The sequence below is a fragment of the Shewanella gelidimarina genome, from assembly GCF_023283945.1.
Classification (GTDB): Bacteria; Pseudomonadota; Gammaproteobacteria; order Enterobacterales; family Shewanellaceae; genus Shewanella; species Shewanella gelidimarina.
Genome location: NZ_JAKIKW010000024.1, coordinates 1 through 57,671 on the forward strand (window position 1 = coordinate 1; position 57,671 = coordinate 57,671).

Sequence of the window (57,671 nt, forward strand, 5' to 3'; positions counted from 1 at the left end):
TTACAACCAAGTCAGGCCACATCAGTACAACGGTGGTTTGACGCCTGCAGAGTCTGAACGATTATTTCAGAATGACTCTAAGTCCTTGGCCAAAATTAGTTGACCACTTCAACCACTATCGAAGACGTAAAATGTCACTCGCCTTCATTGCAAGACTCACTTTCATTCAAAGGTGCCTAGACCCAGAAAAAAAGATCATATTGTTCAGACAACAGTTTGATGCTCATGGCTATCGACATCGTCACCACTAATGGCTTAATGATTTTAGTGCCTTTAGTCAGCACCAAACGCGAGCCGAGTGTCGCGCCGATTGCCTGCCCTACCAGCATGACTCCCCCAAGCATCCAAAAAACTTTGCCGCCGATGGCAAAAAAGATCAACGAGGCAATGTTAGTAGAGAAGTTGAGAATTTTAGCGTGTGCTGTCGCTTTCGCAAGGCCGTAGCCCGCCAAGGAGACAAATGCTAATGCAAAGAAACTGCCGGTACCTGGACCAAAAAACCCATCATAAAAACCCACACCTAATGCGGCCGTAAAGGCAAATACTGCCGGTGTCAGTACTTGGTGTTTTTCCTCTTCAGTAATTTTTTTCGAAAACAGAAAATAACCGCCAATACTTAGAATCAGAAACGGCAACATAACCTCAAGAAAAGCGGTGTCTATCATCTGCACGGCAATGGTCCCTATTGCTGCACCAATAAAGGCACAGAGGATACTTAGCTTCATATCTGCCAAATTAATAAGACCTTTACGGACAAAGTACATACTGGCAAAGAAACTGCCACCACAGGCTTGTAATTTATTAGTGGCTAATGCGACTGTTGGTGGTAAACCTGCCCACATAAGCGCAGGAATGGTTAACAAACCGCCGCCACCTGCTATTGCATCGATAAAGCCGGCAACGACTGCCACAAAAAATAGCAGAGCAATAAGCTCTATGGTGAGTTCAATTGTCATTTGGGCTCAGGTTAAGTTAATAAGTAAAGTGCCGCTATTAAACGAGGTTTGCAGTCAAAACACAAAGGAGTTATCGTATTGTTAGCGTGAGTTAAACTCACACGAGAACCAATGTAAGAACTCATACAAAGTAAAACAAGGCATAACGAATGTACTCTCATCTTCCGCCTCTTAACTCTCTACGCGCCTTTGAAGCTGCTGCTCGACTACTTAGCTTTACAATTGCTAGTAAAGAACTATTTGTGACTCATGGTGCTATCAGCAAGCAAGTTAGAATATTAGAGGAGTATGTGGGTACCCCATTGTTTATTCGGCAGCACCGTAGCCTAAAGCTCACCGATGAGGGCGAGAGGTACTTTATTAATGTTCAATCAGCATTGCAGACGATTAATAATGCCACTGCCGACCTAATTGATCATCCGTTACGCACTCAAACCTTGGCCATTAACGTGCTCCCTAGCTTAACCATTAGTTGGCTTATCCCACGCATGGAGGATTTTAAATCTCGATTTCCGCACCTTTATGTTGATCTCTCAATTGGTGACTTTGATGTTGATTTCAGTAGCGCTAAATATGACATCGCAGTACGGAGCGCCACCTCAATCCCGAAAGGGGTCAATGTGATGAAGTTAATGGATGAAGATCTTTGCCTTGTGTGTTCACCCGAATTAAGCCAGCAGTTAACATCTCTGGAATCAATCAACCAGATGACACTGCTAAAACATACGACGCGGCCTGATCTTTGGCAGCTTTGGGCTGAAGATGTGGGGATTAAGCTAACAACAAAAAACAAGTTTGGTGTAGAACACTTTTACATGCTGAGCCAAGCGGCGGTAAGTGGTATGGGTGTGGCACTTATTCCACGCTTTTTTATTGAAGATGAGCTTAAAAGTGGCAAGCTGGTGATCCCTTTTGTAGCGAAATTCACTAGCCCATACAGCTACTACCTCTTAACGCCGAAATCGAGCAACCTATCATTAAAAGTACAAGCGTTTATTGATTGGTTACTCGAACTATTTAGCCCCTATAGAGAGACGTAACAAATTGGCTATTTACCAATGTGTTATCACTGTAACTCTGCGATGTCGAACAGTTCTAAGTAACTGATACCCGGTTGGACAACGATTTCAAAGCGCAACACTTTATGACAAGCATCAAAAAGAGCCTCTCCAAACCATTGCCTATCGAAGGATTCTAGCGCTTGGAGGATCCCTGCTTGCCCTAAATCACCTTTGACATTTTCGGGAGCCAACGCATCAATAAAACTGGCCACTAGTCCATAAAGATCTTTTTCAGCTTGCCCTTCAACATCCCACAGCGTGGGATCCGCATACTGGCTTGCATAATGGCTTGCGGCGATATCGAGGCCAATACCAAAGTTCACCAGAATCGCTTTATTGGGATTACAGATGATATTTTTAGGACAAATAGCCCCATGGTAGATATCCATTTGATGCATATACTGCAAGCCTGTAAGCAGCTGGGTAAACCATTTAATAGGCTGACCCAACTCAATGACCGTTAACTCATCTATGGAGACGCCATACTCCCACGCTCGAGCAATAAACAGCTCTTCACTTTGCGGCAGTTGGCCAAAGGCGAGGACTTTTTCTATATGGGGGTGAAAAAGTTTGGCTAAACTCCGATAAGTGTTGCTGAGCATAGACCAATTAGCTTCGACGCTGCTATAAATTGATATACCGCACTGGTATTGTCCTTGCAGGTGTTTTGCCCGCCAAAATTGGCTTGTCTTAGTGGCTGCAATAAATTGCTCTAATTCAAAATGATGATCAATAACGGCGCCTTTGGTGATCTCAATGTGTTCAGGCACCGTATCGCAAACACCTTGGTCGATCAATGCAGAGAGATCGCAGCGCAGTGCATCTAAGTCATTGGTTTCACCCGCAACAGCGGCGCGATACCATTGATATACTCGAGGTTGCTTAGTCTGCTCAGCGATCGCTAAGAACCCTTGTGCATAGGCTTTGATATCGTTGTTAACACTCAGTGTGTCTTTGATATCAATGAATTCGACATCACCCATGTCTGATACAAAAATACAGTTGCTCGTCCAGCCACTGACGGTAAAGCCGCGACGATGGATCTGTTGTAAGCCCGACACACTGCGGCGCAGTATTTCAAGCAACTGATAAGTGGTCATCTGCTCCGACTCAAGCACGTTAAGCGGCACACCACGCGGCATACGAATAGGCAAAACGAGTTGCTCGCCGTCTTGTATTAATGGCGCACAATAAGGCACACCACTGCAGCCAGACAACGCTTGTAGGCGTTGAAATTCAGTTCTAAGCTGGGCTTCATGGGTCTCAGATTGGCTGCTATCGTCAAACTGAGTCGGGATTAATACTTTTAACAGCCATGGAGCGGTCCATTCACCCGGATTATATTCAGCCTGCCAGACTTCTAATCCACTTTGAATAAATAGGCATTTTAGTTTAGTGAAATCTTGGATTTTATTATTACGTTGCTCAACGATGGCGACTTGGCCAATGGTTTCAAGCACCAGCTCTTTTTGGGTATTTGTCACTTGATGCTTTCTAGGTGCAGTCAGCCCCCACTCTGTGGTTAGCGCTGCAACAATCTGTTTTGGAGTATAAATACTCAAAGAGCCTTGATGTTTTTCAAGCTCAATCTCTTCCCCTTTACGGCCTGTAATAAACACCATGCCTTGACACCAAGGAGCATAAACACCGACAGGGATCTTATGCTTGACGTTGCCCGCCAAGACACGAGCAACGTAGTTAGCCTTAGCTAAGCTATTGTCGACTTCACGTCCATCAAGTGACCAAGCATGCAAACCTGCATCTAATCGGCCGATATAGCCTTTAACGTCAACAACGTAAACGCCCCACTCGCCAATAACGAGTGCGTCGACTTCCATTGCCAGACCAGATTTAGTGGGAATTTCTACATTGGTGAGTAAGATATAATCTTCTGGGAGTTCATCTGCTAGCAATGAAAATGCCCAACGCTCAGCATCGTTTACCGGCGTGCCAAAACTTATCATTCTTGCCATTCTTTTCTCCCTCTGTGGCAATTATTTTGTTTTAACATTCTCAACGTCTGGACACAAAAAAGCCACTAATAAAGTGGCTTATTTTAAAACTCATTTTCAGAGCTGATGTTTAACACTCATTAGTGTTTACAATCATCACTACATTCATGGTCGTCATCAGCAAAGTCGTCGTCACCTTCTTGGTTCTGCATTACGCCCCAACCGTCAGTCACGCCGCCAAACTCTTGAGCAAACTCATGCAAGCTAAGCTCTTGCTCTACAATGGTGTTGTAGTCAGGAACCATATTGAGGCATACGATAAGTTCCCACTTACCTGACTCGTCATTTAAGAGAAGCTCAATTTCGCCTTCTAGATCTGACTTGCCTAGCTCTTCAGTTGCTGTCTCTGCATCGCGTTGGTCTTCAAAAACCAAAAAGAAGTCGACATCAAGTGCAAGCGATAGATCGATACCTGCATCGGCCATTGCTTGTAGCATTTTGCCGTTATCATCATCTGGAAACTGCATATTAATCCTCTACTCGCTTTCTTCGGACGCTGCAATAATCTGAACTGATTCGTCATTAAAGCTGACAACTTCACCCGCAATGACTTTTTTACGTTTACGGGTCTCTACTTCACCGTTAACCGTCACTTTGCCTTCCGAAATAATATGCTTAGCTTCTCCGCCACCGCTTATCATTCCTTGGACTTTTAATACTTTGTATAACTCGATATATTCTTCGCCTGACTTTAATGTCAGCGTTGGAGTATCTGAACTCACTTTAATTCGCCTTAAATTTACTAAACTGTTGGCATTATAACACTCAAATCATCAAGCGAGCGCACGCTTTATAGCGTGGCTAAACTCTTTCTGCCACAAGGAGGCCATAAAATCGTTCATCTAGCCATTCATCGCCCACTTTCCAGTTATGGCGTAACAAACCTTCTTGCAGAAAATGGCACTTTTCGAGTACTTTTGTTGACGCTATATTAAGGTCAGCACAATGTGCGATAAATTTATGTGGCATAAGCGCAATACATGCCCAATCTATCAACCCTTGCAAAGCTTCAGTGGCATAACCTTTTCCTTGCGCGTTGTCATGCAGCATATAGCCGACTTCTAACTGCCCAAGTGTTTGGCTTACATTATGCAAGCTCAAAAAACCGATAAAACTCTTACTGTGCACCGCTTCAATAACCAAAGATAACTGTTGGTCTTCTTTAAGGTTATTGGGGGTGAGCACACGCTCGAACTTTTGGCGTATGACCGATTCAGACTGAGGAATACGAACGTACTGATTCAATATTTCACATGAATTAGTGTATAAAAAATCATCCCAATCGCTGGCGATAACGGTTCTTAACCTAAGTCTGTCGGTATACAGCTCGAGCATGCCTTATCCTTTATAGACAACTAAACAGCAGGCGGATTAGCCTCTGCTCGTCACCTCTAACAAGTGGTAACCGAACTGTGTTTTAACTGGACCTTGAACTTCGTTCAAAGGCGCGTTAAATACCACTTCATCAAACTCTTTAACCATCATACCGGGTCCAAATGAACCTAAATCACCACCTTGAGCAGAAGATGGGCAAGACGAGTTTGCTTTAGCGACATCACCAAAATCAGCACCACCAAGGATCTGTTGTTTTAGCTCTTCACACTGCTGCTCTGTATCTACTAGTAGATGTCTTGCTGTTGCTTGTACCATGGATTAACTCCTATAAATTAAAAATAATTGCCTGTTTGGCAAAATTAAACCCCGCTAGTATATCCCAAATATTAGCGGACATTCCAGCGGGGTTTACCAGTTATGTATTCTATTGTTGTGACGCTATCCAGTCATTAATTTTCAGTTCCATCACTTCCATAGGCAGTGAGCCCGACGTCAATATTTGATCATGGAAAGCGCGTAAGTCAAACTTATCGCCTAGCGCTTTTTCAGCTTGTGCACGCAATGACAATATTTTTAACTGACCAATTTTATAAGATAGGGCTTGTCCTGGTATCGCCATATAGCGTTCGACTTCCGCAATAATGTCAGACTCAGCCATGGGCGAGTTATCTTTCATATATTGTATTGCTTGCTCACGAGTCCAGCCTTTTGCGTGTAACCCTGTATCCACCACCAAACGCATAGCACGTAACATTTCGTCTGATAACTTTCCAAAGTACTGATACGGATCTGTAAATAGCCCCATCTCAATACCTAAATATTCAGAGTATAAAGCCCAACCTTCTTCGAATGCCGTGTAGTTACCAAAGCGTTGAAACTCAGGTACGCCCGTCAACTCTTGTTTAATCGCAATCTGGAAGTGATGACCGGGGGCCGCTTCATGCAGTGATAAAGTGGTCATGCCCCACTTTGGCTGAGCCTTAAGGTTATAGGTATTGACGTAAAACACCCCAGGGCGTGAACCGTCAACCGCTGGAGATTCATACGACGCACCCGCTGCCGATTGCTCTCTAAAACTTTCTACTGGCTTAACGATATAATCAGCCTTTGGCATGATATTAAAGTACTTAGGCAGCTCAGCATTAATCTTATCTTTAAGCTGCATATAGCCATCGATAAGCCCCTGACGGTCTTCAAAGAAATACTGCGGCTCAGAAGATAGTGAAGCAAAGAAAGCGGTTAAATCACCTTTAAAGCCGACTTGTTGGCGCACTTTGTCCATCTCTGACAATATACGGGCAACTTCGTCTAAACCAATTTTATGGATCTCATCTACCGGCATCGTCGTTGTAGTATGAGTATTAGCAAGATGTTGGTACCACATTTTGCCATTGGGTAAGCCCCACCAACCGTCAGTTGCACGAGCAGATTTTAGATACGTGTTTTGGAAATAATCACGTAGTGCTGTTAATTCAGGTAAAAGATCGTCAGTAATGAGTTGCTTATATTCAATGGTGAGCGCTGTTTTGTCTGCAACAGAGAACGACTCTGGCATTAAGCTTATAGGGGTGTAAAACAGACTATCTTCTGGGGTTGAAACTAATTGAGCCGTCAGTTGAGGAATGATGCGATCGACTAACACTCTTGGTAACACCACCTTACTCTCAATCCCTTCATCCATACGCACTTGCGCCATTTTCATCCACTCGATGAATCCTTGTAAACGTTTCTCCCAATTACGGTAGTCTTCTACGGTTTGAAAAGGTTGAGCACTTTCGCCACTGCCAAGCTGCACCATGCTAATGACGGTGCTGTAAAACTGATTCATTGGCATAAAATGGTTAGGAAAAGTCTCATCCGCCATGGCGACATTGCGGTCGTAGGTGAACATGTCATAACTTAGCTTTAAGTCATTAGACAGTTTGCTACGGTCGATTTTTTTAACGTCACTCAGATAACGCTTATTCAAATTATGACGCTGTGTCAGGTATTCGTCAGACAATCCATCACCAAATTTATCGTTGTAATCATTAACCCCAACGAACGTAGCGTAAATAGGTTCAAGCGCTAAATACTCTTTAAAATAATTATCGACCAATAACAAATAAGTTTGTTCTACTGTTTGTTGTTGGCTTAACTGCGTACTCGTACCTACATCTGATTCATTTAATTGAGTATTCGCTTTATCACCGCAACCCGTCATACCGAGTACCATGCTAATAGATAGTGCGACTATCGCCTTTTTCATTCTAATCTTCCTTTTATTCAATGTAAGTGAGCGATCTTTTCTATACTTAACCACAAGTCTCATTAGGAGTGGCTCATGATTTACTCTTTTAGTAATTCTGGTTTTAGAGATCCTGAAACAGGTGTGTATAACCAAACCTATTTTATGGAAGTATTCAATCGAGAATGGCATCGCCATATACGTGATCACCAAAGTCTGGCCTTATTGTATCTATGCCCGCACATTCATGAAACTATTTCCCAGCCTCAATTGTTAGAATTATTCATGAAGCAAGTCCAAGATGCACTTATGCGTACCAGTGATCTGCTAGCAAGACTTGATAATCAGTCCTTTGCATTGGGTATTTTTGAAACTGACGAGACGGGTACAAAAATTGTAATCGATAGATTAGAACATAAAATTGCCGATTTCAATCAAGCATTTCAAGCTAATAGCCACTCTGAAATATCGTATGAACTAACGGGTTGTATCTGTTATCCGAGCGCGAACGTTTACCTTGAAACCCTATTTGAGACTGTCGAACAACAAACAATGAAAATGCGCAGTAACAGCGCCTTTAACGAAACACTGATTCACCTAAGAAGCTAATTTAAAACCATCACTATGCTTGTTTAGCGCCCATAAAAAAAGCCTCTTAAAAAGAGGCTTTTTTCGATATCAAAAAGTTAAAGTGTTACGTTATGAACGCGCGCTTTTTCTTTGATATAAGACAGGTAACTCTTAGCCGCTCTTGCTGTTTTCTTATCCTTAGCTGCAAGATTCGCATACTTATATGCGCTCTTATACTGCTTCAGGTTGAGATAAGATAATGCAAGCTCAAACTGAGCTTCTCCTGGGTTCTTTACGCCAGCATCAAGTGCTTTTTTAAGGGCTGCGATTGCAGGCTTGCTTTTACCATCCAAAGACAAGACACGTCCTTGACGAAGGTAAAGCTTACCGTCATTGTTTATCGCGGCCGCTTTGCCGTAAGTCGCAGCAGCTTCTTTAAACTCTTTCGAGTTATGATAGAAACCTGCCAAGATAGCGAGGGTTTTTTGATCTTCCTTCACTAAACCAGACTTCAAATGCTTAGCATAGATTTGAGCAGCACGGTATGGCGAACCATTTTGTGCTAACAACTGCGTTAAACGCTGAATGTTACCCGGAGTCTCCAAGAATCCATTCATATACGCTAAGTCATAAGTGGCCAAGGATTTTGTAAACTCCTCTGTCATCAAATAGAACTGAGCGAGCTGAACCCATAGACGTTTATCGTCTTGGAACAAAGGCACCATTGTCTCGAGGACTTTTACGGCTTCTTTGTATTTCTTTTGGTTAAAGTAAGCCGTCAGCTTCATTTGATACAAACCTTTATCAGGCTTGTCAACAATTCCTAGACCTTTATCTGCAACTTCAAGAACTTTGTCCCACTGCTTTTGTTCAGAATACGCAATACCTATACGACGGTATACGCCTGCATCTTCTTTACAAGTAAACTCCATCCAACTGTAATAAGCTGGAATAGACTCTTTAAAGTTTTTCTCTTGAATTAAGAGATCCGCATAAAGTCTTAGAGTTTGAGCATGATCAACGCCACCAAGAATATTTGACTCAACGGCTGCTTTTAAATACTTAACCGCCGTTTTCATTTGCCCTTTTTCGGCGTAGAAGTTACCTAGCATCCGAGCAACATAAGCTTTATCGAAACTATTTTTAGCATTTACTTCCAACAATATCGCTATAGCTTCGTCTATGTTGCCTTCAGTATATGCTTTAAATGATTTCTGTACTTTTTTAGCCGCACTTTGGCCTACAGCCTTAGATTTACGTTGCTCAATCGGGCATTTTTCTGCTGCAGAAACAGCAGGCACAATAACAAGACTTCCCCCAAGACAAAGCATTAAGGCAGCAGCGATAGAAGTTACTTTACTCATACCTACTTTCCTCCTTTATCAAAAGTGAAATCCAATTGAACCGTTTGGCCTGGAACACGTTGCGCTTTACCATCGATAATTCTAGGCTTGTATTTCCACTTTTTCAGGGCTCTACGAGCGGCTTTATCGAAGATACGCTTAGGGTTAGCCTTGATGACTTTAACGTCTTCAACACCACCTAATGTGTTAATGGTAAAGCTAAGCTGAACCCAACCCTCTTTGCCATCACGTGCCGCTGCTATTGGATACTGAGGTTCGATTCGTACGATTGGCGTAGCATCACCATCGCGCGTCATCATATTACCTAGTTTAAATCCAGTATTAGCACCACCGGCATCAACTCCACCCATGTTAAATGACATGTTAGTATCGATGTCAGATGAGTTATCGGGCGGTGTTACGTCCGGCTTTGGCGGCTGCTCTGGGGGCGTAGGCGGTTTAGGCTTAACCCTTGGCTTTTTCTGCGCTGATGCATCGTCTTTGTTCATGGTTATTTCAATGACAGGTGATTCTGTCGAGGCATCGTGGCGGGTTGGACCGCCACCTACCAAAAAGGCCATGAAGACAAACAAAGCAAAAGTCACAGCACCACCAATAATGAATGATACTATTCCTCTCAGCATACTAGTCTTTCCCCGCCGACACAGATATCTTATCGATACCCGCAGCTTTAACGTTATCCAGAACCTTAACCACTAAACCATGTTTAGCGTCTTGGTCTGCTTGAATTAATACCGCTGCCTCTGGTGCTTCTGCAAGCATACGCTCAACGTTTGCAGTTACACGTTCGATATCAACTTGACGGTTTTCCATCATGATGACACCAGTCTTGCTCACACCAATAAAGATGTTAGCAGAAGGCTTCTTAGTCGCTTGTGACGCTTCAGGCTTGTTATAGTCAAGACCTGATGGCTTTACAAACGAGGTTGTTACAATAAAGAAGATCAGCATGATAAACACGATGTCGAGCATCGGTGTCATATCAATCTCTGCTTCTTCGTCTACGCTTGAATGCTTTCTACGTGCCATGTTCAATCTCTCTCTAGTGGTGCGGCATGCTGTCTTTTAGCTTCGCTAAACTGATTTTCATTTTTGCGTCAAGGCGAGTACTAAAAAATACTCCCGATAACGCTGCAACCATTCCTGCCATTGTCGGCATGGTTGCCATTGAAATACCAGCTGCCATCATACGAGCATTACTCGTTCCATGAACTGCCATCACATCGAATACTGATATCATACCGGTTACGGTACCTAGCAGACCTATCATAGGACAGATTGCAACTAAGGTTTTGATAAGCAGCATACGTGCCGTTAAATCTTGCTTCGCTTGGGATACCCAAGCTTCACGGATGCGGTGTGCATACCAAGAGGTTGAATCCTCTCGTGCTTCCCATGCGCTAATGATTGCTGAGTGCTCTTTTGGTGATATCCAATTGAGATACCAGTAGCGCTCAAGCATCAATACCCACATGACAAACAATACACCTGCCACTAACCAGAGGATGTCTCCTCCGGCGGCCATGAAGCCCCTGACGGAATCCCAGATATCCATCAGGAATAACATTAGGCTTTCCTCTTCTCTGCGTGTGAAGCAACAATACCCGCACTTTGCTCTTCTAGAACTTGTACGATTGACTTACTACGTGCAATAACAATCGCATGCATAAGCATCAGCGGTAGCGCCGCAACTAGACCTTGTACCGTTGTCATCAATGCCATAGAGATACCACCGGCCATTAACTTAGGATCGCCCGTACCAAACAATTGAATGCTTTGGAAGGTTGCAATCATACCGGTTACTGTACCTAGTAGACCCATCATAGGCGCGATAGCCGCTAGTACCTTGATGATAGAGATACGTGTTTCAAGCGCTGGCGTTTCTTTTAGAATTGCTTCATCAAGTTTCAGCTCTAGCGTTTCAACATCAACATCTTTGTTGTCCTGGTATGCTTTAAGTACACGACCTAATGCGTTATTACCTGGGTTATCTATATTCTTACGTTGAGCTTTAACTTTAGCGCCAACAATACCTAGCGTAATAAGACGCTCGATAGAGATCATGCCACCAAGTATAAGTAGCGCGATAATGATGTAACCAATGGTTCCACCCGCTTCAATACGCTCTTCGATAGTTGCTTTTTGAGTAAAGATGTTTAATAGAACACCGCGAACAGGGTCAACATAAAGGTTAGCAGTACCAGAAGTCGCTTCTTGGAAGGCTGCTGCTGATTTAACTTGGTAACCACCAGGCTGCTGTGACAGTTCCTGAATGAGACTTAAATCAGCGTTAAATACAACGTATTTGCCATCTGCTAGAAGGTTATATGCACCAATACGAGTAACCGTTGTATTGTGAACGCTACCATCAATTGCAGTAACAGAACCTTCAAAATTAACAACTTTTCCAGATTCAGCCATTTCAAACAGCTGCTCTTCCCAGAAACGTTCTAGCTCGTCAATTTTTGGAAGTTGCTTACGTGCACCAAGATCAGCGATGAATACTTCGCGACCAGGATACTGTGCAGAAATGTTAGAGCCAGCTAGCTTACCAGCGAAATCACCAGCATCACCTTTAACAACACCAAACATTTCACCCAAGTCACCTTGAGCTGTTTTTAAGTCTTCTTCTAACTGACCGATTTTACGCTCGTTATCCAAAAACGCTTGATTCAAATCTTTACCGCGTTGACGCTCCGTTGCTAGTGCGTTTTTTTCACGCTTTAGCAATGCAGCTTTATCGCCACGCTCATTCTTAAACTCTTGCTCACGCTTCGCGTTTGTCTTAGATGCATTAGCACGATCAACCTTTACTTGATTAAGCAGTTGGTCAATTGTTTTAGGTGCATCTGCAGCACTTGCGAAACCAGCGGTGAATAATAGGCTTGCAGCAACGATTGCTGTAGTAATTAACTTCTTCATTATTGTGCAGCCTCCGCAGCAGGAATTGGTAACGAGAATAGATCTGGTGCGCCCTGTTTACGAGCAATACGGATACCTTTGGTGAGTTCGCGAAGATTACTATCTTCTAACTGGTCCCAACCTTTAGTTTCTCCGTTAAACATCCACGCAGACTTCTGATCCAAGCTCATTGCGTATAGTGATACACGACCGAAGTTGAAAAAGTCTACTAGTACCTCTTTACCGTCTAGCTTAAGTTGCCCTGTTTTAACCGCAAGAGTAGTACCGTACTCACGTTCAATTGAGTATGCGTCAAGAATGAGGCGATACTTTTCAGCCAATGTGACTTCAGCGCTATTAAGTAGCGTCTTAAGATTGTTCACTCGTGCTTCACGTGTTTCCAGATTAAACGGTAGATCGAGAGCAACAAATTGCTCTAGTGCATCAACCATTTTGAACATCAATGGCACTACGCCCTGACGTAATGAATCAACGCCGTTGATGTCACCTTGAATAGATTTCATGGTAGATTCTTGGTCCGCAACCAAGCCAGCTACATAATCGTTATAAGATTTTAGTGATTCACGTTCATCAGCAACTGAACCATACTCGAACAACATGTCCTGAGCTTGGTCAAAATACTTATCAACTTTTTTCTGAGACGTTGCAGCTTCAGTGTGAATTTTACTGTCTGCTTTCTGAGCGTCAGAAAGAGGATCTGCAATCACTAAGTTGCTGCCTGCTAAGGCTAATGCGCCAATGAGCGCTGTAGCGATTTTTGTTTTATTGCTTACCTTGGACATAGTTCCCAACCAATTTGAAGTGATTAAAAAAGCTTTAACTTATCGACAACAGGGTGCGTCTGCTTATTTTACTTTAGTTCCCAGTGCCTAAGCTCGTCTTTCTATTGTGATTGTTAATTATTATCTTCCCTTTACTACACCTTCGAGGGTGTAGACCCGCTAGCATCATTCCACAAAATGTTGACCTGTGTCAACATTTGAAATGTCCTAAAACTGCTACAAACCGAGCTTTGAGGATAGAAAACAAGCAGAAGGCATATTTTTCCATCCAATTTGAATTTATCAACGATTTATAGAAGATAGAAAAACCACAAAATACACACCTAAACATCTGATAACAATCTACTTTGTTAAATTTAAAAACGAACCCAATCATTTAACAAATATTTAACCTAATCAGTCGAGAAAGCAAATTACTATAATTTGTCATCAAACAGCTTCTCTAGTCATATCTTTTGCGCTTGCATGATTTTCGTACACTTACTTATAAAATCAACACTCCTTGGAAGGTTAAATTAGATGTATTGACCAGCTAAAAACTTCACGCTTAGCAAAAAAAAAGCTAATTAAACCTACATCAACGACCCATTTAACCTATGAGATCTTCAAACATAAAAAAACCGCCAATGCTTAGATTGGCGGTTTTACGTTTAAAGCTTAATTAATTTTATATATTAGATTTAGAACTTTTGGCTAATACGAACAAAGTAACTACGTCCGAATAAACGATAAGTACTTTCATCGGTGCTACCATTATTTGCAGTCTCGATGAAAGGAGGTTGTTCATCACTGATGTTAGTAACACCCACGCTGAACTTAGTTCCGAAATCAAAGTTATAAGCAACTGTTACGTCATGATATACAAATGAATCAACTGTGTACTGGTGATTACCTTTACTTGGGTCAGCAGGATCATTTGGAGTAGTACCCCAATATGTTAGATCATCATACTCAAGTCCAGAGAGGTAGTTCATGTTGTAGTTGATAGACAAATCTTCCCACGTATAACCCGCTGTGAAGTTAAGTTTATCAGTTGCATAACTTGTATCATTCTCAAAGCGACCGTTTAGGTCTTCCATTTCGAACAAGTTAGTATCTGAGTTATAAACCTGATTTTTACGTTCTAGGAAATGCGTCCAAGAAAGGTTAAATGCAAAGTCACCAGCCAACGCTTCTAACGCGTAGTTAGCTTCAACATCCATACCTTTGGCAGTCATACGACTTAGGTTAACAAGCTTCTCGTTGATATATGAGATTTCGCCATTAGAACGCTCAACGTTGTTACATAACGTTGCAACACCACCTAAATAACAACCATTCAAAGAGTCAGCTGCACCAATTGAATCAATTACATCTTCAAGCTCAATTGCCCAATAATCTACAGTAACACCAAGACCATCGATAAAGTTTGGAGAGTAAGCGATACCAACCGTAAATGTATCACCTTCTTCTGGTTGAAGAAGTGGGTTACCACCAGCTTGCGCTAACTGTTGTTGATCATTGTTGTTACTACCACCTGATGGTACACCATCAGCCATACAGTTACCCTGTTGAGTACCGTCTAGCTTACCCCAGTTACCTGAACCACATGGGTCAATAGCTGTTGAGAATGTATCACTTTCTGGTGAATATAAAGAGTCAATTCCAGGAGCACGGAATACTGTACCGTATGTACTACGGAATAGTAGCCCATCCATAATGCCCCACTCTAAGCCTAACTGATAAGTAGTCGCTGCATCAAATGCATCGAAATCATCCCAACGAACGCCAGCTTTCAAATCTAAACGTTCAATACCAGGCAAATCAGAAAGTACTGGAAGAACGAACTCACCAAATAAGCTGTTAACTTCCAACGAACCTGAAGTACCTTTACTCTTGTTACCAGTTACTTCACCCATGAACTTACCAGAGTCTCTGACTGCGTTAAGTTCTTCTTTACGGTATTCGTAACCAACACCACCAGAAATGCTACCAGCTGGTGCTTCAAACAAATCACCACCAATAAATGCAGTAACTGTTTGTAGAGTGTAAGTATCAGTATCAGCCAATGGAGCAGAAGTATAATCAAGCATCTCTTGAGTTACTGAACCTGGTCCGCCAAATACATTCATTGATACACAATCTGCTATAGGCGCATCAACAGTACCACAAACGATATTGCCGTCAGCATCTTCAAACGAAGGACCCATTGCTTTTGATAGGTTTGGACCATATAGCTGACCGAAATCGGTAGAAGCTATAGAGCTGTGGCCATAGTTATAGTTTACGTCGTAATAATAGTTTTCACCGATATCACCTTCAAAACCGATAACTTGCTGGAATCGTGTTACATCTTGCTCAAAACTACGTCCGCCTTCTAACATACGACGACGTGAACGAAGTACATCTTCACCAAATGGATTGTAGTAGTTATCTTTTGATACACCGTTAAACTCAGTTCCGTCTGGAGTAGTACCCTTGTAAGCAGGGTCATAATTGGTATCGTACGGAACAGCTGCTAGCTCTTGACGAGATTTGCGGTGGTTAATACGTGTTTCTGAATAAACTGAAACATTATCGTTAAAATCAAAATGACCTTCAGCGAAAAAGTTCAACTTCTCGTAAGGAGTTTGTAAGTAGTTTACAGGGTTGTAATTGTAAGTGTCAGCATCAGTAAACTCACGCATATCACCTAGTTGAGCAATACCACCGTCACACTTACCGTTGGTCTGGTTTGGACCTGAAGCAAGGTAATACTGGCCACAAGGAGTAGAACCACTACCTAAGAAATAAGAGTTAGCATCAGGACCTTCGCCAATAAGACCGTTCTTGTAGAACGATGCTTCTGCAGCTTCACCATAAACAACCCAAGGGTTATTTAAGAAATCGACATCTGTATCGCCCTGGTAAACTTCATCTTGCTTAACGTAATCAACACCAACGGTAAAATGACCATCATCAAATGCTTTACCAGCCACTAAGCTGAAGCTGTTTTGATTGTTTGCATCAACATCAAAAGAGTTGCTGTTTTGAAGCGTAATTTCAATACCTTCAAAATCACGACGAGTAATAATGTTCACTACGCCTGCTACTGCATCAGCACCGTATGTAGCTGAAGCACCATCTTTCAATACTTCAATACGTTCAATCATCGAACTCGGAATTGACTGGAAGTCAGAAGATACTGGACGACGACCGTTGACCAATACCAAGGTACGAGAAGAACCTAGACCACGAAGCTCTACGAACGTTCCACCATTACCGCCATTGTTAGTTGTTGTCATAGCAGGTGAACCTGACATAACAGCACTGTTTTGAAGGAATTGACCAACATCCTGAATACCTTGAACAGCCATCTGTTCAGCGGTAATCGTTGTCATTGGTGAAGATGTTTCTAAATCAGTACGCTTAATGCGTGAACCTGTAACTTCAATTCTTTCTACTTTTTCTTCGTCTGCTGCGAATGCTGCTGGTGCAGTAAAAGCGGCTGCCATAGCACCACTAACAAGTGCTAAACGCACTGAGTTAGCAAGTAAGTTATTCTTATACATTGTCGATCTCCCTGAACTTTCTTTTATTGTTTTATTGTTTTATTTTTTACGCGAACTAACAACAATGACACGCAAAATTTACATTTGGTTTCATTTGCACACGAATAAAAACACATTGGAAACATTTTTACAACAATTGTGACATCGATTGGCTACAACTTAGCCATCAAGGCTTAGAGCAAGGAGTTGTGGATCATTAGAGATTAAAAAAATTAAGTTCCCTAAAAATAATTTTTACAAATGTGTAAGGGGGAAGTGCTAGCAAAAAAATCACAATCAAATATCAACAAGTAAAAAAACAACACAAAAATCACCGCAAGCCACTGTTAATAAGCGCTATTTTATTCATACAGCATTTCATAGACGTATTATTATTTAACGTTTAAACTGAATTTCACTCATCAGAATAGCTACTCGCCATGGCAATTTAGCCGATAGAATGTCTGATATTTATTGATGATATGTTCTTAAAACCATAAGTTAGTCTAAAGAAAATTGATCATGAAGACCTATGTTGTAAGTTTATTTTTACAACTACATTGTAAGAGATATGACGCACACAAAAATAATAAGCAGTTGTATTAACTGATAAAAGTTAAAAAAACCTATCTGAGTTGAATAAATATTCAAATAATTAACAAAAAATGGCTCTTGATTGATTTTCAAACAATACACTTATGCCTTTACAGTGAAAAACTCTCTATTGAGTCACTGCTGTATCAAAATAGCTATTTGTGACTTTCTTAGAATAATTATTTTTCCCAGACCATTGGCCTAGTTAAGAACTTTAGTTTTGAGGTGATAAGGGAGAGGGATTGCATCAAACATCTTTGTCGATAACGATTTGATTTCACAGTATGGGTAAAAGCCTCAGCTCTACCTTTTTATGTTAGATAAAAGCCGAATCATGCATTTTAGGAGATTTGGTCATCGATAGAGACTAAAAACAGACAAGAGATAAAATACAGTGATAGTGCTAATTATGAGGGTTGCACTCGTTACTTATAGCGCCTAAATAGTAATAAGCAGCCATCGTAGTCAATTGAAACTCTTATCAGCACTATTTGTTAACAAGTCGATTTGAAACAAAAAAAGCCAGCAGCGTTAAGCTACTGGCTTTTTTAATCATCATTACCTTAGGTAATCCAGGGTAATGACCGATTAGCTATTACATGTAATATCTAATACCGATTGAGATCCCGTCGTCTTCCGAGAATTCCATCGCTGCTTGTTGTGCTTTGTCTGAACTGGTGAAATCACTGAAGTCTTTACGACCTTCAAGATACAACATAGTGTTGTCATCCCAAACGTAATGTAAACCAACAAGCAAGAACTGACGTTTGAACACATCGCCATTGTAAGCATCGCCGTATTCATCACCGGCTTCTAAGATGTTGTAGCCAACAAGAGGACGAAGACCATTATCAAACTTATAAGAGAACAGAGATTCCATACCCCATGCTTCAGGGATATAACGGTTCAAGTTATCAGTATCGTGGAACTCTTGCTTGTTTACGTTGACTGCGCCGTAAAAGCCTTTGCCATTGAACTCACCCCAAGTCGCACCCGCGCCAAAGATCAAATCAGTTTCACTGACAGACTTTCCTGACTGGTAGTCAGCATCAAACTGACCTACGTTAGCACCCGCGGTGATGACTAGATCATCTGACACATTATAAGTTGCAGAAGCACCGTAAGTGTTGTCGTACTGAACCGTCGCTATCGGGTTATTATTGGCAACCGCAGCAGCGTCAATGAATCCTGGGAAGTTATCGCTTTCATACAAATCGAAGCTGTCTTGCTTTAGCTGTGCTTGAACTGCGAAGCTAAAATCACCAAATGCATTACGGTACTGAACCGTTTTGTCACCACGACCGGTACCATTAATAGCGCCGTCCGCTTTATTGAGTGTGTAAGTACCAGAGGCATTACCATCCCAAGTGTTAACGAGGTTGGTATTGTAAACAACGTCATACCAAGCGCCCCATTGCTTACCAATGGTTAATGAACCATAAGTATCATGAGCAAGTCCAACGTAACCTAAACGAGTGCTTAGGAAGTCGTTACTCTCTGATGTGAATTCATTAGAATAAGTACCGCTAGAGTTTGTAATTGAACTATTACCAACTAGGTTAACGCCCCACTCTATCTTTGCAAATGTTTTCCAGCCATCGCCCATATTACGGGTAAAACCAAAATTAATACGCGACGAACCATTCTCGACTTCTGTAGCACCCTGTGTATTGATCACTCGAGCATCAATCCAACCACCAATTTCTACTGCGTTTTTATCATCTTTATAAACTTCGATTGCTGATACTGAGGGTACAAAAATTACTGCGGCTAATGCCGATGCTACTAAAGTCTTTTTCATCTTCTGCCTAACCTTTAATTATGTTCAGTCTGCTTCATTCAATATATTTCCATTCCGTTGTTTTCTTTCTATCCTATTTGCAGACGAGGTTAGCAAAATATTAGCAATCACTCAAAGACGAACATCACATAAATAGCCATATTTTGCACCAAATTAACTGACAAGCCTATAACAGCCGAGGGATCGAACCAATTGTTAACATAAAGATAGCAAGGCGTTAATATGGCATTGCTTAAATTAACGTCATTTGATTTGATGTAACTTTACTGAAACTTTTATTCATTATTGAAAGTATGGGCTCAGCAATAGGCCCTAATTGGCGGTCAATGTAGTAATCAATGTCAATGGGGGATTTTTGATGAGATAGTGGTTCGGCGCCTGACGTTGTCATTACGTACTCAATTCTTGCCCCTTTCTTGGTGACACTTTGATCACCGGTTGCTTCAAAGAGTATTCTTGCCGCTTTTAAATGCGGAGATGACTTTGCAGTATAATCTTCAAGGTTTCGGCGTAAGTTTTTAACAAAAACAAGTTCTTCAGCCAAGGCACCACTGTTTAACTGAATGATAGTCAGCTTTAAATACTCTTCGATATCTTGCTGGTTAAATAACCGTTCATAGAGTTCATACTGTACTCTTCTCGCCAGCGGCGACCAATCACTACGTACTTGTTCCATTCCTTTGAACACTAATGTTGTTTTTCCAAGCCCATCTTTCTTTGTGCCGACGTAACGTTTTTTTGAACCTTCGGCAGAACCGCGGAGCGTTGGCATAAAAAACTGTTCAAAGTGAGTCTCAAACTCTAGCTCTAAGAAACTATCAATACCGAATTTATCAGTGAGTCGCTGTAACCATAGTTGATTTATTTTTGCAGCAAGTTCCTTACCAGTGGCCTGCACTTTACTTTCATCAAAATCATTACCTAACCAGACAAAGGTAGAATCGGTGTCGCCATAAATGACTTCAAAGCCTGCCTCCTCTATCCAGCTGCGCGTTTGCTTCATTATTTCATGGCCACGCATGGTAATTGAACTCGCGAGCTTAGCGTCATGAAAAACACAACCTCGAGAGCCAAGCACACCATATAGCGAATTCATGATAATTTTTATTGCTTGAGAAAGCGGCGCATTGTGGTTAGTTTTAGCCAACTCTCGTTGTTCAGAAAGGTGCTTAATTAATCGAGGTAAAATGGGTTCCTTCCGACTAAACCTTGCCCCTAAATAGCCCGCTACGGTGTCAGACTCTTGTTGATGTAATGATTCAACTAACCCTTTAGGATCAATTAGAAATGTTCGAATGATGGATGGATAAAGGCTCTTAAAATCTAACACCAGAATATGTCGATATAGGCCTGGAACGGAATCCATCACATAGCCACCGGGACTCTCAATGCCATCGCTGGCGGGTGCACTCGGAGCGATATAACCACTTCGGTGCAGGTGCGGTAAATACAAATTCATAAATGCCGCTACAGATGCCCCCACGCGTCCAAGCTCAAGACCCGTCAATTTTGCTCGCTCTACAGCAAATTCAAACAGCTGTGTTTTTTCAAATATATCCCAGACTAGACGACTATCAGTGAGGTTATAGTGCGCCAAAGCGGGCTTGTCGTTGGCAAACAGATCATTAATTTCATCCATTCTGTTACCCACATTGTGGATAGCTTTACCTTCATCCAACAATGCTCTCGACACAAACTCAAGTGAATAACGATCAAACTGATAAAATGCCGCTTTCAACCAATCAATACCATCGAGTACCACTCTTCCAGGTAATCGCAGTGTCTCTGGCCTATATTTATCATCGACTTTCCAGCCCAAATGTTGGTTGTTGCGCCCAATAGTCAGCGAAATACCATGGTGTTTCGCGCGCCGATATAAAAGGGCTAAATCAAAAGTCACCACCGCCCAACCAATGATAATGTCGGGGTCGTAATCTGCAAACCAAGCAATCAACTGGTGAATGAGTGCGGGTTCGTTTTCAACCCACTGAATATAATCAACCTCAACCGGTTGTGGATCACCCACCATAATCACTTTTTCAAACACTACACCGGTTTCTGTTTGACCGTATAAACCAACAGAATAGAGTTCCCCACTAAAACTACATTCAAAATCGAGTGAAATGGCTTTAAGCGGTTGTACAGCCTCTGTTCGTCTGGCTTTATTAGCGATAAAACGTGGCTGGGCTCCCTGTACCACAGGTTCAAAATGACCACTAAATTCAGCATCAAGAGCAATAAATCGTTCGATTAAATATCGATGTTCAGCTTTAATATCACTTTCAAAGAGTTCAATACCTTGATCTTTCGCAATCCGTATTAGGTTGCGCTGATGTCTCAGATCTCGGGTATACAGCGCAGTGACGTCTTCATTTTGGAAACTTTTAAGCGTTAGCCGCTTACGACGAATGTGCTTTAAATCTTGATGTTGATTAATAATGTTTTCATCAATCGTACGAATAAAACATACATGCTCTTGCTGCGGAAGCTCAACGGTTACCGGTCCAGATTGTGTAGCAATAAAGTACTGTAGGCACAGTCCATCTTGTCGATGTATTGCATGGCGGGTTAGCACACGCCCCTTTATTGTCTGAAGCACATTGGTTGTTGGGGTCATGGCTGTTTACTCAAATAAATTCACGAATAATCACTTAACACTTCTTAGGCTATGTAATCACTGTTATTATGTACAGCATTATTTACTGGACCAGTGCATTCATGTTATCCGCAGACGTTAAAACTCAGATCCGTACTATATATAAAGGTATTGCTTCAGCTCTGCCCAATTTTCGCTCTCGTCGAGAGCAAAATTATATTGTTGCGGAAATATCAAAAACCCTTGCGGGTGAATATGATAAACAGCGACGCATCATCGTGGTTGAAGCAGGTACTGGTATTGGTAAATCACTGGCCTATATTTTGGGAACCATTCCTTTAGCGTTAGCAAATAAAAAAAAGGTCTGTATCGCGACTGCAACCGTCGCATTGCAAGAACAATTACTGCATAAAGATCTGCCCTTTTTTCTGCAGCACTCCGGACTAGATTTTACCTTTGGCTTAGTCAAAGGACGACAACGCTATGTGTGTTTATCTAAGTTAGAGATGCTTGTTGGTCCTGAAGACAGTAATCAAATGGCAATGTGGCAATCAAAGCCAGATCAAAGCCAGGTTGATATGTTAAAGGGACTGCTAAAGGACTATAAAGAGTCTCGCTGGAATGGTGAGCGCGATACATTAACCCAACCACTGCCGGATCACTTATGGCAACAGATTGCCTGTGATAAACATAGCTGTCATAAGCAATTGGCCAGTCATCGAAATTGCCCTTTTCATAAAGCCAGAGAAGATCTCGATACTTGGGACGTGTTAATCGCCAACCATAGTCTGCTATTTGCCGACTTGGAATTGGGCGGTGGAGTCATTCTGCCCGATCCTGCTGATCTTTATTATGTCATCGATGAAGCACACCATCTGCCCATTGTCGCTCGTGACTTTAGTAGCGCTCAATCCACCATCCGTGGGGCGACTGATTGGCTTGAAAAACTCACCAAAACAACCTCAAAACTGCAAAACCAGATTAAGAGCAATTATATCATTGCGCCTGCACAGGCGATGCTCGACCATGTTGGCGATATTAGCGGACTACTCAACCAAGTGGCTCACTTTTGTGATGCCCAAGCTAACCAATTTGATAACCCAGAAAACCGCTTTCGTTTCGAACACGGTAAATTACCACCAGCACTGCTTATTCTTGCCGAAAACCTCGCTACAGCTTCCAATGTGGCATTGAAACAGTTCAACAAAATGTTGGCCTTGCTCAATGAAGCAATAAAAGATGGTGATATTCCCAAACACCAATCTGAAGCACTACTGTCAGAAACAGGCTTTATGCTGCAGCGCATTGAAAACTTGCAAAAGCTATGGAAAATGATGGCTAAGCAAGATAACCCTAAAGGTGCGCCAATGGCACGCTGGATTGAACAACTCACAGGTAAGCAGGCTGATTACTTATTCAGTGTCTCACCGATCGAAGTCGGCTTTATGCTAGAGAATTTACTCTGGGAAAAGGCGGCGGGTGTGGTGCTTTGTAGTGCCACACTCAGAGCGCTCAATAACTTTAATCACTTTACTCATCAAGTGGGCTTATCCATAAACGATGGCAGTCGCTATCTTGCACTCGACTCACCATTTGATTTTGAGCAAAACGCGACGTTATTCTTACCCCATATGGATACAGAGCCAACACATGACAACTATACCGATGAGTTAGCTAAGCAGATCATCGCACTCGTTGAAGATGAAATGGCCAGTTTGGTGCTATTTGCCTCTTATTGGCAAATGGAAAAAGTCGTAGACCTTGTTGAAAGTAAAATAAAAACAGGATTACTGGTCCAAGGCGTGTTGCCAAGACAAGAGATCCTAAAGCAACATAAACAACGCTGCGATGATGGCAAACCCAGTATTATTTTTGGTACTGGCAGTTTTTCAGAAGGCCTCGACTTACCCGGTGATTATTTAACTAATCTCATCATTACTAAGTTACCTTTTGCAGTGCCAACGTCACCGGTTGAGCAAGCTCATTCAGAATATATTAAAATAAAGGGTGGAAACCCCTTTTTACAACTGACAATCCCAGATGCTTCGCGCAAATTGGTGCAGAGTTGTGGTAGATTACTTCGAAAAGAACAGGATTATGGCCGGATTTCCATCTTAGATAGACGCTTAGTCACCAAGCGCTATGGAAAATCATTATTAGATGCCCTACCACCTTTTCGACGCGTTATTGAATAGGACAACGATTGGATTTATTACTAGAGCCAAGTAGCTGGGCTTTGTTGGCATTGATAGGCTTAATTGCAGGCTTTATCGACGCTGTAGCTGGCGGCGGCGGACTTCTTTCTATCCCTGCATTATTAGCCATGGGGATCCCTCCTCACATGGCACTTGCCACCAATAAATTGGCAGCCTGTTTTGGCTCATCTATGGCGGCATTTACTTATTATAAGCAAAGATTATTCTCTCCTAGCTTGTGGTATCACACTTTTATCGCCACTTTCATTGGCGCAGTTATCGGCACATTTGTGGTTTCGATTATCGATAACCAGTGGCTAGAAAAATGGTTACCGTTAATTATTATTACCATCGCTATTTACACTCTGTTTCAGCCTAATGCCATGGGCTGTAAAAACTGTGATATACCCGTTAAACCTAAGCGTAAAAGAATGCAATGGTTGCAAGGCTTACCTCTCGGGTTTTACGACGGCTTTGCAGGACCTGGCATTGGTGCATTCTGGACGGTCACCAGCACAGGTATGCATAAACTTCCTTTGCTTTATAGCTTAGGGCTTGCTCGTGCAATGACCTTTACCAGCAATTTAACATCGCTCATTATATTTTTGGTCATGGGTCAAGTTCATTTGACCATAGGCCTCGCTATGGGGATTTGTATGATGATTGGTTCTTATATTGGCGCACATTCAGCCATTAAGTTTGGACTGCCGTTCATTCGCCCTATTTTCGTCACCATGATTCTATTAATCGCAGCACAATTGGCCTGGAGTGCATGGGCATGACAACCAGCGAACTCATCAATCGACTTAAATACCAACTAAAGCAGCTAGAACAAGAGGTGTTGCAACACGATGCTCACTTGCCCGCTGGGCAGCGAAAAATGATGCAAGACGTTGAGCGTTTTAATAATGAGTTATTTGTGCAAGAAGGCGCTCAACTTAAACCTTGTATCGATCAGCTTTCAAAAAATGTCGCTCAGCTACAACAACTCATCAATGCTAAGCGCTCTCCTTACACTATTATATCTAGCTGTGAAAAAATACAAGACCGCTTTAGTGCCGTTCGCAGAGCACTTGCTACAACCGGTATTAATATTAAGTCGCTAGAGCAGCAAAAACGCACTCGACGAGCGCATGCAATAAAGCGTGGAGCTCGAGCTCACCAGCAAAGCGGCTTTAGCTGGATCGCATCAAATGTTATGCAAAATAGCCATCAACTGTATGAAGAACTTAACAAACATTTGAACTGGGCTAAGATTATTGAACAAAAAATTGAAAATTTGCAATCTTCTCTTGATAACTGTCATAGTGCTGACAAAATAAAGCTACAGAATGAGATCCTTGCTCAACACTCTCGCCTCGGCAAGTGTCGACAAGCCACCAGCTACATTGAAGATCGTATCCAATTATTCGAGCGACCTTTCAAGGGCCAAAATCGTTAAGGAGCAATAATGAAACCGCTACTACCAATAACCGCTATTCTCGCTTTATGTGGTTCCTCTGCAGCATTTGCTGCAAATTTGAATATTCCAATGTCATTTGAATATATCGCGCTTGATGGACAGGAAGTTGAAACCAGTTTATTTAATCATAAGTCTGAACTCGAACTCAGCAATGGTACCCACAAGATTGCCGTTCGATACAATGATCTTGTCGAAGATGATTTTAGTGATAGCGAAACCAATATAAAGTCTTCTCCTTTTATCATCACCCTTAAAGTGGATGGTGACTATGAGTACCACATGAAGCCCGCTGACGGTGATTTTGTAAAGCATCCCACTAAATTTGCTAAGGCTCCTCAAGTCGTCATCACTCGACAAGATAACAAGGTCGTTGATTACCAAGTTGCTCAGACTAATATCGCTGAAGAATCTTTTGTTTCGCGTCTATTTAGCGGCAACACTGCAACAGATGTTGATGTAGAAGCTGCTGTTGCTACTGGCGCCGTTGCAGGCGTAGCTGCAACTTCAGCTGTACCTACGGCTCCAGTAAGTAAACCTTCTCCTATTGTCGCAGCCACAGCCGTTACAGCGACTCAAACAGTAACAACTGCTGATGATGCCGCAAAAGCTGAACAGATGCTGCAGTACTGGTGGTTACACGCAGATGAGAAAACACGTAAAGAATTTATGGGCTGGGCAATAAAGCAACTTTAAGTATCTTAGAGTATGATCCCCCTCATATATCACGCCAGCTATTCCAAGCTGGCGTTACCTTCCAAGCACCGCTTTCCGTCGACAAAATATCGTTATTTATACCAATACTTACTCGAACAGAAAATAGCTTCACAAACGCAATTTTTTGCATCAGAAAAAGTCACTCAAACACAATTAGCCAGTATTCACTGTCCCAATTATGTCCGCAAATTTATTGCAGGAACACTTGACGCTAAGTCAATGCGTCGAATTGGCTTTCCTTGGAGTGAGACGCTGGTTGAAAGAGTACTCTACTCTGTTGCAGGGACTGAACTGACGTGTTTAAAAGCGATTGAGTACGGCTGTGCTATCCACTTAAGTGGTGGTTATCATCACGCTCACCATCAATTCGGAAGTGGTTTTTGTATCTTTAATGATATGAGCTACGCTGCGCTGCAAACATTAAAGCAGCCTAATATTGAAACTGTTTTAATTTTCGATTGCGACGTACATCAAGGTGACGGTACCGCGACAATCACGACCGCTTTTGACGATATTATTACTTGCTCTATCCATTGCCAACAGAATTTTCCCGCCCGAAAGCAGCAATCGGATTATGATATTGAGCTGCCACGGGGAACCACTGATAAACAGTACTTAGAAACGGTGCAACAAGCCCTCGCTTATCTTATTCGCCTGCATCAACCTGATCTTATCATTTACGATGCAGGCGTCGATATTCACATCGATGACAATCTGGGCTATCTTGATATCAGTACCACTGGGATATTTACGCGAGATGAGGATGTTATACAACAAGCGAAGTCAGCTGAAATACCCATTGCTTGTGTTATTGGAGGGGGATACAGTAACGATAAGGACTTGCTGAACATTCGACATAGCCAACTGTTTTTAGCCGCCAATAAAGTGTGGTGCGAATAAACTTATAAAATCCAGTCTCATTAGGTTGACGACATCATATACAGAGACTATTCAAGGAGAAGTGTATGCAACTAGAAATTAGAAATTACTATGAAGTTCTTTTACTTGAGCTGCTTTCAGATGAAGGTTTGTTAGACGAGTTACCCGAAGACTACCTTGCTGATCTATGCTGTATTACTCTCAATCAACTACCCACTCGCTACATAAGGAATTTAGTTGATACCCATTTTTTTGAAAATTACGCAGAACTTCAACAAATGAAATCCGAGATCCAACAAGCACTCGAAAAATCCAGAGCATATTTAAAAGAAAATCAAAAGAAAGAAGGTTAAACAAAAAGGGAAAGCAAACAATATGATTGCAGGTTTTCTCCTAAAGCTTCAGCGTGATCAACTACTGATTGTGAATCATTTAGTGTAGCGACTTTCATCTATTTTTAGACCTGACGCTTAACCCTGTCGGTCATACTTTAGACTCTGAACACACGCTCTAGCAGAAACATAAAAGACCTTACATCGTTGTGAGGCCTTTGATGTCGAACTATTTTAGTATTAGGCTAACTTCAAATAAACGCCCCTGCGTTTATCTTATGTTTTGTAGTCATTAACGACTAAATGCTGGTTAATGGCAGCTCCCTCGCCTGCTCTCTGAGGTGATCCATGCCACTAAGGAAACCAACAAACATCTTCAGGGCGATAAATTGCCCTTGTTCAGTAGTGTGATAATCATCTCCCTGTTTTACAACCGCTCCCGATGCCAGTAAAAAACTCATTTCCAGCGGAAAAGCCTGCCATAGAGAACGCCCGGTATGAGCCTTAAACACTTGATTATCTAAATGTCCGTGTCCCATCATAATCATTAAGTGGTGCTGCATCACCGCTTTACTTTCTAGCGGTTTAGTATAACAAGTCCCGGATCGCGTTTGGTTCATTAAGCGGATGTAATCTGCAATATCGAAGCTTGAAATACGAAATTGTTCGCCGAAACGACCAAACGCTCCAGAGCCGACGCCCAGGCAATCTTCGCCGTCGAGTACATATTTGTTTTTAACTGGCTGCCCAAAATTACGACTGAAAGTCCAGGGGAAATCCATCTCATATCGCTGTGCCAGTGTTTGCTTCACCGCCAAAAACTGAGGCCACAGTTCATGAGGGTCTCCTGCCAAACATCCTGCTTTTTTGCGGTTCTTTCCGATCCCAATAGTCAAAGGATACGTGGTGATTTGGTCTGGGTTCAGCGCCATGGTCTGTAGCAGGTCTTGTCGCACTGAATCTGCAGTCTGGACCTTGAAGCCGTACATCATGTCGACATTCACAGTAGGGAATAATTCGATAGCACGGCTGACATATTCAGCCTGCTGCTGACCTGATCCAAACTTTTCAAATCTCCCCGTGCTTTTGAGTATGACATCATCAAAGCTCTGTACTCCGATCGACATACGATCCACTAAGCCCTTCAACTGGCTAGGGTTTCCTTCACTGAAATAGATGGGGTCACTTTCACAAGAGACTTCACGGATTGTCGTCAAGCTCTTGATAAGCTCTATCGTCTTGATCAGCTCATCTTCGAGGATCGTAGTGGTCCCGCCACCGATATACACACGGTTAAAGCGGTAGCCTCTGCTGATGACCTCGCGTATCTCCTGCCTCAATGCCTTAAAATACTCTCTGGCGAGAGTCTCTTGAAACTTAACCTTATGAAATGAGCAAAAACGACACAGAGTGTGGCAGAAGGGAATATGAATATATAAGGTTTCTACGGGCTTATTGGGAACGCTGTCTACTCCAGCAGCTAAAGGCACGGCATCTTGCAGCGAGAGAGATTGCTTAATGCTGCGGTTTATCATCCAATCCAGACTATCGGTAGCCAGGTACAGGCGAGTCTTTGAAATAGAATACGTCATCTTTGAATACCTTGAAAAGCAATACCAACTGCCTTGATGAAACATAATGAGGGCTATATGGTGTTGATAGAGATAAGAAGAGTTTAGGGTAATCAAACTGGAGCGGATAAACTGTCGTATAGAAACAATATAGATGATTATCTATTGATATTTATTAATATTTGTCGCTTGACGCACATTGTTTTGTCTTTGTTAATAGTCACATATAGGCAGTAAAATAACCTTTAATGTCAAGTCAACAGCCCTTTGATTATCGATGGACAGAGACTGCGAGTAACCTCTGGCTATCGTCTATCAATGAACTTCGTTGTTCTTCTGGTACGACTATACACGCATAGCGGATGCCATGAAGAGATGGATACAAATAAGGGGATGAATCAGATTAAGTGTTGCTCATGGAATGTACCACCAAGTGTATCACCTGAGGTTATTCTGAACTGAGTTATTGGTGTACTAGAGATTTGGAGGTTTCCCCAGAGCCACACCTCGGCACATGAGTCACTTGCTGCGGTTGCTCCCTTCCAGGTCTGGCCGAGTTCACAAGTTATCATTGCGAGGGGACCCTAGGGTCACCATTGATTTCGTTGAGAGCAGATACTCTCAAGAACGGCAGCATTATCTACCATGAATGCATTCCAATCAAGTCATTATCGCATTAGAAGCCTGAGTATGGGTTCAATTGCTGTTTCTATAAACAAAAGCCCTCATTTGAGGGCCTATTTGTGCTTTATCTACCAACATGAATTCAAAACACACTGACTTACAGGCTAAGAACGGCTTTATTTTGTTCAATCAGCTTGTCACCAATGCCCTTTACATTCGACAATTGATTAATCGAATCGAATTTTCCATGGGTTTTCCGATAATCAACTATCGCTTTAGCTTTTGAATCGCCAATGCCCCGCAATAACGATAACTGCTCAACGCTAGCGGAATTGATATTCACAACTTGAATATGATCTTGAGTACTCTGCGTAACACTCTCTGGCTCTACTTTTTCAATTGCCGCCTGAACAGCTGGCAAAAACATTAAGTTTGATAGCAATAAAGCGGGTAATAGTTTTTTATACATGATTTATTTCCTTATGTGATCCTTTAGGTTGTAGCCTTCATCCCTTTCCTTAGCTACCTGCAAAATGTAGATCACAGCCACGATATTAGCCAATAGGAGACCAACATCTCACGCTAAAGTTCTACAGCACGATCTTGATCACAGAACGAGCACGACACTAAACTTTCAATTAACTCATTAAGCTATTTGATAAGGTTAACTTTGATAGATTATTTCGTAAGCAGCAGACGTTTATAGCGGTTCAACATCAAATATATGGCCACTATCGCGGACAACATCACTTTAACAGCAGTACGATTCTGTCATGGAGTTACAGCCGGAGTTATTTTGAAGTTAATCGTTACTCATCTAGAGTGTTGTCATCAACCATAATAATGGACATTAAAATGTCAATAGACTCTACTGAAGTTCCCGACAAGATCAGCGGAAAAATAACCGGACAGCAAAAGAATCTGTTAATACTGGCCGCTGATATTATATTACTGCTGCTAATGTATAACTTTCTTCCCTTTGAGCAGGGAGTTAATACAGGTCTAGCGTTGTTGACCTTCGCGGCGATATTATGGCTGACAGAAGCTATCCATATCAGTATTACTGCCATTATGATCCCGATCCTCGCTGTGCTTTTTGGGGTATTTGAAACCAAAGCTGCGATGAGTCATTTTGCCAACCCCATTATTTACCTTTTCTTTGGTGGTTTTGTTTTAGCTGCCGCTTTGAATCATCAAGGTATTGATAAGTTAATAGCCCAGAAGGTATTAACGGCATCAAAAGGACGCTTATCTGTAGCCTGTGTCATGCTATTTGGGATCACTGCGGGGCTATCGATGTGGATTAGTAACACCGCCACCACTGCAATGATGTTACCGCTAGCACTGGGTATTTTGCATCAAATAGATATCAAAAAACACAGAAGTACCTACTTATTCTTACTTCTCGGCATCGCCTATTCAGCAAACATTGGTGGTATAGGTACACTGGTCGGTAGCCCCCCAAATGCGATAGCGGCTGCGCAAGTTGGCTTATCATTTAGTGACTGGCTTGAGTTCGGGCTTATTACGGTGGCGATTATGTTACCGCTGATGTTAGTGGGTCTTTACTTATATTTAAAACCCGACCTGTCTATGATTTGTGAGATAAAAACTGAAAAGCAATCTCTCACCTTCCAAGGTAAATTGACGTTATTAATTTTTATCACCACAGTCTGCTGCTGGATTTTCAGTAAGCCTATTTCACAAGCTCTTGGGGGAATTGGCCAGTTCGATACTGTCGTCGCTCTCACTGCCGTCGTCACTCTTGCGGGTCTTGGCTTAGTGAAGTGGAAGAAAATAGAAACAACAACTGATTGGGGTGTATTGATATTGTTTGGCGGTGGTTTAACGCTAAGTGCAGTGCTTAAAGAAACGGGGACAAGTATTTTCCTTGCCCATTGGGTAACCGATATATTCGGTAATACGCACATGGCATTGTTTACCTTTGCCGTTATTGCCTTTGTTGTCATGCTAACCGAGTTTGCCAGTAATACTGCCAGCGCTGCGCTATTGGTGCCAGTGTTTGCGGCTATCGCTGAAGCACTTGGCCTATCACCGGTCATGCTGTCTGTACTGATTGGTATCGCAGCCTCTTGTGCATTTATGCTTCCTGTTGCGACCCCCCCCAATGCCATCGTGTATGGCTCTGGTTATATTAAACAATCAGAGATGATGCGAGCAGGCGTTATCATAAACTTTATCAGTATGTTTGCGCTTTATATCATTGCGCACACTTTCTGGAATATCTAACGCTAAACATCGTTCCACTATGGCGGTGAGATTCAATTGTAAATAAGCAAAAAGCGCTGTAAGTATTGACTCACAGCGCTTTTACATTACCCAAGAAATCTAAATTATAAAGCCGCTAAACCTTCGTCTAAAGCCGTTATAATATCTTCTACCGCTTCTAAGCCTACTGAGATCCTCAGTAAATTGTCAGTGATGCCGGCTTTGGCTCTCTGCTCTTCGCTATAGGGGGAATGAGTCATTGAGGCTGGATGCTGAATAAGCGACTCTGCATCCCCCAAACTGACTGCAATCGAAAACAGATCCAATTGATTAATAAAGCCAATGGATGTTTGTAAGTCAGCGTCCAGTTCAAACGCTATCACCCCGCCAGCGCGCTTCATCTGACGGCCTATTAATGCATTACCACGATGGCTCTTCAGTCCTGGATAATACACTTTCGAAACTTTAGGATGGTCTTCCAAAAATTGTGCGACAACCTCTGCACTATCACAATGTCGGTTAATTCTAACATCTAGGGTTTTAAGTCCTCTTAAAATAAGCCACGCATCATGAGGAGAGATCACGCCACCAATATCTTTGAGTACTTCATACTTAATGACCTCTATTTGCGCACTACTGGCACACACAATACCGGCGATAACGTCACCATGACCATTTAAGTATTTGGTGGCACTGTGGATCACAATATCAATACCGTGCTTAATGGGTTGCTGCAGTAACGGGGTCATAAAGGTGTTATCGACAATACTGACTAAATGATGCTGTTTGGCAATGCGCACTATAGCGTCCAAATCAAAGACCTCTAGATGAGGGTTGACTGGCGTCTCACAAAAAATAACCTTGGTATTCGGTTTAATTGCCGCTTCAATCTCCGCTAGGTTACAAAAATCGACCAAGGTAACTTCGATACCGAACTTTGCCAGCTGCGAATTCATCAGCGCAAACGTACAGCCATAGACTGCATTTGAGGCAACAAGGTGATCGCCCATTTGAAGGTTAGCTAATAGTGCAGCGGAGACGGCAGCCATACCCGATGCAGTTGCAGCAGCGCAATCACTGCCTTCAAGCACTGCAATTTTACGCTCTAACTCTGCGGTAGTAGGATTACCTAAGCGCGTATAAATATAGCCAGCTTCTTCACCCGCAAACCTCGCACCACCCTGCTCTGCACTATCAAATACAAAGGTCGCACTTTGACACAAAGGTGATACCAGTGCGCCAGATTCATTTGGCTCTCGCCCAGCATGGATAACTTGTGTTGCCAACTGCCAACTATCTCGCATATCTCTTTCCCTATTTCATGCTTGTGACACAGACGCAATAAAATAATAGTTGTTATTTTCGCCTGTATAGGACCAACCAATTCAGAAATTCAAATTTGAAACTACATAGTTGGCAACGATGTGCTCGCCATGACCAGCCCATTTTATTGGGTCTCAAGATACAAGTCTTAGCGGGGATATGGTTAATACCAATTGCATTAAGTATTTGACCAATTCAGAGCGCCTCAGACTTTTCAATTCAAGGCGCATTGGTGTAAAAATGGTTATTCCCTTTTAAGCCACTGCAAAGCAGAAGTGGAAAATCTGAGGCGCTCACGTAGTGCGGCTGACGTTTAAAGCAAATGGCAAAGCCCTTTAGACTTCGTTGTGGGCTTTAGATATAGAATAACTATTAGCTTCAATCCCCCATCTCGCCTACAGGGCTTTGAATTCCCGCTGAATGGTCAAACTTTTAATGCAATTTGTATAAGACAATTACCTTGAACTAGTCCAAGGTAATTACAAAATATTTAGAAAAGATTTATAGGATATTGCTTGTAAAATAAATGTTACGTGCTGAGTTGATAAGGTCATTAAGCATCAAACGAATAGGTTGCACAAGGTCATTTATTTGCCGGATACGGTCTGCTTTTCAGCTTTACTCGTTTTAGTAAGTACCATTGAAGTGAGTTCCTTTAGATCTAATAACAGCTCTTTATGGATCCCTTTTAACGTCGGTTTCGATTGTTGATTAAACTCAAGTGGTCGACACAACGCCATGGCTTGATAGCCTAATCTGGCGGTCAGTAACCCACCGCCAAGGCCTTGCCCTAGTCGAGCAGACACCTTACCGGACATCTCAACAGACAATAGCTGAGCCCCCAAGTCAGTGACTATTTCACTGGTACCAGCGTAAATAATATTACTGATAATTCCACGGATCAGTTTAACCCGACTCCAATAGCCAAGCTCGATCCCGTAGCACTTGGCTAACTGATTAATCATACTTTGATTGCGCCACAGAATAATCGCCATATCAAGTACCGCCAAAGGACTTGCTGCGAGCAGTAAAGCAGACTCCTGCGCAAAACGTCTGACGATTTTCTTTGCCACAATATCTCGCTCGGTTAATACCGTCGCTTCGAACAGTGTCAACTTTTCAGCATCATTATGCTCAACACTTACCTGTTGCAAGTAGCGTTCATTTTGTACGTTTTTAGGTAACTGGCTTAGCAACTTGTCAATAAATGGGTCTGCCTCCCCCATCTGCATACTGCTGAGCAGTCGCATACCTGTCGCCTGTGTGTCTTCGACATTTTTGAGCATTTTAAGCTTCCGCCATTCCAGAAAACTTACTTTTACCGTCCAAGAGACCACTAGCGTGACGACCAAAGCGTATAGCGAAAATAACCACGAACTTTGGATAAAAGCATCATATAAACCCAACACGGTTTCAACGACAGCAATAAATAGCACACCCAATAAACACGCTTTGCCTAACCAAGCACGTTTACCCGAGCGTTTTGACGAAAGGTCACTCTTAAGCGTCGCAACATGGTCAAACTTATCGTCCAATTTGGTCTCAAATTGCTGTTCAGAAAGCGCTTCAATTTCGACAAAATCGTCATCAGCAGAGAATGTCGCAGAAGGCGCGATGATTGCTTCTCTATCGTCTTCGATATGGTCAAAACGTTGTTGTTTCTTTATTGAAATATTATCAGTAGCCATAAGAAATCACTTTAATTTGTCACCGACTAAGTACTGCAATACATGGTCGAGGCGAATATGGTCAAAATCGGCATTGTTGAGTTGTTTATCAACCGCGGCTCTGGGGGCAAAGCTGACAAAATCAAACCCTTGATCCTGCCAGAAATCTGCAGAGGGTAACGCTTTAGGTACCTCTCCAGGGAATAAGGTGACCGGCTCATGATTTGCAAGGTCTAAGCCTTTTACCACCTCGATGTCACGGCCACTTTGTTTCACCATGCCATGAGTCGTCGACTTTATGGCACTGATTGCCATCGTCTCGACCTCACAGCCTTCGAACTTAGCCTGCTGCTGACTTTGATGTACCAGTTGGCTTAGCAAAGAAAGAACATGACCTTGTTGATCACGTGTGACATGGTCAACTTTACTCGCAGCAAAAAGGAGCTTGTCTATTTTTGGCGAAAATAAACGTTTTAATAAACTGGATTGACCAAATTGAAAACTTTCCATCACAGCCTGAAGCGCGGTTTTCATATCTTCAAACTGCTCTTTCCCACGGTTTAATGGGGTAAAACAGTCGACTAGCACCAACTGACGATCGAATTTGGCAAAATAATCATGGTAAAAAGGCTTCACTACACGCGATATATACTCTGAGTACCGCTGCTTTAACGTATGGTAAAAACTGTTTGAAGCACTTTTATCGAGTATCACGAACTGCTCGTCTGTCACATTGATTAAGGGGAAAAGTGCCAGCACCGGTGTTCCAGCAAGTTCACCGGGTAACAATAACCGTCCAGGTTGGGCATAATAAAATCCATGCTGTTCAACACAATCTTGCAGCAATAATTGATAGCAATCGGTAATTTGCTGCAACTTTGCTTCATCGGCCGTTGCCGCAAGATCAATGCTATTAATCGCTTGAGTAAACTCAGCGTAATAACTTGAATGCTTGAATACTGAAGTACGTGCTACCTGCGATACAGACCACTGCTGGAAGCTTTGTTTGAGCATTGGCAAGTCAAGTAGCCACTCGCCGGGGTAGTCAACAATATCGAGATAAAGCGTGGCGCTATCAGTAAACTTTGACAATAAGCCCTTCGCTGGACGATAGCGTATAGCAAGTCTTAATTCACTGATATTACGCGTTGATGTTGGCCATGATGACGGTTCAGTGAGAATGGAATTAACCGCCCCTTCATAATTAAAACTCGGGATAGTCAAATTAGGTTGCAGATCTCGCTTCACGCCGTAAAGGCGGCTATCTCTCGCCACTTGCCATAGAGGCAGCTGTGTATTGCCCTCAATGACACCAGAATGCAGCAGTTGATTAACCAGACCGGTGATAAATGCCGTTTTACCTGCGCCTGCAAGGCCAGTAACAGCAAGACGTAAATGCTTGTCTGTAGTACGAAGCGCTACGGCTTGGGTCTTTTTACCGAACTTTTGAAAAGAACGTTTGATACTTGCCATAGACAGAAATTGAACCTGTTGAAAGGAGTTCTAGGGCAGTATACGTGTATATGCTGCCCTGGTTCGAACTATAGGTTATTGATTTGATCTTTAAGATCGTAGTTGTCAGATGTTACGTATCGCTCTAAATTCTGTAATCTAATCTCTAGCGTTCTAAACTGAGTATTTACATCACTTAATGCCATCTTAGCGGGCTCACCGGATTGCCAAACCTTCTTCTTAACTTCAATGTCCTTGTGGTTAAGCTTATTTTTGTCAGTGCCCGGTTTGATGTCTAATATCATCCAAAGTAATACATAGATAATAAACACAATCCCTGTGCCGCCAAGTAAAAATATTGAGGCGGCAACCACTCTGACTAGCCATGTTTCAAAATTAAAGTAATCTGCAATCCCTGCACATACACCGGCAATTTTACCTGTTTGAGGAATTCGATATAAAGTTCTGCTTTTGCCTTCACTCATTTCTACTTCCCCCTTTACTTTATGATTAAATTGAAATTATTTGCCTCGCTGGAAAAGCCTGATGATTTATTCATCTCGCCCCCTCCATTGTGGTGCCTCGCTGTCCAAGATGGCCTCAAGCGTCTCAATTCGTTGTGACATCTTGTCAGCCTTGCTAATAAGCTCATTTAATTGACCGAACTCTTCTTCAGTCAATCCTTGGCCTACCTGACGCTTACTTCTGTAGTGCAGTATTAGCCATATTGGTGCAACAATAATTAAGAAAATAATAATTGGTGCGATTAAAATGTCCGGGTTCATAAAACACCTCCAATCCGTTGTTATTTAGCTTTTGCTTTAGTCTTGCTAGCTTTCATTTTAGCTTTAAGCGCTTCGAGCTCGTCATTGACAGAATCTTCTGCTTCAAGTGCTGCAAACTCATCACTTAAGGTACTCTTTTTACCTAAATCGTAAGCTTCAACTTGTGACTCTAGCCCTTCAACTCGACGCTCATATTGCTCGAACTTACTCATAGCGTTATCAATTTTGCTTGAATCAAGCTGCTTTTTCACCTCAAGACGAGAAGAGGCAGTTTGCTTACGCATAATGATAGTTTTTTGACGTACTTTTGCATCAGCTAACTTTTCTTGTAGCTGACCAACTTCCTCTTTTAAACGAAGAATATGTTCCTCAACCACCACCAATTCTGCAGCCAAGCTTTCAGCTAGTTCATTCGCTTTTTGCTTTTCAATCAAAGCAGCTTTGGCAAGATCTTCACGATCTTTAGACAATGCCAGTTCAGCTTTACTTTCCCAGTCCTGAACTTGCTGCTGTACTTTAGCAACTCGGCGAATAATCTCTTTCTTTTCTGCAAGTACTTTTGCAGATGTTGAGCGAACTTCGACCAGCGTATCTTCCATCTCTTGGATGATCAGACGTACCATTTTTTCTGGATCTTCAGCCTTATCAAGTAATGAGCTGATGTTAGAATTTATGATGTCTGCAAAGCGTGAAAAAATTCCCATAATATTTACCTCTAATTAACGTTGGTTTCGATAAATACTATCCAGTATTCGTGCCAACTTTTCATTTTACTTATTATACAATGACTTAACCAAAACCTTAACTTTTGCTTCCATTTATAAACAGGGCATCATATTATTATTTTCACCAATTATTAGCGTTAAAGACTAAAACTTACTGTGAGCAATCAATTTCAGCAAGACAATCTTATTGGACAATCTAATGCATTGTTAGAGGTCCTTGAACATATTTCGCAGGTAGCCCCTCTCTCTAAGCCTGTACTGATCATTGGTGAACGTGGCACAGGCAAGGAGTTAATTGCCGAGCGTTTACATTACCTATCAAAGCGTTGGGATCAAAGCTTTGTTAAATTAAATTGCTCCTCATTAAGTGAGAACTTATTAGAGAGTGAGCTATTTGGCCATGATGCAGGTGCATTTACCGGTGCCAATAAAAAACACGAAGGTCGATTTGAGCGTGCCAACGGCGGTACATTATTCCTAGATGAACTGGCCAATACCTCAGGCCTTATTCAGGAAAAGCTATTAAGAGTGATTGAATACGGCGAATTTGAACGTGTCGGTGGCAACAAAACCGTCCACACCGATGTTCGCTTAGTGTGTGCTGCTAATGAGGATTTGCCCTCTTTAGCTGAGGCGGGGGAATTTAGACCTGATTTGCTAGACCGATTAGCATTTGATGTTATTACGCTGCCGCCGTTACGCCATCGCCCAGACGATATCATGACGCTTGCAGAATATTTTGCCGTCGGAATGGCAAGGCAACTCAAGTTGGAGCTATTTGAAGGCTTTAGCCCCAGTGCAGTAAAGCAGCTAATGGAGTATCGCTGGCCAGGCAACATTCGAGAGCTCAAGAACGTTGTTGAACGTAGCGTCTATCGCAACGCTGAATCAGGGACTGCAATCACTCATATCACTATTGATCCGTTTGCATCACCTTATCGTCCAACAACACGAGTTAAAACCAAAGAGAGACAACAAACAAACGACACGCCAGTGGCGAGCGTTGTGGCTGAGCCAGCTAAAACTGACGCAATCAACTTCCCAATAGATTTTAAAACCCATTGCGAAGAGAATGAAGTCAGTCTGCTAAAACAAGCGTTAGAAGCGGGACAGTTTAACCAGAAAAAAACCGCTGAACTGCTTGGTTTAAGCTACCATCAACTTCGCGGGATCTTAAAGAAATACAACTTACTGGATAAATAATTGCTGTTAAGCTCTTGGCACTGTTAAAATGCCTATTAACGTTCAGATCATAAAATGATTGCTTAATGAAACAGCAGCTAAAGCGAATAGGTCTTGTAACCTGTTTATCGGTGATAAGCTTGTTACTTGTTGCCTGTGGACCTCAAAAGATCCCCACAGGCTTAGTCTATTGCTCAGAAGGCAATCCTGAAAGCTTTAACCCACAAACAGTGACATCGGGCACCACTATTGATGCCACCTCACAACAATTGTACGACACGCTCGTTGATTACGACCCAGTGACAAGCTCTATTGTCCCCGCTTTAGCCATCTCTTGGCAAGGTAGTGACGATGGCCTGACTTATCGATTTAAACTCCGCAGCGGCGTCCAGTTTCACCAAACCGATTACTTCACTCCAACCAGACACTTTAATGCAGACGATGTTTTGTTCTCTTTTAACCGCATTATTGATACCGAAAACCCTTACCATAGTGTTTCAGCAAACGGTTATCCGTTCTTTCAAAGTATCGGGTTAAGTCAAACGATTAGGCAGATTGAAAAAGTCGCTGAAGACGAAATTGTGTTTCATTTAAACGTCAGCGATGCCTCCTTTCTATCCAATCTCGCGACGGGTTTCTCGGTCATTTTGTCCAAAGAGTATGCCGATACGCTGCTGGCGCAACATAATCCGGAGCTATTGGATAGCGCCCCCATTGGTACTGGGCCTTTTAAACTGACAAAATATGTCAAAAATGAATATATTCGTTATCACCGAAATGAGCAGTTTTGGCGCAAACTTCCCGAATTTGAACATCTGGTTTTTGACATAACACCAAAAAGTACAGCCAGATTAACCAAGCTGATTACCGGCGACTGTAATGTGTCAGCGCTACCTAAAGCAGGTGAGCTTCCCGTTATAAAGCAGCATGATCACTTAGAGCTCGACACCCAACTCGGTTTTAACGTCGCCTTTTGGGCATTTAATACCCAGAAAGTCCCCTTTAACGATGTTAGAGTGAGAAAAGCACTCGCCTATGCCGTTGATAAACAAAATATTTTACGAGCTGTATACCAAGAAACGGCTATTGAAGCTACTGGCATGTTACCACCACAGTCTTGGGCTTATCGATACAACCGTAGTCATTATGATTACAACCCACAAAAAGCCAAAGCGTTGCTAAAAGAAGCTGGCATCGAGAAACTCAATATTGATGTATGGGCAATGCCCGTTGCACGTATTTATAACCCTAATGCATTAAAAACGGCAGAATTGATTCAGGCTGATTTGGCCAATATAGGAGTCAGTGTCAATATAGTGACCTACGACTGGAGTGTATTTAATCAAAAGCTTAATCGCAGGGATTATGATTCTGTGCTGATAGGCTGGAATGCCGATAATAGCGACCCTGATAACTTTTTTTCTCCCATATTAAGCTGCGATGCACAAAGTTCTTCGAGCAATCGAGCTCAATGGTGCAATCCAGAAATGGACGCAATATTGGCCAAAGCAAAAGCGACTACAATTAAGTCAGACCGAAAAAAACTCTATCAACAAGCAGAAAAACTCTTTAATGAACAGCTACCGATGTTACCTTTTGCCCATGCAACTAAGCTCACCTTCAAGCAAAAAAACATCAAACAAACCCAGCTCACTCCTTTTGGTGGGATTTCATTCGAGAATACTATGAAAATAGCCCCTGAGGACATGCACTAATGGGTCGTTATTTATTAAGAAGACTTAACTTATTCCTCGCCACATCACTGGTCCTTATCGGTGTTTTATTCATTGCTACCAGTCATTTCCCCGTTGAACAACAATATGCGTTGACAGGAATAGCGTCTCCAACAGCAGAGCAACTCGCGTTGGGCCGCAGTGAATACAAGCTCGACAGTAATCAATTTCGTCAGTTTTTAGCCTATACAGAGCAAAGAGTTAGCGGCAACCTTGGTGTTTCGATTACATCACAAAAACCCGTTATCGACGAATTGATTCAAGTCCTTCCTGCATCGTTCGAGCTGGCTATCGTAGCGGGTATATTGGCGATGTGTCTTGGGGTGCCTTTGGGGATTTTAGCGTCTCTGAGCAAGAACAAAATTACCCAGCACACGATTATGGCGATAACGCTAACCGGTTACTCTATCCCGGTATTTTGGCTAGGATTAACGTTATCACTCTGGTTTGGGGTTGAGCTGGGTTGGCTGCCTATTTCAGGCCGGATAAATTTACTCTATGAGATTGAGCCCGTAACAGGCTTTATGCTGATAGACACCCTTTTATCTCAATCAATATACCGTATATCTGCATTTCTAGATGCGATGCAACATATTGTGTTACCCGCAATCACACTGGCAGTATTGCCGTTCACGGTCGTGGTTAGAATCACCCGCTCAGCAATGCTTCATATTATGAATGAGCCTTACATACGTGCAGCTGAAGCTCGTGGACTACACACAGGGACCATAGTGTTACGTCACGCCCTGCCGAATGCCTTTATTCCTGTGTTAAAAAATATGGGATTAATGCTGGGAACATTCGCTAGTTACGCCATGATAGTCGAAGTCATCTTCTCTTGGCCAGGAGTGGGGAGTTGGTTAGTCTCTGGCATATATCAGCGCGACTACACGGTGATTCAAGGGGGAGTATTAAGCGTGGCATTAATTATTATCTTCTTCAGTATTTTCATTGAAGTATTACATAACGCCTTCAATCCAATCAGCAGGAAAGAAATCTATGCCGCGAATTAGCATATATCAGGAAGATGATATCCCCTCGCCTATGCGCAAGCTATGGCAAGCTTTTGCTGATAACCCTTTTGCATTAATGGGTCTATGGGCAGTCATTTGCTTATTGGGCTTGGCTATTTTTGGCCCTTGGATTGCACCATTTTCACCAGAACAACAAGACCCTTTAGCGTTACTTTTACCGCCATCTTGGGATGCTAGTGGTACCGTTGAACACTTTTTAGGGACCGATGATTTAGGCCGAGATATTTTTAGCCGGCTGCTTCATGGGGCACACTTAACATTTGGCATGGCATTGGCGATAGTGACCGCCTCCCTTAGCGTCGGTTTTGTCATCGGCTCGATATCAGGCATGATGAAAGGCCTTAAATCCTCAATTTTGAGCCACCTGCTTGATGCATTATTGTCTATCCCGTCACTACTGATGGCCATTTTAGTTGTCGCCGTCATGGGGCCAGGATTGGGAAATGTATTTTGGGCTGTAGGGATAGCGCTAACGCCACAATTTGTGCGAGCTATCCATCAAGCGGTTCATGAAGAGTTGCAAAAAGATTATGTAACGGCTGCTAAGCTTGATGGCGCAAATTCGATACAAATATTTTGGTACGTTATTATGCCCAATGTCTGGGAAACCGTTATTATTCAAATAACACTGGCGATATCAGCAGCCATTTTAGATATTGCAGCGCTAGGGTTTCTTAATCTCGGCGCACAAGCCCCGAGTCCTGAATGGGGCGCTATGGTGTCCCAAGGGCTCGATAACATACTGACAGCACCCTGGACTGTCACCATTCCCGGTGTTGCTATTTTGTGCAGCGTACTTGCCATTAACCTTGTCGGTGATGGATTAAGGTCGGCGCTATCGCCGATAAGAAACTAACAATATGCCACTTCTTGATATTAGAAATCTCACCATCGAACTTGACACACCTCGCGGCCGCGTCAAGGCGCTTGAACGAGTATGCTTAACCATCAACCCTGGCGAACTGCACGGTTTAGTTGGCGAGTCTGGCTCTGGACGTAGTTTGTTGGCAAGAGCCATATTAGGTGTTCCAGGCCACAATTGGACTGTCACTGCCGATCGCATGATGTGGGATGGGCAGAACTTGATGGAGATGTCTTCTAAGCAGCGGAGAAACTTGATGGGGAGTGAGATAGCAATGATATTTCAAGACCCAACAAGTAGTCTAGATCCTGCGATATCTGTCGGTAGCCAAATTATTGAGGCCATGCCCACCAATAAAAGTTTACCTTTTTGGAAACGTGGCAAGTTTAAGAAAAAAACCGCTGAGAAATGGCTACACAAAGTCGGCATTAAGAATACAGAAAAAGTCATGGAGAGTTATGCGTGGGAGCTGTCTGAAGGTGAATGTCAAAAAGTCATGATTGCCATGGCGGTTGCCAATCAACCTAGATTGCTCATTGCTGACGAACCCACCGACTCGATGGAACTCAGCACCCAAGCACAGATTTTTAGATTACTGAGTAAGCTAAACCAGTTGCAGAACGTCTCTATTTTATTGATTAGCCATGAGCTCGATACGCTGGCAGGCTGGTGCGATCAATTGACCGTTCTTTATTGCGGTCAAGTTATGGAGTCGGGCCCGACGGCAGAACTGCTCAAGCGCCCCTTTCATCCATACACTGAAGCCCTGATCGATAACGCACCAGACTACTCTGGCGAGTTAGCGCATAAGTCAATGATGCAAACCTTGCCTGGTTCCGCGCCTGCATTGCAACACTTGCCCATTGGCTGTCGACTCGGCCCACGCTGTCCGCAAGCGCAAAAAAAATGCGTCAGTCAACCGAGTTTATGCCATAAGAAAGATCGCTATTTTGCGTGTCACTTCCCATACCACAATGAGTCTTGTAATGACGACACCTCTACTTAAAGTTACTAACCTAAGCAAAAGCTACTATGCTGGTTATAAGCGTTTCAAACGTCAATACAATCAAGCGTTATCACCTGTTTCATTTGAATTAAACACTGGTGAAACACTCGCGATCGTCGGCGAAACAGGATCAGGCAAGAGCACGATTGCTCGCATTCTTGTGGGTGCAGAGATAAGGAGTGGCGGTGAGATTTTTTTTGAAGGTGAGTCATTAGAGAAACATGATTTAAAACAACGTTGCCGTATGATCCGCATGATATTTCAAGATCCGAATACATCGTTAAATCCAAGATTAACGATTGGCGATCTACTCGATGAACCGCTTAAATTCAACACTGACCTGACAGAAAAAGAAAGACGAGCCTTAGTTGTTGATAAGCTAAGAAAGGTCGGTTTATTGTCAGAGCATGTAGACTTCTATCCACACATGATCTCCGAAGGCCAAAAGCAGCGCGTGGCCGTAGCACGCGCCCTGATGCTTGACCCTAAAATAATCATTGCAGATGAAGCTCTCACCGCGCTCGATCTATCGGTACGAGCACAAATTCTAAATCTGTTACTTGAATTGCAGCAAGAGATGGGGCTGTCTTACATCTTCGTGTCCCATAATATGAATATTATTCGTCACGTTAGTGACAAAATAATGGTGTTAAAAAAAGGCCAACTCATTGAGAAAGCAACCACTGAGCAGCTGTTTAATTCACCTCAACACGAATACACCCAACGACTAATACAGGAGCATAGTTTGTTTACTCGTAAAAAGTAAACTGCTCCAACCACTGACAAAAATGCTCAAATTAGCGAAAATTAGCGAAAATTGAGTGTCATTTGATGTGAGTTTATTTATCCTAGATACAATTTTTTCAGAGAAATAGAAAATATGATTATCAAACCTAGAACGCGTGGCTTTATTTGTACAACGACTCACCCTGTTGGTTGTGAAGCCAATGTACTTGAACAGATCAACATTACTAAAGCTAAAGGCAAAATTGCTAATGGTCCTAAAAAGGTATTAGTTGTTGGTTCTTCAAGTGGTTATGGTCTTTCTTCTCGTATCACAGCAGCATTTGGCAGTGATGCAGCCACCTTAGGTGTATTTTTTGAAAAGCCAAGTACAGAAACAAAACCAGGTACCGCCGGTTGGTATAACTCAGCCGCATTCGACAAATTTGCTAAAGCTGAAGGCTTATATTCTAAAAGCATAAACTGTGATGCCTTTAGTCACGCAGCGAAGCAAAAAGCGATTGAACTGATTAAACAAGATCTCGGTGAAATCGATATGGTGGTCTACTCACTAGCATCGCCAGTGCGTAAACTTCCTGATAGTGGTGAGCTTATCCGTTCATCATTAAAGCCTATCGGTGCACCTTATAAGGCGACTGCCGTAGACACCAATAAAGACATCATCATTGAGGCCAATGTTGAGCCTGCAACCGAGCAAGAAATTGCCGATACCGTCACCGTTATGGGCGGCGAAGATTGGGAATTATGGATGGATGCACTTGCTGAAGCAGGTGTATTAGCAGATGGTTGTAAAACCGTCGCTTATAGCTATATCGGTACCGAACTGACTTGGCCTATCTATTGGCACGGCGCTTTAGGTAAAGCAAAAATGGACCTAGACAGAGCCGCTCATACACTTGATGCTAAGCTTTCAGCAACGGGTGGTAGTGCTAACGTTGCGGTACTAAAAAGTGTTGTGACTCAAGCTAGCTCCGCAATACCTGTAATGCCACTTTATATTGCGATGGTATTTAAGAAGATGCGTGCTGAAGGCCTTCATGAGGGTTGTATTGAACAAATCTCTCGTATGTTCAATGAACGCCTTTACAAAGCCGACGGCAGTGCTGCTGACGTTGACGACTGCAACCGTTTACGTTTAGATGATTGGGAATTGAGAGAAGAAATTCAACAACATTGCCGTGATCTTTGGCCACTAGTGACATCAGAAAATCTATCTGAGCTCACTGATTACCGTGAATATAAAGAAGAGTTCTTAAAGCTCTTTGGTTTCGGTGTTGAAGGCATAGATTATGAGCAAGACGTCAATCCAAATGTCGAATTTGACGTTGTTTCTATCTAAATAGAGATAACGTTAGTGAAACGCCGCTTTATGCGGCGTTTTTTTATGCCTTCAATTCTTACTGTTGCGTTATATGACGGCCATTTTAGCCCTTGCACATCATTAACCCCAAAAGAACAGAGCATTGCTTACCGAGCGGTTAAACGGCTCTGAAGCACTTGCTTAACTAACCTGAACTCCACCCGGTTAAACTGTACCTCTTAATACCGTGACTTTATTCCAATGCTCCTGAGTACGTTAGCCACAGCCTGCGATAACCTACTAAGCCTCACCTCGATATCACCAATAACCTCGGCACTTAGTTAGGACTGATACTTTGATCTGGAGTTGATGCTTTAAGCCAATAACTTAAAAATAACGGTTGATTTTAAATGAGATTAAAACGCTACACTGGCATTCCGTATTCCGTATTCCGTATTCCGTATTCCGTATTCCGTATTCCGGTTTAGCAACATTAAGCATTAACAAAAGGCTAATCGTGTTAATAGTGAAATAAAATCCGCTGTTTCTAGGGGCTGTTGATCTTTCGAGCTTAGTTTTTGTTCGACTCTTTCCCGTGAAAAATAATGATTTTAGTACAAGGCTTGAACGATGATTTAGCAGTCTAAGCGAAAGCTCGTAACACACGCTTGTAGTAAAAAATAAAAATATTGAAATGAACCCGAAGGGCCGCGCTTCTTGGCTATTTTTACTGTGTTGTAGCCTATTTGTGGAGAATGACTAAACGACATAGCCTCCGCCTTGTCAAAATAGCCAATAAACGGCGGCAAAAACAACCGTGAAAGATCAACAGCCCCTAAACAACAGACACAAAAAAGCCGGCGAATGCCGGCTTCTTATTAAGCGTGTACTGCCAGTCGCTTACTCAACGACAGGGTAAAGCACTTCACCCTTCGCTTTTAGGCCAGCAATCACTGCGCGATAATCATTCTCACTGTATTGTGAGCTTAAACGCTGCTTCAATGCATCGATAAGATTACTATCAACGCCTTCTGCTGTATTGACTTTATCAAGTACAACAACAGCATAACCATTAGCGAGTGCAACTGTATCAACAGTTGAACCTTCTGTTGGTTGCGCCATAGCAAAGGCTTTATTGACGACTGCACCATCAATATCTTGCTCGAAACGTGCAAGTTTTTCTTTCGCTAGGTAATCAGCCGTAACACCGTCAGTTTTGAAAGCTGCCATAGCATCTTGCGCTTGTTGACGCGCAGACTCATTAGCTTGTTCTTGTTTCAAACGTGCGGCAATTCCATTTCTAACCTCTTCAAGCGCCATAGTACCAGCAGCTTTATGAGAGTTAACTCGGACTACGACAACGTGGTTTGACTCAACTTCAAGCACTTCACTGTTCATACCATCAAGCAACACACTCGAAGAAAATGCTTCTTTCAAAATAGCTGGCTTGGTGAACAAAGCAGGAGCATTATTGCGCGTAAACTCAGGAGTCGTCTTAACTTCAACACCGAGCTCAGTTGCCGCTTCAGATAAAGTGTCAGGGACTTCATAACTTGTATCGGCAAGGATCTGCTGTAGTTCGTAGAACTTATCAACCGATTGCTGCGCTTGCAACTGTGCAATGATTTTATCTTTTACGTCAGCAAAAGGAGCTTCAGCACCCGCTTGGATGTCTAACGCTTTAATAATGTGATAACCAAAGTTAGTCTTAACCACATTTGAGTAACTGCCTTTATCCAATGCGAATAATGCAGTATCAAACTCAGGTTCCATTACACCGGCTTCAAACCAATCAAGTTGACCACCTTGCTCACCACTGAATGTATCTTGAGATTCAGCTTTAGCAACCGCGGCGAAATCTTCACCATTTTGTAGTTTTTGATAAATCGCTGCAGCCTTTGCTACGGCATCATCGTCATCAAGTCCAATAAGAATATGAGCTGCTAAGCGCTTCTCTGGCTGCAGATACTGCGCCTTATTCTCATCGTAATAAGCTTTAGCGTCGGCTTCAGTAACAACAACACCATCCGCTAACTGCTTTGCGTCGAGTTCGATGTAGCTAAGGCTTACCAGTTCCGGTCTTACAAACTGACCAAGATTTGAGTTGTAGTAAGTTTGGATCTGTTCATCAGTAACACTTGCTGCGGCAATGAAAGGCGCAGAGTCGATGACCAAATAATTAATATCACGCGTTTGTCCTTGGATATTAGCCAAGTATTCAGCTTCACCTGCTAATACAAACTCAGAACCGACTAAAGTGGCCACCAATTGACGACGTGTCATATCGGTGCGCATCATGTCTCTGAAAGAGTTAGCTTGGTAGCCAAGTTGACGCAAAATAGCTTGATAACGATCGTTATCAAATATGCCATCAGTCTGAAATGCAGGTTCGACCATAATCGCTGCGCGGATCTGCTCGTCAGAGACACGTAGTCCTAACTCAACAGCATTTTGATCTAATAGCTTTTCAGCGACTAAGCGCTCTAATACGCTCTGCTTAACGCTTTGCATATAATTTTCATCTGCAGATAGCGTTGAGAACATATCACCTAATTGTTGCTCAAGACGACCACGCTCATTGTCATAGGCTTGCTCTAAAGCTGAATTGCTGATCTCTTCACCATTGACGGTAGCCGCTGCAACCTCAGTTGATGAACCTAAATAACTACTCACACCCGTAAATGCAAATGAAAGAATCACTAGGACTAAAATGCTTTTTGCAATTGGGCCTTGTGATCCTTCACGAATCTTTTCTAACATCAGACTTCTCGCTGGTTGCGATTAATAAAATAAAAAGGCGCATCACTCGTTGGATGCGCCTTTTTGTAATTTAATAGTAAAGAGAAATGAACCTCTTTACTTTTGTCGACCACTACTAGGTAAAAACCTAATAACAATCTTTTTCTCGTAAAAAGCACTGTTTAAACAGTGCTTGCTACAATAACCTTACAAAGGCTGCAGATAACGAGTATCTTAGTTAACAGCGTCTTTAAGCGCTTTGCCAGCTTTAAATGCTGGAATATTTGCTGCAGCGATTTTGATTTCTTTACCCGTCTGTGGGTTACGACCAATGCGCTCTGCACGCTGACGTACTTCGAAAGTACCAAAACCAACAAGAGCAATCTTATCGCCTTCTTTTAGGCCGTCTGTAACAGCGCCAATGAAAGAATCTAATGCACGGCCAGCAGCGGCTTTAGAAATGTCAGCACCAGAAGCGATTTTCTCGATTAGTTCAGATTTGTTCATGTCATCCCCTTGAATGTAATTTTTGTACCGCAACCAAATCCATGTCTAGAGCGGTCTGCGGAGGCTTTTTATAACAAGCTTAGAACTAAAGTTCAAGCCTTATAGGAAAACCAAAGAAATAATTTAGGATACTGCTCAAAACCAGTCGCGCCGAGGGCTGGAGCGACTGACTCTCCACAGACTTAGGCTACCACAGCTAGACACTTTGGTAAGCCCCATTTTGTACTTTTTTTTGTGCAATACGGTAATTTATTGCGTTAGTCCACGTTTTATACTACTTCGAAGCCTTCTACTGGTCGTTCAAGTGCCAGTTTCAGTACCTCTTCAACCCATCTCACTGGATAAATTTTCAAGTCAGCGATCACATTTGCTGGGATTTCTTCCAAATCTCGTTCATTTTCCTTTGGAATTAGAACGACTTTGGTTCCACCACGGTGCGCAGCGAGTAGTTTTTCTTTCAATCCACCAATAGGTAATACTTCACCGCGGAGGGTTATTTCACCTGTCATCGCCACATCGGCGCGAACAGGATTTCCCGTAAGACTAGAGACCAATGCAGTGCACATAGCAGCACCCGCTGAAGGTCCATCTTTTGGTGTTGCACCTTCTGGAACGTGCACATGGATATCACGCTTCTCATAGAAATCTGGATTAATGCCCAGTTGCTCAGCGCGTGCACGCACAACCGTCATTGCCGCTTGAATCGACTCTTGCATTACATCGCCTAAGGAGCCGGTATAAGACAACTTACCTTTACCTGGTACCGAGGTCGCTTCGATAGTCAGCAAATCACCACCGACTTCGGTCCATGCAAGTCCTGTCACTTGGCCTATCTGGTTGTTTGATTCGGCTTTGCCGTAATCACAACGCTGTACACCTAAGAAAGACTTGAGGTTATCTTGGTTGACTAAAACATGCTTGATGCTTTTATCCAGTAAGATTCTCTTAACGACTTTACGACAGATCTTTGATAGCTCTCGCTCAAGCGAACGTACACCCGCTTCACGAGTGTAGTAACGAATAATGCCGACAATAGCACTATCATCAACGGTAACTTCTTTGGCTTTTAGTCCATTGCGCTCAATCTGCTTCGGCAACAAATGCTGCTTAGCGATATTGAGCTTCTCATCTTCGGTATAACCCGACAGACGAATCACTTCCATACGGTCTAATAACGGACCTGGAATATTCATTGAATTCGATGTCGCGACAAACATGACATCAGACAGGTCGTAATCAACCTCCATGTAATGGTCGCTAAAGGTGGAGTTCTGCTCAGGATCAAGCACCTCAAGTAATGCTGATGCAGGATCGCCCCGCATATCACTACTCATTTTATCGATTTCATCAAGTAAAAATAGCGGGTTCTTAACCCCCACTTTTGACATTTTCTGGATGACTTTACCTGGCATAGAACCTATGTATGTACGACGATGACCGCGGATTTCCGCTTCGTCTCTCACGCCGCCTAAGGCAACGCGCACATACTTACGACCCGTCGCTTTAGCGATAGATTGACCCAGTGATGTTTTACCAACACCTGGCGGCCCAACTAAGCACAAAATCGGACCTTTAAGCTGTTTAACACGGCTCTGTACTGCTAGATATTCGAGAATGCGCTCTTTGACTTTCTCTAAACCAAAGTGGTCGGTGTCGAGTACATCCTGCGCTTTAGCCAAATCACGTTTGATTTTCGAACGCTTATGCCAAGGCACTGCCACCATCCACTCAACATAACTTCTCACCACGGTCGCTTCAGCCGACATAGGTGACATCATCTTCAGTTTATTAAGTTCAGCTGTCGCTTTCTCTTTAGCCTCTTCAGGCATTTTCGCTTCTTCAATCTTTTTAGCTAAGCTTTCAAACTCATCGTGAGACTCGTCAATATCGCCAAGTTCTTTCTGAATCGCTTTCATTTGCTCATTCAAATAGTACTCGCGCTGACTCTTCTCCATCTGCTTTTTAACGCGACCACGGATCCGTTTTTCGACCTGTAACAGATCGATTTCAGATTCCATCATCGCCATCAAATATTCGATGCGTTCGCCAACATCAACCATCTCGAGCACAGACTGCTTATCTTCAAGCTTCAGCGGCATATGTGCTGCCATGGTGTCTGCAAGTCGAGCGGCTTCATCGATACCAGAAAGTGATGTTAGCACTTCTGGTGGAATTTTTTTATTCAGCTTGATGTAGCCTTCAAACTGCCCCACAGCCGAGCGAATTAAGACTTCTTCCTCTTTATCTGTTAATGGCTCAGATTCAAGGTAATGTGCAGTCGCTTGGAATATCTCGTCCTGCTCAGAATAGTTATCTATGCGCGCACGCTGACCGCCTTCAACTAAGACTTTAACAGTACCGTCAGGAAGCTTAAGCAGTTGTAAAATAGAGGCTACTGTACCAACATCGAAAATGTCATCGCTGGTAGGATCGTCTAACTCAGCATCACGCTGGGCGACTAGAATAATTTGTTTACCTTGTTCCATCGCTTTTTCTAAGCAACGAATGGACTTTTCTCGTCCTACGAATAACGGAATTACCATATGAGGATAAACCACTACATCTCTTAGTGGTAGTACGGGTAGTTCGATTCGCGTATCACGCTCTAGAGTCATAGCTCGATTCCGTTTTATATGAATACTTAAGAGTATATTGGGATGATTCGATAGGTTTCAATGGCGAATAACAATTAATTAATAAACTGCACAAAAAAGGAGCCATAAAGGCTCCTTTTTAATGCTCGAGTGTAATTAAGACGATGTCTTACTCAGCACTAGCCGTTTGGGCTTCGTTATTTTCGTAGATAAGAATAGGTGATGATTCACCTTTTACTACCGACTCATCGACCACCACTTTCACAACATCATCTGTTGATGGTAGGTCATACATGATATCGAGTAAAATACCTTCGACGATAGAACGCAATCCACGCGCACCCGTTTTACGAGTCTGCGCCTTAATTGCAATCGCTTTAAGCGCATCTTCTCTAAACTCTAGCTCAACACCTTCCATCTCAAATAACGCCGCAAACTGCTTTGTTATCGCATTTTTAGGTTCTGAAAGAATTTGAATAAGTGCAGCATCATCAAGCTCAGATAAGGTCGCTAAAACAGGAAGTCGACCAATAAATTCAGGAATAAGACCAAACTTAACTAAATCTTCTGGCTCTACTTGCAATAACATATCAGAGATTGTCGCTTTATCAGCGTCTCCCTTTACGTTTGCACCGAAACCAATGCCTGAACCCACGTTTGCGCGTTGTTCAATGACTTTTTCTAAGCCCGAAAATGCGCCACCACAAACAAACAAAATCTTCGAGGTATCTACCTGCAAAAACTCTTGTTGTGGATGCTTACGACCACCTTGTGGTGGAACGGCTGCAACCGTACCTTCAATCAGCTTAAGTAAAGCTTGTTGAACACCTTCGCCAGATACATCTCGTGTAATTGATGGATTGTCAGACTTACGGCTGATTTTATCAATTTCATCAATATAGACAATACCACGTTGGGCCTTTTCTACATCGTAGTCACATTTCTGTAGTAACTTTTGAATGATGTTTTCCACATCTTCACCAACATAACCCGCTTCTGTCAGCGTCGTTGCATCGGCCATAGTGAACGGCACATCCAAGAAACGTGCAAGTGTCTCTGCTAACAGAGTTTTACCACTACCTGTAGGGCCAATCAGCAAAATATTACTTTTACCCAATTCGACACCATCTTTAGGGCTCGCATTTTTCAAGCGCTTGTAATGGTTATATACCGCTACAGATAACACCTTTTTAGCTTTGTCTTGGCCAATAACATAGTCATCCAAATGCGCTCTTAACTCATGCGGTGTTGGTAACTTGTCTTGATCTTGCTTAGGAGAAATCTCTTTTATCTCTTCTCTAATGATGTCATTGCAGAGTTCTACGCACTCATCGCAAACATATACAGAAGGTCCAGCAATAAGTTTTCTCACTTCATGCTGGCTCTTTCCACAAAAAGAGCAGTACAGCAGCTTGCCGCCGTCACCGGTACCTTTGTTTTCGCCCATTACCTTACCTCTGTTTGCAGCCTATCAGCTGCAGAATTCTTTTATATTACTTCATCACTCAGCATAGCTCAGCCTAAAGCAAAAATCAGCCTCGTTTATTCATCACTGAATCGACAAGTCCATACTCAGTTGCTTCATCAGCACTCATAAAGTTGTCACGGTCGGTGTCACGCTCAATGATTTCTAGCGGCTGGCCTGTATGTTCTGCCAACATAGTGTTTAGCTTATTCTTAATGCCCAAGATCTCTTTGGCATGAATAGCGATATCTGACGCTTGGCCTTGGAAACCACCCAATGGTTGGTGGATCATCACTCGCGAATTAGGCAGACAATAACGCTTGCCCTCCGCTCCGCCAGCTAACAAGAATGCGCCCATGCTTGCCGCTTGTCCAATACACACAGTGCTAACGTTTGGCTTAATGAACTGCATAGTGTCATATATTGCCATACCCGCCGTTACAGAACCACCTGGAGAGTTAATATAAAGGAAGATATCTTTATCAGGGCTCTCTGACTCCAAAAACAGCAATTGTGCAACGACCAGATTAGCCATGTGCTCTTCTACGGGGCCAACTAAGAAAATGATACGCTCTTTTAAAAGACGAGAATAAATATCATATGAGCGTTCACCTTTAGCAGTTTGTTCAACCACCATAGGAACGAGTGCATTTAAAACTGATTCTGGTGCATTTTGCATTATTAATAATCCCTAAATAAAAATGGCCCGCATGAGGAACCTCATACGAGCCATTATAAATGGCTAATAGCCATTTAAGTCAAGCGATGGTTACGCGCGACCGCTTGCCTTGTTCATAAATTCTTCAAATTTGACTTCTTTTTCAGTCAAAGTTGCAGTTTTTAGTAACTGTTCTACTGCTTGCTCTTCAAGTGCAACGTTACGCATGTTCTGCATAAGCTCTTCATTGCCATTGTAGTAAGCAACAACTTCACTTGGATCTTCGTATGCAGATGCCATTGAAGCAATTAGACCTTGAACACGTTCGTCTTCAGCTTTAAGTTCGCTAGTCTTGATAACTTCACCAAGTAGTAAACCCACTTTAACGCGACGCTCAGCTTGCTCAGTGAACAAGTCAGCTGGTAGCTCAGGCATGCTCGCAGCTTGATCACCAAAACGTTGCATAGCTTGCTTACGCAATACTTCTACTTCGCCTTCGATCAATGCTTTTGGCAGATCCAAAGCATTTTGTTCAACAAGACCGTTAAGAACCTGTTCTTTAACATTTGCTTTAAGCGCTTGCGCTAGCTCACGACCCATGTTCTTGCTGATTTCAGCACGTAACGCGTCGATTCCGCCTTCATTAACACCAAATAGTGTTGCGAATTCGTCATTCACTTCAGGAAGGTTAGCGCCTTGAACTTCAGTAAGGGTAATAACAAACTTAGCTGCTTTACCTTTTAAGTTCTCTGCGTGGTAATCTTCAGGGAAAGTGACTTCGATTTCGAACTCTTCACCGGCTTTATGACCTTCGATACCAGATTCAAAACCTGGGATCATGCGGCCGCTGCCGAGTTGTAGTTCGAAGTCTTCAGCTTTACCGCCTTCAAACTCTTCACCGTCAACTGAACCAACGAAGTTGAATTTAGTTTTATCACCTTCAGCAGCTGCACGTTCAACAACTTCAAATGAAGCATGTTGATTACGTAGCGTTTCAATCATTGCGTCAACATCTGCTTCAGTAACTTCAGCTTTAGGTTGCTCAACAGCAATTGACTCTAAACCTTTAAGCTCTACTTCTGGGTAGATTTCAAAAGTGGCAACAAACTCAAAGGTTTCGCCTTCAGCAACACCAGGAGCAAATGTTGGTGCACCCGCTGGGTTCAACTTCTCAGCAATAATAGCTTCAACAAAGTTACGCTGCATCACTTCACCAGTGATGTCTTGACGAATAGCTTTACCGTAACGCTTGTTAATAACGCTTACTGGTACTTTTCCTTTACGGAAACCGTCAATACGAGCACGCTTAGCTTCACTTTTTAATGCTTCTTTAACTGTATTTTCGATCTGCTCAGCAGGTACCGAAATAGTTAGGCGACGCTCTAGACCTTGTGTGGTTTCTACAGAAACTTGCATTTTATTACCTCTAAATATGTCTGTCGTCCTTTGCAATAGTCGAAAAATCAACTATTAAGGTATTCGTTTCTTGACTCGTAAATTTAACCAAAATACCCATAAACACTGATGTTTGGCACTGGTCACTCTTAGTTGATAATTATCAAGACGCGACATTATAGCTATCGAATGCGCTGGAGTCGAGCCTCAAAGTACGATTTACAGGCGTAAAAAAAGCGACCTAGGGTCGCTTTTCAACTTCTTTACAGAAAGAGTGGGGTGACTGATGGGGCTCGAACCCACGACAACCGGAATCACAATCCGGGGCTCTACCAACTGAGCTACAATCACCACAAAATGGTGCGCCCGGCAGGATTCGAACCTGCGGCCACCCGCTTAGAAGGCGGGTGCTCTATCCAACTGAGCTACGGGCGCTCGGCAATGAATTAAATTCATTTCCTGAACTGGGCAACTAACGTTTCACGTTAGTTTTAAAATGTGGTCGGTGATAGAGGATTCGAACCTCTGACCCTCTGGTCCCAAACCAGATGCGCTACCGGGCTGCGCTAATCACCGAAATTGAAACATAACGAAAATATAGTATTGGGAGATATTTTCTGCTTCTGCTCTAAACGAACTATCTCGTTGAGAACGGAGCGCATACTATCCCCTAGTCTAAAAGCCGTCAACGACTTTCTTAAAAAAAACGTTCGGCTGCTTATTTAACACGCTACAACATCGTTCACTGCTGCTATCGTCAGCAATGTGCACAAGATACCGCCAATCTAACAGACCATTTAATATAGCGGCTCCGCTCATGAAATCCATTTATTGATCAATATTGTCAGCATAAAAAGCATAACCGCAGTATCTTGCCGGCAAAATGGCAACTTATCCTGCTTATACCTGTATTTGCATGATTAATAACAGCACTCACCCACCTATAAAATGGATACTTTCTACAACTTTACCTTGTACTCATTATCCGTATTTAAGAATTGTTTGTTAGCGGTCTAAATCAATGACACCTATCATATGTCCTGTTAAAATGACGCCGTTTTCCATTATCGCGCCGTATAAAGGACACCTAGCCCCATGACCGCTCAAAAAATCGATGGAAAAGCTATCGCTCAAACCATTCGAACTAAGCTCAAAGACAAAGTAACCGCCCGTAAAGAGGCAGGTCTAAGAGTACCTGGTTTAGCCGTGATTCTTGTTGGGGCAGATCCTGCTTCACAAGTTTATGTTGCGAGTAAACGCAGAGCCTGTGAAGAGCTTGGCTTTATGTCTCGCTCATACGATTTAGACAGTACAACGCCTGAAGAAGTGTTGTTATCACTTATTGATGAATGTAATGATGACCCCACTATTGACGGTATTTTGGTGCAACTACCGCTACCAGAGCATATTGAAGAATCAAAAGTTATTGAACGTATTCGTCCAGATAAAGATGTCGATGGTTTCCATCCCTACAATGTAGGCAGACTCGCTCAGCGCATTCCAGTGCTACGTTCATGCACACCAATGGGCATTATGACGCTCATTCAGTCGACGGGTGTCGATACTTATGGTTTAGACGCCGTCGTTATTGGCGCATCTAATATCGTTGGTCGCCCAATGACTCTCGAATTGCTACTTGCGGGCTGCACGACAACAACATGTCATCGCTTTACCCGTAATTTAGAACAGAAAGTAAGACAGGCTGATTTAGTTGTCGTGGCCGTCGGTAAGCCAGGGTTTATTCCCGGTGAATGGATTAAGCCAGGTGCCATTGTTATTGATGTCGGTATTAACCGCTTAGAAAATGGCAAACTTATCGGTGATGTACAATTTGAAAAAGCTGCTGAAAATGCTAGCTTTATTACGCCAGTACCTGGTGGTGTAGGCCCAATGACCATTGCCAGCTTACTTGAGAACACGTTATACGCTTGCGAGCGATATCACGATGAGCCTTTAGATAAATAAAGGTTACAAACATAAATGCCACTCCGTTCCATCTATTATGTAAACAGTGGCATAAGTGTTCCAGACCTATTACTTAGAAAAGGGAACAGAACTTTCCATCCATGGGATGTGGCATAAGTGTTCCAGACACAAATACCACATTTTCCCATCCATGGGATGTGGCATAAGTGTTCCAGACACAAAAAAGCCTGCTATTAAGCAGGCTTTCTAATTAAGCGTAATCGGTTTACTTTTTACGCCAAGTCGTGCCTTCAGGCCCATCTTCTAAAATAACACCTAACGCATTAAGCCCATCGCGTGCAACGTCCGCAGCGCCCCAGTCTTTTTCTGTTCGTGCGCGGTTACGCTCAACAATGAGAGCTTCAATCTCAGCAACTTCATCATCAGAGCCCTCACCTTTAAAGAAAGTGTCGACATCTTGCGAAAGAATACCCAATACATCCGCAAGCTGCTTTAACGCAACACCTAACGCCGATGCCTGAGCCATATCAGTTAATTTAAGGCGATTGATCTCTCGCACCATTTCAAACAATACTGAATACGCTTCTGGTGTATTAAAGTCGTCATCCATTGCACGCTTAAACTGAGCCACAAACTGCTCTGCTGCCGCAGCCTCTAGCGTTAAATCTAAGTCTTTAAGCGCAGTGTAGATCCGCTCTAATCCCGATTTAGCTTGTTTAAGGTTATCTTCTGAATAGTTTAGCTGGCTACGATAATGACCAGATAACAAGAAGTAACGCACTGTTGCTGCATCATAGTGATTCAATACATCACGGATGGTGAAAAAGTTATTTAAAGAT

At 42.6% G+C, this 57,671-nt stretch carries 48 protein-coding genes, 3 tRNA genes and 1 other RNA gene (1 of these 52 running past the window's edge); 17 read left to right on the forward strand and 35 right to left on the reverse strand.

The genetic code is table 11. The features are described 5' to 3' along the window. Positions 1-176: 176 nt before the first annotated feature. On the reverse strand, positions 177-956 hold the full coding sequence (locus L2729_RS17600; protein ID WP_248989438.1) for a TSUP family transporter: 780 nt from the start codon (positions 954-956) through the stop codon (positions 177-179). A gap of 149 nt (positions 957-1,105) precedes the next feature. On the opposite strand from L2729_RS17600, the gene gcvA reads away from it, so the two are divergent. Then, positions 1,106-1,996 (forward strand): transcriptional regulator GcvA, encoded by an 891-nt coding sequence (gene gcvA / locus L2729_RS17605; RefSeq protein WP_248989439.1) that lies wholly within the window; start codon positions 1,106-1,108, stop codon positions 1,994-1,996. 26 nt (positions 1,997-2,022) lie between these two features. On the opposite strand, the gene L2729_RS17610 is transcribed toward gcvA, so the two are convergent. The 6 genes from L2729_RS17610 to L2729_RS17635 form a co-directional block, all read right to left on the reverse strand. Next, entirely contained in the window at positions 2,023-3,990 is a 1,968-nt protein-coding gene (locus L2729_RS17610) for an NERD domain-containing protein kinase family protein (protein ID WP_248989440.1), read from the reverse strand. 119 nt (positions 3,991-4,109) lie between these two features. Continuing rightward, complete coding sequence (locus L2729_RS17615) at positions 4,110-4,496, reverse strand: ribonuclease E inhibitor RraB (protein WP_248989441.1); 387 nt, start codon at positions 4,494-4,496, stop codon at positions 4,110-4,112. 9 nt (positions 4,497-4,505) lie between these two features. After that, positions 4,506-4,751 carry an RNA-binding S4 domain-containing protein gene (locus L2729_RS17620; protein ID WP_180961101.1) on the reverse strand — a complete coding sequence of 82 codons (246 nt, stop codon included), beginning with the start codon at positions 4,749-4,751 and terminating at the stop codon, positions 4,506-4,508. Positions 4,752-4,830: 79 nt separating this feature from the next. Beyond that, positions 4,831-5,364, reverse strand: a complete 534-nt coding sequence (locus tag L2729_RS17625; protein WP_248989442.1) for a GNAT family N-acetyltransferase — start codon at positions 5,362-5,364, stop codon at positions 4,831-4,833. 36 nt (positions 5,365-5,400) lie between these two features. Next, the gene (locus L2729_RS17630) at positions 5,401-5,679 is read right to left on the reverse strand and encodes a peptidylprolyl isomerase (protein ID WP_101093559.1); all 279 of its coding nucleotides are present in this window, start codon (positions 5,677-5,679) and stop codon (positions 5,401-5,403) included. Positions 5,680-5,788: 109 nt separating this feature from the next. Continuing rightward, positions 5,789-7,612, reverse strand: a complete 1,824-nt coding sequence (locus L2729_RS17635) for a DUF885 domain-containing protein (protein WP_248989443.1) — start codon at positions 7,610-7,612, stop codon at positions 5,789-5,791. Positions 7,613-7,687: 75 nt separating this feature from the next. Between L2729_RS17635 and L2729_RS17640 the strand changes: the two genes are divergently transcribed. After that, positions 7,688-8,200, forward strand: a complete 513-nt coding sequence (locus L2729_RS17640) for a diguanylate cyclase domain-containing protein (RefSeq protein WP_248989444.1) — start codon at positions 7,688-7,690, stop codon at positions 8,198-8,200. A 77-nt stretch (positions 8,201-8,277) separates the two neighbouring features. Here L2729_RS17640 and L2729_RS17645 read toward each other — a convergent pair whose 3' ends face one another. The 9 genes from L2729_RS17645 to L2729_RS17685 all read right to left on the reverse strand — a co-directional run bounded on the left by L2729_RS17645 (position 8,278) and on the right by L2729_RS17685 (position 21,750). After that, positions 8,278-9,525 carry a tetratricopeptide repeat protein gene (locus L2729_RS17645; protein WP_248989445.1) on the reverse strand — a complete coding sequence of 416 codons (1,248 nt, stop codon included), beginning with the start codon at positions 9,523-9,525 and terminating at the stop codon, positions 8,278-8,280. Between the two features lie 2 nt (positions 9,526-9,527). Then, a complete protein-coding gene (locus tag L2729_RS17650) occupies positions 9,528-10,148 on the reverse strand; it encodes an energy transducer TonB (RefSeq protein WP_248989446.1) in 621 nt (206 codons plus the stop codon). A gap of 1 nt (position 10,149) precedes the next feature. Next, a complete protein-coding gene (locus L2729_RS17655) occupies positions 10,150-10,554 on the reverse strand; it encodes an ExbD/TolR family protein (protein WP_101093564.1) in 405 nt (134 codons plus the stop codon). A 13-nt stretch (positions 10,555-10,567) separates the two neighbouring features. Next, positions 10,568-11,092, reverse strand: coding sequence for a MotA/TolQ/ExbB proton channel family protein (locus L2729_RS17660; RefSeq protein ID WP_101093565.1), 525 nt, complete (start codon positions 11,090-11,092; stop codon positions 10,568-10,570). Then, on the reverse strand, positions 11,092-12,447 hold the full coding sequence (locus tag L2729_RS17665; RefSeq protein WP_248989447.1) for a MotA/TolQ/ExbB proton channel family protein: 1,356 nt from the start codon (positions 12,445-12,447) through the stop codon (positions 11,092-11,094). The genes L2729_RS17660 and L2729_RS17665 overlap by 1 nt, the downstream gene beginning before the upstream one ends. Beyond that, a complete protein-coding gene (locus L2729_RS17670) occupies positions 12,447-13,229 on the reverse strand; it encodes a DUF3450 domain-containing protein (protein WP_248989448.1) in 783 nt (260 codons plus the stop codon). Before L2729_RS17670 ends, L2729_RS17665 begins: the two co-directional genes overlap by 1 nt. Positions 13,230-13,909: 680 nt before the next feature. After that, positions 13,910-16,759 (reverse strand): TonB-dependent receptor domain-containing protein, encoded by a 2,850-nt coding sequence (locus tag L2729_RS17675; RefSeq protein WP_248989449.1) that lies wholly within the window; start codon positions 16,757-16,759, stop codon positions 13,910-13,912. Positions 16,760-17,927: 1,168 nt separating this feature from the next. Next, the gene (locus L2729_RS17680; protein ID WP_248989450.1) at positions 17,928-19,133 is read right to left on the reverse strand and encodes a porin; all 1,206 of its coding nucleotides are present in this window, start codon (positions 19,131-19,133) and stop codon (positions 17,928-17,930) included. A 232-nt stretch (positions 19,134-19,365) separates the two neighbouring features. Continuing rightward, positions 19,366-21,750 (reverse strand): DNA polymerase II, encoded by a 2,385-nt coding sequence (locus tag L2729_RS17685; protein WP_248989451.1) that lies wholly within the window; start codon positions 21,748-21,750, stop codon positions 19,366-19,368. Between the two features lie 101 nt (positions 21,751-21,851). On the opposite strand from L2729_RS17685, the gene dinG reads away from it, so the two are divergent. The 6 genes from dinG to L2729_RS17715 all read left to right on the forward strand — a co-directional run bounded on the left by dinG (position 21,852) and on the right by L2729_RS17715 (position 27,332). Then, positions 21,852-23,924 (forward strand): ATP-dependent DNA helicase DinG, encoded by a 2,073-nt coding sequence (gene dinG / locus L2729_RS17690; protein WP_248989485.1) that lies wholly within the window; start codon positions 21,852-21,854, stop codon positions 23,922-23,924. 8 nt (positions 23,925-23,932) lie between these two features. Continuing rightward, a complete protein-coding gene (locus L2729_RS17695) occupies positions 23,933-24,706 on the forward strand; it encodes a sulfite exporter TauE/SafE family protein (protein WP_248989452.1) in 774 nt (257 codons plus the stop codon). Next, positions 24,703-25,365, forward strand: coding sequence for a primosomal replication protein (locus tag L2729_RS17700; protein WP_248989453.1), 663 nt, complete (start codon positions 24,703-24,705; stop codon positions 25,363-25,365). Before L2729_RS17695 ends, L2729_RS17700 begins: the two co-directional genes overlap by 4 nt. A 9-nt stretch (positions 25,366-25,374) precedes the next feature. After that, positions 25,375-26,079, forward strand: coding sequence for a DUF2057 domain-containing protein (locus tag L2729_RS17705; RefSeq protein WP_248989454.1), 705 nt, complete (start codon positions 25,375-25,377; stop codon positions 26,077-26,079). A gap of 12 nt (positions 26,080-26,091) precedes the next feature. Continuing rightward, positions 26,092-27,000 (forward strand): histone deacetylase family protein, encoded by a 909-nt coding sequence (locus tag L2729_RS17710; RefSeq protein WP_248989455.1) that lies wholly within the window; start codon positions 26,092-26,094, stop codon positions 26,998-27,000. A gap of 65 nt (positions 27,001-27,065) precedes the next feature. Further along, positions 27,066-27,332 carry a late competence development ComFB family protein gene (locus L2729_RS17715; RefSeq protein ID WP_248989456.1) on the forward strand — a complete coding sequence of 89 codons (267 nt, stop codon included), beginning with the start codon at positions 27,066-27,068 and terminating at the stop codon, positions 27,330-27,332. A 278-nt stretch (positions 27,333-27,610) separates the two neighbouring features. Here L2729_RS17715 and L2729_RS17720 read toward each other — a convergent pair whose 3' ends face one another. From L2729_RS17720 to L2729_RS17730, 3 genes are all read right to left on the reverse strand, one after another. Beyond that, positions 27,611-28,903, reverse strand: a complete 1,293-nt coding sequence (locus L2729_RS17720; protein WP_248989457.1) for a coproporphyrinogen III oxidase family protein — start codon at positions 28,901-28,903, stop codon at positions 27,611-27,613. Positions 28,904-29,373: 470 nt separating this feature from the next. Beyond that, positions 29,374-29,470, reverse strand: an RNA gene (gene ffs / locus L2729_RS17725) — signal recognition particle sRNA small type. A 193-nt stretch (positions 29,471-29,663) separates the two neighbouring features. Next, complete coding sequence (locus L2729_RS17730; RefSeq protein WP_248989458.1) at positions 29,664-29,975, reverse strand: ComEA family DNA-binding protein; 312 nt, start codon at positions 29,973-29,975, stop codon at positions 29,664-29,666. 386 nt (positions 29,976-30,361) lie between these two features. Here L2729_RS17730 and L2729_RS17735 point away from each other — a divergent pair, with 386 nt between their 5' ends. Continuing rightward, a complete protein-coding gene (locus L2729_RS17735; RefSeq protein ID WP_248989459.1) occupies positions 30,362-31,756 on the forward strand; it encodes an SLC13 family permease in 1,395 nt (464 codons plus the stop codon). Between the two features lie 104 nt (positions 31,757-31,860). Here the strand turns inward: L2729_RS17735 and L2729_RS17740 are convergent, their stop codons facing one another. The 6 genes from L2729_RS17740 to pspA all read right to left on the reverse strand — a co-directional run bounded on the left by L2729_RS17740 (position 31,861) and on the right by pspA (position 37,666). Beyond that, a complete protein-coding gene (locus tag L2729_RS17740; protein WP_248989460.1) occupies positions 31,861-33,039 on the reverse strand; it encodes a trans-sulfuration enzyme family protein in 1,179 nt (392 codons plus the stop codon). Between the two features lie 606 nt (positions 33,040-33,645). Next, complete coding sequence (locus L2729_RS17745; RefSeq protein ID WP_248989461.1) at positions 33,646-34,746, reverse strand: TIGR01620 family protein; 1,101 nt, start codon at positions 34,744-34,746, stop codon at positions 33,646-33,648. Between the two features lie 6 nt (positions 34,747-34,752). Further along, positions 34,753-36,198, reverse strand: a complete 1,446-nt coding sequence (locus L2729_RS17750; RefSeq protein ID WP_248989462.1) for a YcjX family GTP-binding protein — start codon at positions 36,196-36,198, stop codon at positions 34,753-34,755. A gap of 68 nt (positions 36,199-36,266) precedes the next feature. Next, positions 36,267-36,662 (reverse strand): envelope stress response membrane protein PspC, encoded by a 396-nt coding sequence (gene pspC, locus L2729_RS17755; RefSeq protein ID WP_248989463.1) that lies wholly within the window; start codon positions 36,660-36,662, stop codon positions 36,267-36,269. 66 nt (positions 36,663-36,728) lie between these two features. Next, complete coding sequence (gene pspB, locus L2729_RS17760; protein WP_248989464.1) at positions 36,729-36,962, reverse strand: envelope stress response membrane protein PspB; 234 nt, start codon at positions 36,960-36,962, stop codon at positions 36,729-36,731. 20 nt (positions 36,963-36,982) lie between these two features. Continuing rightward, on the reverse strand, positions 36,983-37,666 hold the full coding sequence (gene pspA, locus L2729_RS17765; protein ID WP_248989465.1) for a phage shock protein PspA: 684 nt from the start codon (positions 37,664-37,666) through the stop codon (positions 36,983-36,985). Positions 37,667-37,843: 177 nt separating this feature from the next. Here pspA and pspF point away from each other — a divergent pair, with 177 nt between their 5' ends. The 7 genes from pspF to fabV all read left to right on the forward strand — a co-directional run bounded on the left by pspF (position 37,844) and on the right by fabV (position 45,587). Further along, complete coding sequence (gene pspF, locus L2729_RS17770) at positions 37,844-38,890, forward strand: phage shock protein operon transcriptional activator (RefSeq protein ID WP_248989466.1); 1,047 nt, start codon at positions 37,844-37,846, stop codon at positions 38,888-38,890. Positions 38,891-38,955: 65 nt separating this feature from the next. After that, the gene (locus tag L2729_RS17775) at positions 38,956-40,584 is read left to right on the forward strand and encodes an ABC transporter substrate-binding protein (RefSeq protein ID WP_248989467.1); all 1,629 of its coding nucleotides are present in this window, start codon (positions 38,956-38,958) and stop codon (positions 40,582-40,584) included. Next, positions 40,584-41,615, forward strand: a complete 1,032-nt coding sequence (locus tag L2729_RS17780; protein ID WP_248989468.1) for an ABC transporter permease — start codon at positions 40,584-40,586, stop codon at positions 41,613-41,615. Before L2729_RS17775 ends, L2729_RS17780 begins: the two co-directional genes overlap by 1 nt. Then, on the forward strand, positions 41,602-42,492 hold the full coding sequence (locus L2729_RS17785) for an ABC transporter permease subunit (RefSeq protein ID WP_101093588.1): 891 nt from the start codon (positions 41,602-41,604) through the stop codon (positions 42,490-42,492). The genes L2729_RS17780 and L2729_RS17785 overlap by 14 nt, the downstream gene beginning before the upstream one ends. Before the next feature lie 4 nt (positions 42,493-42,496). Further along, entirely contained in the window at positions 42,497-43,504 is a 1,008-nt protein-coding gene (locus L2729_RS17790) for a peptide ABC transporter ATP-binding protein (protein WP_248989469.1), read from the forward strand. Beyond that, positions 43,485-44,270: an ATP-binding cassette domain-containing protein gene (locus L2729_RS17795; protein WP_248989470.1), complete on the forward strand. Its 786-nt coding sequence runs from the start codon at positions 43,485-43,487 to the stop codon at positions 44,268-44,270. Before L2729_RS17790 ends, L2729_RS17795 begins: the two co-directional genes overlap by 20 nt. Before the next feature lie 114 nt (positions 44,271-44,384). Continuing rightward, positions 44,385-45,587, forward strand: a complete 1,203-nt coding sequence (fabV, locus tag L2729_RS17800; protein ID WP_248989471.1) for an enoyl-ACP reductase FabV — start codon at positions 44,385-44,387, stop codon at positions 45,585-45,587. Between the two features lie 861 nt (positions 45,588-46,448). Here the strand turns inward: fabV and L2729_RS17805 are convergent. The 9 genes from L2729_RS17805 to L2729_RS17845 all read right to left on the reverse strand — a co-directional run bounded on the left by L2729_RS17805 (position 46,449) and on the right by L2729_RS17845 (position 55,482). Next, the gene (locus tag L2729_RS17805) at positions 46,449-48,308 is read right to left on the reverse strand and encodes a SurA N-terminal domain-containing protein (protein ID WP_248989472.1); all 1,860 of its coding nucleotides are present in this window, start codon (positions 48,306-48,308) and stop codon (positions 46,449-46,451) included. A gap of 213 nt (positions 48,309-48,521) precedes the next feature. Then, the gene (locus tag L2729_RS17810; RefSeq protein WP_346347767.1) at positions 48,522-48,809 is read right to left on the reverse strand and encodes an HU family DNA-binding protein; all 288 of its coding nucleotides are present in this window, start codon (positions 48,807-48,809) and stop codon (positions 48,522-48,524) included. A gap of 254 nt (positions 48,810-49,063) precedes the next feature. Continuing rightward, positions 49,064-51,409 (reverse strand): endopeptidase La, encoded by a 2,346-nt coding sequence (lon, locus tag L2729_RS17815; RefSeq protein WP_101093594.1) that lies wholly within the window; start codon positions 51,407-51,409, stop codon positions 49,064-49,066. A gap of 148 nt (positions 51,410-51,557) precedes the next feature. After that, positions 51,558-52,835: an ATP-dependent protease ATP-binding subunit ClpX gene (gene clpX, locus L2729_RS17820; protein ID WP_101093595.1), complete on the reverse strand. Its 1,278-nt coding sequence runs from the start codon at positions 52,833-52,835 to the stop codon at positions 51,558-51,560. An 85-nt stretch (positions 52,836-52,920) separates the two neighbouring features. Then, positions 52,921-53,532 (reverse strand): ATP-dependent Clp endopeptidase proteolytic subunit ClpP, encoded by a 612-nt coding sequence (clpP, locus tag L2729_RS17825; RefSeq protein WP_101093596.1) that lies wholly within the window; start codon positions 53,530-53,532, stop codon positions 52,921-52,923. A gap of 90 nt (positions 53,533-53,622) precedes the next feature. Further along, entirely contained in the window at positions 53,623-54,927 is a 1,305-nt protein-coding gene (tig, locus tag L2729_RS17830; RefSeq protein WP_101093597.1) for a trigger factor, read from the reverse strand. A gap of 254 nt (positions 54,928-55,181) precedes the next feature. Further along, positions 55,182-55,257: transfer RNA gene (locus L2729_RS17835), tRNA-His, on the reverse strand. 7 nt (positions 55,258-55,264) lie between these two features. Next, positions 55,265-55,341, reverse strand: a tRNA-Arg gene (locus L2729_RS17840). Positions 55,342-55,405: 64 nt separating this feature from the next. Then, positions 55,406-55,482, reverse strand: a tRNA-Pro gene (locus L2729_RS17845). Between the two features lie 519 nt (positions 55,483-56,001). Here L2729_RS17845 and folD point away from each other — a divergent pair. Then, positions 56,002-56,871 (forward strand): bifunctional methylenetetrahydrofolate dehydrogenase/methenyltetrahydrofolate cyclohydrolase FolD, encoded by an 870-nt coding sequence (folD, locus tag L2729_RS17850; RefSeq protein WP_248989474.1) that lies wholly within the window; start codon positions 56,002-56,004, stop codon positions 56,869-56,871. 226 nt (positions 56,872-57,097) lie between these two features. Here the strand turns inward: folD and cysS are convergent, their stop codons facing one another. Continuing rightward, positions 57,098-57,671: the 3' end of a cysteine--tRNA ligase gene (gene cysS / locus L2729_RS17855; RefSeq protein ID WP_248989475.1), read on the reverse strand. It continues 806 nt past the right edge of the window; 574 of the gene's 1,380 nt are visible here — the last part of the coding sequence; the start codon falls outside the window, past its right edge; the stop codon is at positions 57,098-57,100.

Coding starts and splice junctions, on each gene's coding strand:
- gcvA (WP_248989439.1), top strand. CDS start 1,106: ATGTACTCTCATCTTCCGCCTCTTAACTCTCTACGCGCCTTTGAAGCT.
- L2729_RS17730 (WP_248989458.1), bottom strand. CDS start 29,975: ATGTATAAAAAACTATTACCCGCTTTATTGCTATCAAACTTAATGTTT.
- clpX (WP_101093595.1), bottom strand. CDS start 52,835: ATGGGCGAAAACAAAGGTACCGGTGACGGCGGCAAGCTGCTGTACTGC.
- L2729_RS17710 (WP_248989455.1), top strand. CDS start 26,092: ATGATCCCCCTCATATATCACGCCAGCTATTCCAAGCTGGCGTTACCT.
- L2729_RS17630 (WP_101093559.1), bottom strand. CDS start 5,679: ATGGTACAAGCAACAGCAAGACATCTACTAGTAGATACAGAGCAGCAG.
- L2729_RS17660 (WP_101093565.1), bottom strand. CDS start 11,092: ATGTTATTCCTGATGGATATCTGGGATTCCGTCAGGGGCTTCATGGCC.
- L2729_RS17805 (WP_248989472.1), bottom strand. CDS start 48,308: ATGTTAGAAAAGATTCGTGAAGGATCACAAGGCCCAATTGCAAAAAGC.
- L2729_RS17715 (WP_248989456.1), top strand. CDS start 27,066: ATGCAACTAGAAATTAGAAATTACTATGAAGTTCTTTTACTTGAGCTG.
- L2729_RS17740 (WP_248989460.1), bottom strand. CDS start 33,039: ATGCGAGATAGTTGGCAGTTGGCAACACAAGTTATCCATGCTGGGCGA.
- L2729_RS17775 (WP_248989467.1), top strand. CDS start 38,956: ATGAAACAGCAGCTAAAGCGAATAGGTCTTGTAACCTGTTTATCGGTG.
- L2729_RS17655 (WP_101093564.1), bottom strand. CDS start 10,554: ATGGCACGTAGAAAGCATTCAAGCGTAGACGAAGAAGCAGAGATTGAT.
- L2729_RS17780 (WP_248989468.1), top strand. CDS start 40,584: ATGGGTCGTTATTTATTAAGAAGACTTAACTTATTCCTCGCCACATCA.
- pspA (WP_248989465.1), bottom strand. CDS start 37,666: ATGGGAATTTTTTCACGCTTTGCAGACATCATAAATTCTAACATCAGC.
- L2729_RS17645 (WP_248989445.1), bottom strand. CDS start 9,525: ATGAGTAAAGTAACTTCTATCGCTGCTGCCTTAATGCTTTGTCTTGGG.
- L2729_RS17635 (WP_248989443.1), bottom strand. CDS start 7,612: ATGAAAAAGGCGATAGTCGCACTATCTATTAGCATGGTACTCGGTATG.
- L2729_RS17650 (WP_248989446.1), bottom strand. CDS start 10,148: ATGCTGAGAGGAATAGTATCATTCATTATTGGTGGTGCTGTGACTTTT.
- pspC (WP_248989463.1), bottom strand. CDS start 36,662: ATGAGTGAAGGCAAAAGCAGAACTTTATATCGAATTCCTCAAACAGGT.
- L2729_RS17675 (WP_248989449.1), bottom strand. CDS start 16,759: ATGTATAAGAATAACTTACTTGCTAACTCAGTGCGTTTAGCACTTGTT.
- L2729_RS17700 (WP_248989453.1), top strand. CDS start 24,703: ATGACAACCAGCGAACTCATCAATCGACTTAAATACCAACTAAAGCAG.
- L2729_RS17795 (WP_248989470.1), top strand. CDS start 43,485: ATGACGACACCTCTACTTAAAGTTACTAACCTAAGCAAAAGCTACTAT.
- L2729_RS17790 (WP_248989469.1), top strand. CDS start 42,497: ATGCCACTTCTTGATATTAGAAATCTCACCATCGAACTTGACACACCT.
- L2729_RS17610 (WP_248989440.1), bottom strand. CDS start 3,990: ATGGCAAGAATGATAAGTTTTGGCACGCCGGTAAACGATGCTGAGCGT.
- L2729_RS17600 (WP_248989438.1), bottom strand. CDS start 956: ATGACAATTGAACTCACCATAGAGCTTATTGCTCTGCTATTTTTTGTG.
- L2729_RS17680 (WP_248989450.1), bottom strand. CDS start 19,133: ATGAAAAAGACTTTAGTAGCATCGGCATTAGCCGCAGTAATTTTTGTA.
- L2729_RS17705 (WP_248989454.1), top strand. CDS start 25,375: ATGAAACCGCTACTACCAATAACCGCTATTCTCGCTTTATGTGGTTCC.
- L2729_RS17785 (WP_101093588.1), top strand. CDS start 41,602: ATGCCGCGAATTAGCATATATCAGGAAGATGATATCCCCTCGCCTATG.
- clpP (WP_101093596.1), bottom strand. CDS start 53,532: ATGCAAAATGCACCAGAATCAGTTTTAAATGCACTCGTTCCTATGGTG.
- L2729_RS17625 (WP_248989442.1), bottom strand. CDS start 5,364: ATGCTCGAGCTGTATACCGACAGACTTAGGTTAAGAACCGTTATCGCC.
- L2729_RS17745 (WP_248989461.1), bottom strand. CDS start 34,746: ATGGCTACTGATAATATTTCAATAAAGAAACAACAACGTTTTGACCAT.
- L2729_RS17720 (WP_248989457.1), bottom strand. CDS start 28,903: ATGACGTATTCTATTTCAAAGACTCGCCTGTACCTGGCTACCGATAGT.
- lon (WP_101093594.1), bottom strand. CDS start 51,409: ATGACTCTAGAGCGTGATACGCGAATCGAACTACCCGTACTACCACTA.
- fabV (WP_248989471.1), top strand. CDS start 44,385: ATGATTATCAAACCTAGAACGCGTGGCTTTATTTGTACAACGACTCAC.
- L2729_RS17735 (WP_248989459.1), top strand. CDS start 30,362: ATGTCAATAGACTCTACTGAAGTTCCCGACAAGATCAGCGGAAAAATA.
- L2729_RS17640 (WP_248989444.1), top strand. CDS start 7,688: ATGATTTACTCTTTTAGTAATTCTGGTTTTAGAGATCCTGAAACAGGT.
- pspB (WP_248989464.1), bottom strand. CDS start 36,962: ATGAACCCGGACATTTTAATCGCACCAATTATTATTTTCTTAATTATT.
- folD (WP_248989474.1), top strand. CDS start 56,002: ATGACCGCTCAAAAAATCGATGGAAAAGCTATCGCTCAAACCATTCGA.
- L2729_RS17670 (WP_248989448.1), bottom strand. CDS start 13,229: ATGTCCAAGGTAAGCAATAAAACAAAAATCGCTACAGCGCTCATTGGC.
- tig (WP_101093597.1), bottom strand. CDS start 54,927: ATGCAAGTTTCTGTAGAAACCACACAAGGTCTAGAGCGTCGCCTAACT.
- L2729_RS17665 (WP_248989447.1), bottom strand. CDS start 12,447: ATGAAGAAGTTAATTACTACAGCAATCGTTGCTGCAAGCCTATTATTC.
- L2729_RS17750 (WP_248989462.1), bottom strand. CDS start 36,198: ATGGCAAGTATCAAACGTTCTTTTCAAAAGTTCGGTAAAAAGACCCAA.
- dinG (WP_248989485.1), top strand. CDS start 21,852: ATGTTATCCGCAGACGTTAAAACTCAGATCCGTACTATATATAAAGGT.
- L2729_RS17615 (WP_248989441.1), bottom strand. CDS start 4,496: ATGCAGTTTCCAGATGATGATAACGGCAAAATGCTACAAGCAATGGCC.
- L2729_RS17685 (WP_248989451.1), bottom strand. CDS start 21,750: ATGACCCCAACAACCAATGTGCTTCAGACAATAAAGGGGCGTGTGCTA.